This window comes from Parabacteroides caecihominis, assembly GCF_023656785.1.
GTDB lineage: Bacteria > Bacteroidota > Bacteroidia > Bacteroidales > Tannerellaceae > Parabacteroides > Parabacteroides segnis.
In genome coordinates, this window is sequence record NZ_JAMOKS010000013.1 from 57,672 (window position 1) to 115,342 (window position 57,671).

Sequence of the window (57,671 nt, forward strand, 5' to 3'; positions counted from 1 at the left end):
TATAAAGGTTTTGACCTGAATATATTCTTCTATGGTTATTTCGGCAGACAATTGGAAAATCCAGCTTATGACTGGTATTTGAAACGTTCTTGGTTCTTGAAAAATGGAGTGAACATGGCTGTTGCTGTAAAAGATCGTTGGACGCATGATAATCCGACAGGCAAATATCCTTCCAGCATCATGAATCCGTACGACCGGAGTTCTGATTTCTGGTTGGAGAATGCGAATTTCCTTCGTTGTAAGAATATTACGTTGGGATATACGTTGCCTAAAATCAAGAATCTGGATAAGGTTATACAGAATCTTCGTGTTTACGGGGATGTACAGAATCCGTTCGTTATTACGAAGTATAGCGGTGTAGACCCTGAAATGGATAGCATGGCAGCTTATCCGACTCAATTGACTGTTTCATTTGGCGTTGATATAACTTTCTGATAAATATAGATTATGAAGACTTATTTTAAAAATACAATATCATTGTTGGCTGTTTGTACTTTGGGGCTGACCTCTTGTTTGGATTTGGATCCTGTAGTGAATGACAAGATTATTCCGGAAAATTATTTTCAGAATGAAGATGATGCACGGGCCGCTGTTACGGCTATATATAATCCGTTTGTAGCAGGATGGGGCGGTAGTATATTCAGTGCCCATGTCGCCAGTTATTTTATGGAATCCAATCTGGTTACAGACGAAATGGGATTACAGCGGAACGACCTGGAGGTGGTGGAACGTTTCTTATGGTCCTCTACGGAGGGGAACGTGACGAAACATTATACTAACTTTATAAAACATGTCAGCAGGGCAACTCTTTTGATGGATGATCTGCAACGTACTCCGATGAATGAAACCCGTAAACAGGAGCTGATAGCGGAAGTACAGTGTGCTCGTGGCCAGTATATGTTTATGTTATATGATTTTTATGGAACGGCGGGAGTTGTAATGGACCCGGAAATATTACGTAATCCGGAGAATGAAGTGATCCTGGAACGCCTTCCCAAAGAAGAATTCGTTAGGTTGATAGAGAATGACCTGAAAAGTGCGGCTTCAGTATTGCCTTCGACTTACGCATCAAACGATTGGGGACGCTTTACTAAAGGAGCAGCTTATGCCATATTGGTGAAGTTGTATATGCAAGAAAAACGTTGGCAGGAAGCAGAAGCCACTTGTCGAGAGATTTTGAAGCTGGGATATAGCTTACAGCCAAGTTATTCTTCCGTTTTCTCTGTTGAAAATGCTAAAAATAATGAAATCATATGGGCTATACCTTGTCTTTCAGAAGGGGGGGAAGGAAATATGTGGATGACGCACATTGCACCTCCGGGATATCCCCTGAAAAACGATAAAATACAACGTTGGTATGTTCATAACACTCCCTGGTGTTTTTATGATAAATATGAAAAGGGGGATGATCGCTTGAATTCTTTGGTTGGAGAGTTTAAATATTTGCCGGAAGGGGCTACGGATTCAGTGTTAGCGACTCGTGATAATTATCAATATCTTGAAAAGGGAGCTCTTCCTTTCAAATATCCTGAAGATCCGAAACAGACAACCGAATATTCAGGCAATGATGTGGTGGTTCATCGTTATTCGGATGTGTTACTGGAATTAGCCGAAGCTATCAATGAACAAAATGGACCTACACAGGAAGCTATTTCTTATGTGGAGCAGGTTCGTGTCCGGGTAGGCTTACCTAATTCAATACCAGCAGTAGCCACAGCTAGCAAAGATGCATTCCGTGATTTCATTTTAGATGAGAGAGGGAGAGAGTTATTTTGTGAAGGACATCGTCGCAGGGATTTGATACGTCATGGAAAACTGATTTCTACGGCTCATGAAGAAGGCTATACATCAGCACAACCACATATGGAATTATTCCCTATTCCACAAAATATCATAGATGAATCTCAGGGAAAAATAAAACAAAATCCGGGATACTGATTTATTGGAAGTAAAAAACAATAATAATCCATCAAATAGGCAACTATTTGCTATTTTTCAGTAGTGAAGGTTACTTTTATTTTGTAATTTAGAAACTGTTTTGAATTTACTGTTTGGTTTCCTTAATAGAAAGAATAGAACAAAAGATAAATTCAAAACAGTTTTTTTAGTTATTCAGATTGTAATTCTAATGATCGAAATGAAACATTTATTCTTATTTCTATTCTTGTTTTTATCGTCTTCCGGATTATATGCCGGGAATAAGGTCCTTTTTGAAATAGGCAAGCAGGATAATTCAGCTGCCGAGTTTGCTTTGTATCCTGATAACTATAATAGTTTTTTGGCTAATTTCGGAGGGGAGAAATCTTTTTATGTCGGTTATTCGTCGGCCGGTAAGCATTGGCCTTATGTTTTGCCGGGACCACTGGATAGCTGGGCTGGCGGCGGATATTGGGCCGGGTTCCATCCCCGCCATTTCCCTGCTGTGTTTTTTAATCTGGATAAGGTCTCTGCTCAGGGAGAATGTTTCCTGACTTTTTTCTTTACCGGGGTGCATAACAGCCATCCTGTGAAGATACGGGTGGAGATAAACGGTAACCGGTTTGAGGAAGAGTTGAACGGAGAAAACTCAGGAGAGTTACTTACGAATAAGGAGACCGGAAAGGCGAAAGAAATAAAAATACAGTTTCCTGCTGCGTGGCTTACTGCCGGGATGAATAAAATCCAGTTGGGAACAATTAAAGGAACCTGGGCGATTTTTGATTGTATCCGTTTGGAAACACCGGCCGGCATCCGGCTGGGGAAAGCCTCTTCTTCCCTGATACGTTCTGTCAAAGCAGCTCCGTTTGAATACCGGAAAGAAAACGGGGAACGTATGCAACCGGTCCTGGTGGATATGAACCAGTTTGACCATTCTCGGGAACTGACGTTCCGGATAGAGGGATGCCAGCCGATTTCGCGTATGATTGAAACGGGGGAGAGTATCCAGGAGATATGGATGCCTGCTGCTAAGACCAATGACAAACAGGAAACTTTGCAGTTCACGATTCAGGATGGCAAGGAGATTGTTTATAAAGGAGAAATTACCCGTAGCCGGCAGCCTCTTCATTCTTATTCGGATGATGTCGACCTGCTGATGGGTACCGGTAATTCACGCTGGATGTTCAAACCCGGACCGAGTCTCCCGCTGAGTATGGTGCAGATCGCCCCTGATAACCAGGATGAGATATGGAAAGCCGGATATGAATATACGATTGAAAATATCATGGGCTTCAATCATTTCAGCGACTGGACCATGACCGGATTCCTGATGCAGCCTACCTGTGGGGAACTGAAAGTAAATCCCGGACGGGAGGATTTTCCCGATGAAGGTTATCGTTCGCGTATCGATAAGGCTTCCGAAAAAGCTGAAATAGGCAGATATTCCGTTTATATGACCGACACAAAGATTAAGGCGGAGATTACAGCAACGCGTCGTGCAGCCTTGCAACGATATATTTTCCCGGCCAGGGAAGATGCCCGGATTCTGATCGATATGTTTACTCCCAACGAGTATCCGCATAATCTGGTGAATGCGCATATCACGAAAGTGAATGATACTGAGATAGAAGGATATGCGACTTATTACAATGCTTTTACCGGTTATACGTTGGAGCAGAGTTATACGTTATATTTTGTCCTTCAATTTAGTAAGCCTTTTGACTCGATGGGGGGATGGGTGAACGAAGGTGTTAAACCGGTAACCGGTTATATCCCTGGATGGAATAGGAATCACGAGTTTGAGACTCCTGCTGAAATAAAACAGAATATCACGCAGATAGATGGCAAAGGTGATGTCGGTATATTCCTAAATTATAAGACGAAGGAGAATGAAGAGATTCTTGTCCGCTCGGGTGTTTCTCTGGTTGATATGGCTGGGGCACGGAATAACCTGAAACAGGAACTGGCTGATCCGTTTGGTTGGGATTTTGAGAAAGTCGTGGATAACGCCCGTTCTGTCTGGGACGAATATCTGGGCAGGATAGCGATTGAAACAGATGATTACCTGCAAAAGAAAAAATTCTATACGAATCTTTATCGTGCCCTGGCAGCTAAAGCAACCTGGAGCGATGCGGATGGTCGTTTTGTAGATGAAGACGAGCGGATCAGGCAGTTGGAGAAACCGGATGATTGTATTGTCAGTGGTGAATACTGGAATACGTTTTGGAATAACCAGCAGTTGTTTAACTTGATTACCCCTGAAATATCCAGCCAATGGGCTCGTTCGGCTATTCAGTTATATCAGAATAGCGGATGGTTCAATACGGACCCTGCCGGAATCGAACATACCGGTGTTATGGTTGCCATGCATCCGATCTCTCAGATTCTGGGAGCCTGGCAAAGTGGTATACGTGACTTTGACCTGAATATCGCGTATGATGGTTTGAAAAAGATGATGACGACACCTCCTCAGAAATACGAAGGCGGTGGAACTGTTGGTGTTGAGAATTTAGTTCCCTATATGGAATACGGATATATTCCGGCAGGAAAAGGTACCGTTTCCAATACGATGGAATATGCTTACGATGACTGGTGTCTGGGGCAAATGGCTAAAATACTGGGAAAGAAAGACGATTTTCATTTCTTCGACAAACGGTCTGACAGCTGGTATAACCTGTTTGATGCCGAGTCCGGTTTTATCCGTCCGAAAGATGAACATGGAAAATGGGTGGAACCTTTCGATCCGTATCATACTCCCGGATTTACGGAAGGGAATGCTTTCAACTATTCCTGGTTTGTTCCTCATAACCCGGAGAAGTTAATTCGTGAGGTTGGTAAGGAACGTTTTGTCGACCGATTGGATAAAGCCATGGAGCAGTCTGCTCATGCCAACTTTAATGCGGCAGGAGATAATTTCTCTGCTTTTCCAATCAATCATGGAAATGAGACTTCTATGGAAGTGGCCTATCTTTTTAACTGGGCAGGTGCTCCCCATTTGACACAGAAATGGATACGGGCTATACAGGAACAGTATTACGGGACTACCCCTTATGACGCTTATCCGGGTGATGAGGACCTGGGGCAGATGAGCAGTTGGTTCGTTATGAGTGGCATTGGTCTGTTCCAGATGGAAGGAGGTTGTTCGGAAAAGCCTTTCTATGAACTGGCATCCCCCCGTTATCCGAAAATAACGATTCGCCTGGACGGTAAGTATGGCCGGGGAAAAACTTTTGTGGTCGAAGCTCCCGGTGCATCTAAGGAAAATAAATACATTCAATCAGTGACTTTGAACGGAAAGCCGGTGAATAGTTTTAAAATATCACAGGAAGATGTCTTGAAAGGAGGAAAGCTCGTAGTAAAGATGGGAAAGGAAGCAAAGGTTTCACACCATTGATACAGTAGTACTGAAAGTAATAGCATAATAGTGTTAGGATGGCTGACACTATTATGCTATTATTTTACCACAGGCATGCTACTGATTGAGGATAATTATTATCCCGGAATAATTTTATACCCCGCTGCCGTCAGCGTATATTGTATTTGGTCGATATGTTCCTGGTTACGTGTTTCCATTTCCAGGCGGAGATAGCAGCCGTTGATGTCGGCAGTATGGCTAACTCGTTCGTGATGGACGGATACCACATTGGCTCCGGTGCGGGCAATAATTTCAGAAACGTGCTGTAACTGTCCGGGCTTGTCGACCAGTTCGATTGTCATGGTGTAGGACCGGCCGGATTTCTGCAAACCGCGTCCGATAACGCGAGACAGGATCGTTACGTCGATATTTCCTCCCGATACCAGGCAGATCGCTTTTTTACCTTTTATGGGAACTTTATTGAACATGGCTGCCGCTACGGCTACTGCACCTGCTCCCTCGGCGATTAATTTGTGCTGTTCGATCAGGGCCAGGATAGCGGTTGAAATCTCATCGTCGTTGACTGTAACGATTTCATCCACATACTTTTTACAATATTCAAATGTATGTTCACCCGGTTCTTTTACGGCTATACCGTCGGCGATGGTACGGACGAATCCCATCCGTTCGATTTTATTGTGCTCGATGGAGTTCAGCATGCTTGGTGCACCACTGGCCTGTACGCCGTATATTTTTACATTCGGATTCAGATGTTTGATTGCAAAGGCGACGCCGGAGATAAGTCCCCCGCCGCCTATCGGAACGATTACGGCATCCAGGTCGGGCAACTGTTCCAACAATTCCAATCCGATAGTCCCTTGTCCGGCAATAACGTCTTCGTCATCAAAAGGATGAACAAACGTATATCCTTTTTCATCTCTCAGCTTCAGGGCTTTCTGGTAAGCGTCGTCGTACACGCCTTCGACCAGGCAGACATCGGCACCGTACCATTTGGTTGCCTCGATCTTGGAGATCGGTGCATTGTCCGGCAGGCAGATCAGTGACTTGATGCCATGGGTGGTGGCAGCCAGGGCGACGCCCTGTGCATGATTACCGGCAGAACAGGCTACGACGCCTTTGGCCTTCTCTTCTTCTGTCAGTTGGGCGATTTTGAAGCAGGCACCGCGGACTTTGAATGATCCCGTGATCTGTAAGTTCTCCGGTTTCAGATAGATATGAGAATCCGGATTGATGTTGGGCGCACTGATCAGGTCGGTGCGACGGATAACCGTTTTCAGGGCAAAAGATGCCTGATAAATCTTATCGAGTGTGAGCATTACGCTAAATTTTTGAGGAGACAAATATAGGGAGAATTCAGATATCTCACCGAAACAATAATGCTTTTTTATTATCTCGCTAATATTTCGTATATTTACACGCTGGAATTTACTTTCTGGCAGAGGCTGAAAAAAGAAGATAGAGCACCATATAAGTATATGAAACCAGAGGATATTGAAGATTTCACAGAAGAAAACGAGAACGAGGAAATAGAACAGACGAATATAAACTCACAACAGGAAAGCGGTGAGCAGTCTGACGCTACTACACATTCGGAATATAAAATACCCGGGAAGGGTGAAGGGCGTATATCCTATCATCTGTCGGGGATGTACCAGGATTGGTTTTTGGATTATGCTTCGTACGTGATCCTGGAACGTGCAGTGCCGCATATCAATGACGGTCTGAAACCGGTGCAGCGTCGTATTCTTCATTCGATGAGGCGTTTGGATGACGGGCGATATAATAAAGTCGCTAATATTGTAGGCCATACCATGCAATTCCACCCGCACGGGGATCAATCTATCGGCGATGCCCTGGTGCAACTGGGACAGAAAGACTTGCTGATCGACTGCCAGGGGAACTGGGGTAATATCCTGACGGGTGACGGTGCCGCTGCTCCCCGTTATATCGAAGCACGTCTTTCCAAATTTGCTCTTGAAACAGTCTTTAATCCGAAGACTACCCTTTGGCAGCTTTCTTACGACGGACGTAATAAAGAACCGGTTACTCTTCCTGTGAAATTCCCTTTGCTGCTAGCTCAGGGTGTGGAAGGGATCGCTGTGGGACTTTCTTCCAAAATATTGCCGCATAACTTCAATGAATTGCTGGATGCTTCAATCGCTTATCTGAAAGACGAAGACTTTGCTTTGTATCCTGATTTTCAGACAGGAGGTTATGTCGATGTCTCCAAATATAATGACGGTGAGCGTGGCGGTTCGGTGAAAGTCCGTTCTAAAATCACGAAACTGGATAACAAAACATTGGTTATCAGTGAAATTCCATACGGAAGAACGACTTCCTCCGTGATCGAATCTATCTTGAAGGCAAACGATAAAGGGAAGATCAAGATCAAGAAAGTGGACGATAATACAGCGAAAGATGTAGAGATCCTGGTGCATCTGGCTCCGGGTGTATCGTCAGACAAAACGATCGATGCCTTGTATGCTTTTACGGACTGTGAGATCAGCATTTCGCCTAACTGTTGTGTGATCATGGACAACAAACCTCACTTCCTCAAAGTGAGCGACGTGTTGCGCCATTCGACAGACGATACGCTGCATCTGTTGCGTACTGAATTACAGATACAGAAAGCCGAGCAGGAAGAAACACTCTTCTTCGCTTCCCTCGAAAAGATATTTATTGAAGAACGTATTTATAAGGATGCAGAGTTTGAAAACTCGAAGGATATGGATGAGGCCGTGGCTCATATCGACCTGCGCCTGACTCCGTTCAAGCCTGATTTTATCCGTGAAGTAACCCGTGAAGATATCCTCAAGCTGATGGAGATCAAGATGGGACGTATCCTTAAATTCAACTCGGAAAAGAGCAATGCATTGATTGCCCAGATTCGCGAAGAGATCGAGCGTATCAATCATCATCTGGATAATATCGTAGACTATACGATCAACTGGTTTACCATGTTGAAGGAAAAATATGGCAAGAATTATCCGCGTATGACCGAAGTCCGCAACTTCGACACGATCGAAGCAACGAAGGTGGTGGAAGCAAACGAAAAGCTCTATATCAACCGTGCGGAAGGTTTCATGGGAATGAGCCTCAAGAAAGATGAATATGTTTGTAACTGTTCGGATATAGACGATATCATCCTGTTCTATCGTAACGGAACTTATAAGATAGTGAAGGTCAGCGATAAGATGTTTGTCGGGAAAGATGTTTTGTATGTGAACGTATTCAAACGTAACGATACCCGCACTATTTACAATGTTATTTACCGCGATGGAAAAGTCGGCTATAACTACATCAAACGCTTTGCCGTCACCGGTGTGACACGTGATAAGGAGTATGACGTGACGAAAGGAACGGAGGGCTCGCGAGTATTATATTTCAGTGCGAACCCCAATGGGGAAGCTGAAACGGTTAAAGTGATCCTTAAACCGAAACCCCGCCAGAAACTGCTTGTGTTTGAAAAGGATTTCAGCGAGATCGCCATTAAGGGACGTGGCTCGATGGGAAATATCCTGACAAAGGCGGATGTGCATAAGATCAGCCTGAAACAGAAGGGTAGTTCTACGTTGGGAGGACGCCAGGTTTGGTTCGACTGGGATGTGCTGCGCCTGAACTATGACGGTCGCGGTGACGAACTGGGCGAATTCCAGAGCGATGACCTGATCCTGGTAGTTTTACGCAACGGCGATTTCTATACGACGAACTTTGATCTGAGCAATCACTACGACGACAATATACAGATTATAGAGAAATTCAACTCGAATAAAGTCTGGACGGCCGCTTTATATGATGCCGACCAGAAATATCCGTATCTGAAACGTTTCGTGCTGGAAGCCGGTAGCAAGAAGCAGAACTTCCTGGGTGAGAATCCGAAGAGCCGCCTGATGTTGCTTACCGATGAGGTTTATCCCCGTATTGAGGTGGTATTTGGTGGTCATGACGCTTTCCGCGAGCCTCTTGTACTGGATGCGGAAGAGTTTATCGCAGTGAAAGGCTTCAAAGCGAAAGGCAAACGTATCTCTACCTTTGAGGTGGAAACGGTCAACGAGCTTGAACCAACCCGCTTCGCTCCTGCGGAACAGCCAGGAGATACGAGTGGAGAAGGTAATCCGGATAATGACGATACCGGGCAAACAGAGAGTGATTCGGATATTATAGACGAAATAACCGGGCAGATGAAGCTGTTTGATGAATAGCCTATGAAGACGTTGGCCTCTCTGATGATTTTGTCTTTTTGTCTGGTGTTTCCGCTTGCGGCCCAGACAGACAAAAATGTGGAAGATGAAATTCCGCGATCGGTCAATGAGGCGACGATGATAGGAATAGGCGGTTACAATGTAATGGATACCTACCTGACTCCCGGGATAGAAACGAAATATACGGGATGGGGTGTACGGATACAGAATGAACGGATGAAGATTGTCCGGCTGGCGGATTATAAGGTATCGCGCCAGCAGTTTCTCAATGTTGAGTTTGCATCTACCCGGAATGCAGCGGACGTGGCAACCGATTATGTGGGTTTTGTGGACTATTCGCTTGGATATCATTACCGCTTTACCAACCTGTTGCCGAATCTGAAAGTCCTGACAGGACTTTCAGGTCGTTTGTCGGGTGGTTTTATTTATAATACACGTAACACGAACAATCCGGCTTCGGGCAAGGCTGATCTGGATGTGAACTTCTCGGCAATGGGGATTTATGGTTTTAAGTTTGGAAATTATCCGGTGACTTTCCGTTACCAGATGGAAATACCGTTTGTCGGTGCCCTGTTTGCCATCCATAAAGGTCAACCTTATTATTATCTCAGCCAGGGAGACCGTAGCGGCGTGATAAAGTTCAGTTCGCTTCATAATAAGTTCGCCATGAGGAATTATTTTACCTTCGACTTTCCGATCGCAAATTTTACGGTGAGGGCCGGCTATCTGAACAGCATGTACCGGACAGATGTGAACGGGATTAAGACGCATGTTTTATCTAATTCCTTTATGATCGGCCTGGTGAAGGAGTTTTATTCCTTCGGAGGGAAACGCCTGAAACAGAAGCATAAGTACAGCAGTGCCTACTATTGAAAGTGAAATGAAATTACGTATCCTATATTGTTTATTCCTGGCTGTTATCCTTCTTCCTGCTTGTGAGAAGGCGGATAAGTATAATCCGTCTCCCAGGGATAACTTTGAGGCGCTTTGGCGGATTCTGGATGAGAATTACTGTTTCTTCGAATTTAAAAATATCGATTGGGATGAGGTGCATGACCGTTACAGCCTTCAGATCAACGATCAGATGAGCCAGTACGATCTGTTTGATGTATTGGGTAAAATGTTGGCGGAACTGAAGGACGGGCATACGAATCTGTTCTCTTCATTCGATGTGGCCCGTTACTGGGCCTGGTATGAGGATTATCCGGCTAATTTCGATTCGGACATACAGAAGAATTATCTGGGGACAGATTATAAAATTGCCGGTGGATTAAAATATAAATGTCTGTCTGATAACCAGGTGGGTTATGTTTACTATGGTAATTTCTCCAGTGGGGTAGGCGAAAGTAATCTGGATAATATGTTCCTGCATTTCAAAGACTGTAAAGGTATCATCTTTGACGTACGAAATAACGGGGGAGGTGCGATGTCAAATTCGGACCGGATCACCCAGCGTTTCCTGGAAGAAAAGATATTGACCGGCTATGTCATGTATAAAAAAGGGAATGGGCATAATGACTTTTCCACCCCTTATCCTTTATATCTTTCTCCGTCCGACCGGCTTCGTTGGCAGAAACCGGTTATCGTTTTGACGAACCGTCATTGTTACAGTGCCACGAATAACTTTGTGAGTACGATGCGTTTATTACCCCACGTAACGATTATGGGTGACCGCACCGGAGGTGGTAGCGGTTTCCCTTTTACAACGGAGTTACCCATAGGGTGGAGTGTCCGTTTTTCCGCTTGCCCGATCCTTGATGCAGACAAGAAACATACAGAGTTTGGCATTGACCCGGATCAGGAAGTGGCTATGACCAAAGAAGATATGCGGAAAGGAAAAGACACTATTATAGAAGCTGCTATCTCACGCCTTTTGTCCGGCTCAGAACTGTCAGAGCCTGATATAAATAAAATCTCCCCCGAAATACTTGCAGATTAATAAAAAAGATTTACCTTTGCACCGCAAACCAAATGCGGCTGTGGTGTAATTGGTAGCCACGCCAGACTTAGGATCTGGTGCTTCACGGCGTGGGGGTTCGAGTCCCTTCAGCCGCACAAAATGCAAAATCCTTCTAAGATGTTCTTAGAGGGATTTTTTGTTTTATGCAGGTTGTTAGATGGTTACGACGTTTTCTTTCCCCTCTCAGAAATAGATAAATCATATCGAAATAAGACTGTTCAGGTGCCAAATCGGTGTTTCGAAAGTTAGGTGTGATGGCTGGCACCTTTTTAACTTTTGGTCACCGTTGTACTGGTTTGTTATTCAATGAATTAAATCATAAATGCGTACACCTTTTTAACATTTAAAAGACATGTTTTTATGATGAAAACAACATTTAAAGTAACGTATTTACTAAGGAAGAATAAGCCTTTTAGTAATGGAGAAGTTCCTATTCTTGTAAGAATAACATTGAATGGTGAAAGAGCGGAGTTTGTTGCTAAGCATAGTGTGAATCCTTCATTGTGGAATCAAAAAACGAATAGAGCATTAGGGAGTTCTATTTCCGCTAAGAGTTTGAATACTTATTTAGATCATGTATATATCAAACTTTGTGATTCAATGCGTGATTTGGAAGAAAGAGGAATTGAAGTAACGGCAGCGAATATTAAAGATAACTATCTGGGGATAATAAGTTATAAACAGGTTACTTTATTTTCTGCTTATGATGAACACAATGATAAGATGAAGGCTTTGATAGGAAAAGGCTATACCTATGCTACATTAGAGCGTCATTATACAACAAGAAATCACCTTTTGGATTTTATCAGAACGAAATATAACAAAGATGATATTCCATTAGAGCGAGTTGATAATGTATTCGTAACTGACTTTGAATTTTTCCTTAGGTCTGAAAAAAACATAGGGAATAATACGACAGTCAAGTATTTGCGTAATCTGGGTAAGGTTCTACGGATAGCCTTTGAAGCAGGTCATATTAAAAAGAATCCATTGAGTTCGGTTCGTTTACATATTGAGGATATAGACCGTCCGTTCTTAGATGAGAGAGAATTGCAGACTTTGTTTAATAAAACGTTTACAGTTCAGAGATTGGAACAGATTAAAGATGCTTTTCTATTCTGCTGTTTCACCGGTTTAGCTTTTATTGATGCAAAGAACTTAACACAAGAACATCTTTATACAACCTCATCAGGTAAGGTGTGGATTAAAATGCAGAGACAGAAAACAAAGAAATGGTCACATATACCATTGTTACCACAGGCAAAAGCTATTTTAGATAAATATGATAAGCACCCAATAAGAAAACAAGGTTTTCTTTTGCCTTTTCCTACGAATCAAAAAATGAATGCCTATTTGAAGGAAATTGCGGAGTTATGTGGCATTACTAAAAATCTGACAACTCATTGTGCCAGACATACTTTTGCCACTACTGTAACGCTTGCAAATCATGTCTCAATGGAATCTGTATCTAAGATGTTAGGACATAGTTCTATTCTTATGACTAAGATTTATGCTAGGATTTTGGATAGTTCAGTGGAAAGAGAAATGGATGAACTGGAAAATATATTGAAGTTCGATATTAATGATTAATGTATTAAGTAAAAGAATCCTGTTTCCAGCAATGGACGGGATTCTTTTTATCCTTAATTTTGCCACATCAAACGAATAAAATGTATATATGGAAATAGAATATATTAATAACGAAAGAGTAAAATATCCAGAAAATATTATTGATTTGATGAAACTTGTAAGAAAATCACAACTAGGTGATAGTTATAGTTCATCTCTTATAGCTTTATGCATTTTATGTAAGAACAAAGAAGTTAATTCTCAATTCTTTAAGTATATTGATTTGGCAATAGAACAAGGAGATGAGAGTATTCCATATTTTTTAGATATATTATTTACAAATGGTTACACTGAAGACGGATTTAAAATTCTCCAATCAGAAGAACTACAATTCAAATATTCATTGAAACGGAAAAGTTTATCAAACATTTCATCGATAATCTCTTTAGCTCGCAATAGTTCTGAAAGGCAAAAAGAAATAATAGATGCAGCTAAGTCTAATCAACTTCATCCTATTTATAATCAAATTATTTGCGATTTATCCAAACTCATTACAAACAATAATTCAAAATTGTTTAATTATATTGACAACTTGAGCAGTATATATTCTTTTTTCTTAAATAGTCGGCATTCTTTGTTGGCCAAACCAATTGTGCTTACAGAAGAAGAACGTATAGCTCATTACACTAATATACAAGCCATACATTCCATGTTACGTATTCCTAAAAGTTCTAGTGAATATGAAGAATATAGAAAAAAATATCCTGTACTTAGACTGTATAATACTGCATATATGAATGATCCAGAAGAAGGATTATATTTATTTGATTGTGAGGAGTTAAAAGAAATAGTTCCATATATTGAAGAAGAAAGATATTATCGTACGTATATCGCATCTTTTACGACTCATAAGAAAGATGATTTAACAATGTGGAGGTTGTATGGACAAGACGGAAAAGGACTTAGTATTATATTGCCACAAAAAGATTATAAAATGGTATTTCCTAGTGTTATTGATATGTTAAAAAAATCATTCCATTCTCAATTAAACGATTCAGACATAGATGAAAAGAATATATTATTATATAAAGTTTCTTATGATTGCACCAGTATTAGGTTAAGTATGGTCGAAATGTTCAATGAGTTAAAATCATTAATAATTAAAAATAACGATAAAGAAAACTCTTTATTAGTAAACTACTTATATGCTTTCTTTGCTAAAGCTAGTGATGAAATTCGATACTTATATAAAAATCCACAATATAAAACGGAAAAAGAGTTTAGATACCTCTCTTTTCATAGGATTGAGAGCGAAAAAGTAAAACTTGATGAACGAGAGATACCTCATTTATATGTTGAGACTCCTCCCGATTTATTTAGAAAAGGGGTAGAAATTATAATTGGACCTAAAGCTGAAAAGAAAATTGATATAAAATTGGATATTGAATATAGACTTAAAAGATATGGATTTAATGATGTAAAAGTCTCTATTTCTAAAGCTAAATACCGATAGGAGTAAAACTATTTATTTAAGATTCTATAAAGAATGATGTTTGGAAATGACCAGATGGAAGATGTTATGAAGAATTTGCTTTAGGAATTAAAATAAGATGATAAATAATATGATAATTCTATCATATTATTTTAAATTTGCCAATAAAACAAAAAGGTATGACAGATAAATCATTTCCATCTCAAGGTTGGCAACAGTTCCTTACAGGAAGACAAGGAATTTTAGATAAATATGACCAAGCAAAAACTCATAGTGTATCACATAAGGTTTCCACATCTCATGGAAATGTCGCAGAGGCTGAATTTAGAAAATGGCTAAAAAATTTTCTTCCAATAAGGTATGGTGTGACATCGGGATATATAGTATCACAATTCACACAAGACACCATGAAAATGTCTCATTTTGATGTAATTATCTATGATGCTCTAAGTTCTCCAATATTATGGATTGAAGATAATAGTGATTATTCTCATGATGGACAATCAAGGGCAATTCCTGTTGAATATGTAAAAGGTGTTTTTGAAGTAAAATCATCTTTTAATAAAAGAACTGTTGTTGATGCACTAACCCATATAAGGGAATTATCTCCTTTATATATACAAATAGATAAGCCTAATGAACAATATAAAAGATATCTCCCCATTAATTTTTTTTGTGGATTAATTTTCATTGAATTACATAAGAAATATGAATTTGAAAAATCCGCATTGCTAGAATTAATGAAAATCAGAGATATTAGAGGATATTATAGTTCGATCATTTTAAGAGGAGAAGGACGGAAGCCTACAACAACATGTAAAATAGATACGATGCTAACAAACCAACCAATAAATGACTTCACTAATATGACAGATTGTTCTATGTTAAAAAATTTCCTTTGTCTAAATACACAGAAAGTGGAAGAAAATTTATATTCATGGGTACATTTAACATGGCAAGACTTGAATTTTTCAACTTTTGCGTTTGATATATTAGCATTATTAAATGAGACATATCAATTTGGTAAGAGATCAAGTTTTTATGCATTTGGGGACAGTAACTGGAAAATATAGTATTCATTAGAATTTTCTATATATTCCTGTTTCCAGCAATGGAGGCAGGATTTTTTTCGTACTGTAGATACTACGGTAGTATACTATATATTTATCTTTGCCATAAAAAAACTCATGGCTTACCGTTTTCTACCAATAAATGCATTAAAAGAAATCGAACCGTGGCTAAAGGAATATTACAACTACGAGCGTTCGATGCTTCATAATAATTTCATATATACATATAAGATATATGCTGAAAATTTTGGAAACTATTCAAAGGAAGAGGAAGAAACCTATCTTCTTGAATCACCAGTACATAAAAAAAGCATATCCGATATTGAGATTCCTGATGTTATTGACTATGAAAAACAATACGAATGTGTTATGAATGTTGGAAAAGCTATCATAATAGATTTGGGTGAATATGACTACCTTACTATATTACAAATGTATTATGACTATGTGGATGAAGAAACCACAACAGATAATGACTTTAATATTGGGTTAGTCCTCACTTTAATAGCTTCCATATATAATAAATACAGAAATACCAATGGTTTTTTCGATTTTGAGGAAGTTCTTATGGATGACAAACAAACAGATTATTCATACAGAGTTAGACCTGACCTTCTAAAACTCTATGAACTATTCCATCTAAAGAAGAAAATTAAAAGCGATACAATTCGCATAGAATATAATAATGAAGTAATAACCTTGGATAACTTCGATAACTGGTTTACCAATATGATAACTCCTTACTTGGATAAATATCTGGGTGTTTCCAGTTTGGAAGAAGCGCAAACCGAACTTGAAAAAGACTATCCGGAGAAAAAAACTAAAGGCAGGAAACGAATTAATCAAATCGCTGACCTTATTTTAATGGGTACTTATAACCTTATCCAGCATGGTTCATTTGCAGAACAGGGAAAATCCCTGACCAATAAACAGGCAGAGTTCCTTCTCAGATACCTTAAATATCTAGGATTAATCGAAGAAGACAGCAGTAAAGACGATATTATAAACCTTCGTGCAACAGTTAGTAACCTAAAGAAATACTCACTGGTGTTCAATTGGTGGTCTATACCTATGCAAAAACAGTCCCCAAATAATCCTTTTGGTGGCAAAATGAAGAGTGCTTGGTAAGAAAATCTTTATATGCTTATTTAGTCTTAAACATCTAAGAAACAGAGATATAAAAAATACGCCTAAACTTCGCTTTAATTCTTTATAGGAATAGGGGTACTCAGACCCCCATCTTTGCAGTGTAATCAACAACGAGAGGTGCACATCTCGATAGTTGGTTTCCTGAAATCCCGAACAGAAAAGAGGGAAAATATTAAAATAAAAAGAATTATGACAACACTAAACATTACATTTGAAAGTAAAGCAGTAAAAAACTATGACAACAGCGGTGCACATGAAGCTGCAAAACTGATTATGAAGAAATATGAAAATCTAAGTGTTAAGTTCAAAACAGATAAAGACAACTATCCTTATGCTTGGTTGGAATCTAAAAGTATGGCAGGCTTTAAGCTTCGTTTAAATCAAGCAGAACTAACTTGGATTATGAAATATTTGAAAGAAGGTGAAACAGAAGATTTTGGAACTAAGCCAGAAAACGTTGAAGCTTACAAAGAAGATGATGATAATGATTTTCAACTTCAAATATTCAAACAATTGATTGAAAGCGGCAAAGTACTCCAATTCGTTCCTACATTCCGTGAAACAAATGGTTATATCAGTGCTACTTCTTCTTATATGAAAGGAAAAATCTTTTTCAGACTTGAAAGAACAGATAGCTTGGTTGAATACTTACAGGAAAAAGAATTAATCTAATTATTAACCCATAAAGAGGAAGTGCAAAAGCTTCCTCTTTTAAAACTTATACTATAATGAACACAATAAATATTCAGATAAATAAAAATAAAGAAGGTAAAACTCAATATCTTACAGAAGTCCTTCCACAAATACCAACTAACGTAATCTTATACAAAACACTTACAGGTTTAGGAGCAACTTACGGAGAGTTGAAAGCGAATAGAAATTCTATCATTATCGAACCCAATGTTCCCGTTATCGTTGGTAAGTGTAAAGACGCGAAACATAAAGACGATAATCTGTTTGGTGTTTACGAAGGTGTTTATACAGAGGATATTGTAAAGTATCTGGATGCATCAACAGATAAGAGAATAAAGATACTTACCACTCCCGAAAGTTTCACAAAAGTAAAAGACGCTTTTGAATTAATGGACATGGATGTATATGGTACATGCTTTCTTTTGTTCGACGAATGCCATAAGATCGTTAAAGATGTGGATTATAGATCGGATATAATACTTCCGTTCGATGATTTCTTTCTGTTCAATGAAAAGGCTTTGGTCTCAGCAACTCCCATTTCTTTCAGTGATCCCCGTTTTGAAAGCCAAAAGTTCCAGATCATAAAGATCGAACCGACCTTTGAGTATAAACACCCGATCAAGCTGATCCATACTAATAATGTATTGGAGCAGTTAAAAAGGGAACTTGGCAAATTGGACACGACAATATGTTTCTTTATCAATTCAACAGATATGATTTATTCATTTATCAAGCAACTGGATATTGAGAATGAATCTACCGTATTTTGCGCAAAGAAGAGTGTGGAGAAATTGAGGAACAATCATTTTAAACACGCATTCGAGCAATGGAGCGAATCCAGAATGAGGAAATACAATTTCTTTACCAGTCGTTTTTATAATGCGTTGGACATTGAATTGGAGATAAAACCTACAGTCATTATGATAACCGAAGTTTATTTCTCTGAATATTCGATGATCGACCCTAATACAGACGCTATACAGGCAATAGGAAGATTTCGTAACGGGATTGAACAGGTCTGTCACATTTTTAATACGAACACAAATTTCCCGGTTCGCACAATGGAAGAGATAGACGGATATATAGCAGGTTGCGAGGATGTCTACAAAAAATTGAAAACATTATATGATTGCGCTGCAACGGAAGGTGCAAGGGATTCATTCAGAGCTGCATTGGAAATAGTCCCCTACAATAAAATGCTGGACAAGGAAGGAAGAAAAAATTACTTTGCGATAGACAATTATAAAGATGAAGCCCTGTTAAAATCCTATTACAATAACAGGTTTGGAGTGTTCAAGTGTTACCAAGACAACAAACTTTTTGATGTGTTCCATGTACATTCCCTTTTCCCACTTGGAGATTATGAGCGTTTGAGAAGAGAGAATAAATCAGTCTCACTCAAAGAAAAGCGCAAAGAGATTGTCCGCCAGTTGGAATTATTGAAAGGTGATGACGAAACAGAAATGATTCGGGAATATAAAAATGATTTGAGAGAGGCTGATCCATTTATTTACGAAGCATACGAAGTAATTGGCAGGGAAATGATAGAATCCTTTAGTTATTCTGTAAAACGCATCAAGGAGGCTATGATCTTGAAAAGGTTTCGAGAAAAAACAGAAGGTACGGAGTTTATCCAATTAGTTAAAAATTCGTTTCGGGTTGGACAAAGATATACTCTTAAATATATAAAGGAAGAATTAACCCGAATTTATCAGCTTATAGACCTTCGACCTCAAAAAGCAGTCACAGGGCAGTCTATTCGGAATTTTTTTGAAGTGAAAGAGTGTAAGATTGGAAAAACAAAAGCATTATTGCTAGTTGAAGTGTTGATATAGGTGATAGTACTTTTTTTCTAAGATAATGGTTTTATATACCTTGTTCAAAAAAAGTACTATCATTGAACCTGCATTCATAAAATATACCTAAACTCATATTTTAGCGTATCCGGATAAGCCAGTCTGGATACGTTTTTTTATGTATATCTGATAAATGAAAAACGGGTACTCCCATCTTTGGGGATACCCGTTTTTGCAAGTATATATTATTATCATGACGAATGAAATCTTTAAATATGGTGTTTTCTTTTCTTAATCAGTTTTTTTCTTTTGTTTTTTTCTGTGGAAAAGAAATTAGCCGGAATACGCCAATGTTCAACAATTTCTATGAGTTCTTTGCGTATCCTTGTATAATCAATCGTTTCTAGGTTATATTGTGACATATTATATTCTGGTTTAGGTGATTATTAAAAAATCGAAGAAGACTTTATCTTTGAAGTATATACAAAGTTACTGATAAACAGGATGATAAAAAAGTGAATAGTCACTAATCTGAAATAATGACTTTACGCATATATACATTTAAAATATACCATCTTAATTTATCCCCCCTCCCTATAAGAGAAGGAAGTCTTTCTCTTCTTAGATGTTATTGGCTGAAAACAAGGCTTACCATATAATATATGTATGCTGTGCATACATGACTCCACTATTCCGAAAGTCCCCATACGGTAGTTGGAGAGAAAGTGAATATTTTGCAAGCTATCGTACTGGATAGGTCAAGCGGGATTTATAATTTATTGGGGTACACTATGAAACCCTTTGTAATAGAGTATATTTAGCAGGTTGAATTTATGGTCATTCTGTGAAATATATTAATCTAATCCTTTACTTGGGAACATTCCTTTCAATCTCACAAATCTGTAATTAACAATCAATCAAACTATTAAACAACTACGTTATGGAAAATGTATTGAAAGTATGTGACGTTAAATTAACGTACAAAACGAAGGTGAAAAGTTCTGAAAGACCTGTTATAGTACTGGCAGAAGATGTATATAGGCTTTTAATAGATTATGTATATGATAAGGAAATAATCCAGTATAAGGAATGTTTGAAACTAATCTTACTGAATAAAGCAGGTAAACTTTTGGGTGTTGCTCATATCTCAGAAGGTGGAATAGATGAAACATCTGCTGATATACGAATAATCATGCAAGCTGCAATATTGGGGAACGCTTCCAGTATAATCTTAACACATAATCACCCTAGCGGAAATTTAAAACCTAGTACACAGGATGATTTAGTGACAGAGAATCTCAGAAAAGCAGCCAAACTGTTTAATATTACTTTACTGGATCATATAATAGTGACAGACAGCGGATATTTTTCTTATTTGGATGAAGGGAGGGTATTATGAAAGCAATTTTATTCATTACCTTCTTAATCTTTATGTTTCTCTATCCTGAATTATTTTTAGGGCTGATTATTCTTTATATGGTATTATTCCTAATCGTGCTTTTTTTCTTTGAAGTGAAAAATAGATTAGGGAAATAACCTGAATCAGAAATATTCACTTCTATTATTAGTGAATGTTCCTCTCATTATCAGTAAGTTACATTTCAGCTATTTTTTCTAATGGCTGAAAACAATCACTTTTATAGACAAACATTTAAAATTGAATATTATGAGTTTAAAGTATAGTACTACTACAGCAGATTATATGAAATGGGATGAAATGACTAACCTGGTAAGGCGATTGGCAAAAGATGGGAATTATAAAATGTCTTTACTTATTGCTATAGCTTGTTTTTGGGGATTGAGGATTAGTGATATTCTAGCTTTACATTGGGATACAATCCTTTATGTGGATGAGTTTACCATAAAGGAAAAGAAAACAGGAAAAATGAGGACTATTCACATTAACCCTCAACTAAAAAGGCATATCTCTGACTGTTACGATAAAATTAAACCTGTTAGCGTTAAATCTCCTATCCTTGTAAGCCAGAAAGGTACAACATTCTCTATACAGCGTATAAATATGCTGTTGAAAGAGATAAAAGTTAAATACAAGTTGAAAGTAAAGAACTTTAGTACTCATTCTTTTAGAAAGACATTTGGCAGACAGGTATATAATCAGAATTCAGAGAATGCAGAACTAGCCTTAGTCAAGTTGATGGAGTTATTTAATCATTCCAGTATTGGGATAACTAAACGATATTTAGGATTGAGACAGGAAGAACTGTTGCAGACCTATGATTCTTTGTCTTTTAATTGAAAATATAAACACTTTTCGTAACTTTGTGCCAATTCTTTACGCCTAAAGAGATAGGAGGGTTAAAGAAGGACATAAAAACGAAAGGTGTTATTGATATTATCTTCTAAAGTCAAACTTCGCAACTTTGATTATTGGAATGAAGATGATAGCAATAGCACCCGCATCTTTTGTTATAGACTTACCTGAAAGGGTGAACTATATCTCAATGGGTGTGGGTTGCTGTTGTTTTATCTATTCCAAGGGCAATGCGAAGGCCTGACTTTAGGATAAAACAAATACAGTTCCCACACCTTTTTTATTTTGTTAATCTTTCCGTAGGGGAACAGGAAAGGGAAAAAATGTAATATAATGTATAGAATTTTAGAAAGGGATGAGTTTGGAAATCCTCATGAAGTCATTTACACCAATGATTTTAGAGTCATTGGAAAGTTTAATGACAAAGGAGAGCCTATGTTTGTGACAATAAAAGATCCAAAAGGCAAATTAGTTTATGAAGGGACTATTGAAGTGGATATATATCAATACTTCCAGAAATATTTAGAAACAGGTAAAACAATTAAATCAAAAGAATTATGAAAACAAACAGATTTTTTACAGCCATTCTTTCAGTGGCTTTGTGCGTAAACTTCGTTTCTTGTGGAGATGATGACGATAATAATATCATTAATCCAGAGAATGCAGTTAAAAGATTGACCTCTATCAGTTATAGGGATCAATCGGGAACAGGTTTATTCAATATTGAATATTCAGGCGAACAAGTTTCTAAAATAACAGAAACATACAAATGTCCAGGTTATAACCATACATGGGTATCGAATTATACTTATACAACAAATGGTGTTACAGAAAAAGTTGATATTCAAAACTCTTATGGCGAAGATTTTACCGATATAACTAACTATACATTAAATGATAAAGGATACGTTGAAAAAGGAGAAGTTGATGATGGCGGTATCTGGAGCTATACTTATTCTGGAGATTATATGACTTCTGCCATTTTGATGTTAGACGGACGGAAGTATGTTGATGATAAATATAATTTTAATGATAAAGGATTGATGGTTAGTAACGATTCTTTCGATACAGGAATCGAATACACTGATATACCTAATCTGGGAGGACTGTTTTTGGCTTATGATGATGATGTTTTAGAATTAGATTATAGTAATTTGCAATATGCTTCATTGTTGGGTAAAGCTCCTAAATATTTGCCAAAAGAGTGTATTGAATATGGTACTTCTGATGATGATAACAAGGAGCTAACCTTTCATTACGAATTGGATGAAGATGGTTATGTGAAAAAAGTGGAAGTTAAAAATCTGGATGGATCTGAAACGTGGTGGACAGAGACATATACTTATGAAAGGGTAAAATGAAAGGTTTGTTTCTGAAGTATATACTTTCAGAATAGATTTTTTCTTATTTAAAGTCCTCTCCAGTAGTGAGGATATAAAGAAGATTACCCAAGCGAGCAAAAAGTATTCTTGCTTACTTGGGTGATTTTGTATGTATTTGAATTGAAAATGAGATAATTAACTAATTTAATTATACGGGAGCGTGTAATAAGATTTAATTTATTGGTGCCAAATCGGGGATTTTTCGATTTTGAGAGTATAAGAAAATGGCGTAAGTGGCTGATAGATAGCTATACCGGCCGTGGGGGTTCGAGTCCCTTCAGCCGCACAAAATGCAAAATCCTTCTAAGATGTTCTTAGAGGGATTTTTTGTTTTATGCTGGTTGTTAGGTTTGTTTTAGCCAATCAATGAAATCTAATTTTATCAGTTGCCAGTTCTTCTTTTTTAAGCATTTGGGATTGGGATCGGAATCTGCAATATCAAAATTAGTGAAACCTTGAATAATTTCTTCTTTCGTATGATTGTAAGGAAAACGTTCTACATATAAGTTTAACATTTCAGTTATCGAATACGTATTATGTAATTCGTGAATATCCCAAAAGTCTTTTTTTCGTCCACCATGTCCGATGACATCTAGCTTCATGGCTATAATATCCTCAAAAGACGTTAGACGTATATTATCAATGACTTTTGCAGGACGAATAAAAGGATCTGTATAAAATAGATCGAGTTTGACAGAATCGTCAACAGAGTCACCTATTATATAGGAACATCCGAAACCAACAATTTCACCACAATCTCCGTTACAGTATGCAAACTGAGTTCTTAGCCAGTCTTGAATAACCCTAAAATCAATAGAATCATACTCGTAATCAGTAAATAAATCTATATCATCAGAGATACGGTGTCCTAACTGTAAACTCAATGATGTTCCACCTACAAGCTGGAAGGGGTGAAAAAGGTCATTAGACATTAATTGTGTCAATACCTTTTTTAGTAATGGCGTTACTGTTTGATATTTGAGTTTAGTTGGCATAATTCAGATATTTTTGAATGTTAGATTTTAGATTAACTGCATACTTATTATTTAAGTCCAGCAACGACAGGATTGTGTCTTTACCATAGAAACGAATTGTTTCAAGTATTTCTTTTTCATTTCCCCGTTCAAAAATACGATTAATGATATACCGTTTATTGGTGTTCCAATCTAATTTATCAAAGTCTGTATCCCAAAACAAGATCTTACGATATATAGAAAGATCAGGATGATATGATTGAGCTTCTTTCTTCTTTTCCAATTCAATATCATAATAAACTTGTAAAGTCATTAGTAATCCTTCGTCTAAATGAAGTGATCTCTCGATCTTTAGAGACAAAGGTATGTTCATATTTCTTCGTCCCTTAATGATGGCACTTAACGTTTGAGGATGAACTCCTATGGACTCTGCAAATGCACCACTTCTTAATTGACGATTTCGTAACTCCCTGCTTAAAAATAAGCCAGGGTGAACACCTTTCAATATTTCTAATTGATCTTTCATATCACTACAAAAATAAACAAATTTGTTTAGAAATGCAATATGTGGATATTTATTTAGCTCTCCCTACTCAATACCCCAATCCTTATTGAGCATGGCATAAATTATATCGTCTACCCATTCGCCACGAAGGAAATAGTGCTTCTTTCCTGAATCCCAATTTTACGAACTTCCGAAAATAAGCAAAGGGGTACTTCACTCCAATTTGAGAACAAGTCCCCCCCCCCTTTGCTTATAATTTCCTTTAATTATCAAATGTCAGTAATAATTGGTGATAAACAGTTTCGTTAATATCGTCGATTTAAGGTAAGTGTCGACTTGTATGAACTAAGTGCTTCTAATACCATCCTATCTTTAGCAAATTCTAACATAGTACGTTTACTAAAAAGAGGTCCGTCCTCTATATTCATAATTTTACCTTCAATGGAATAGTTAAACTTATATACCTCAGCTCCGAATCCGTCTTCCCTAAGAATATATTGACCATTCTGTGTATCAAAGAATTGCATCTCTACGTTTATTGTCCTTATAATTTTATCTCCATCGGTTACGAGATTAACTCCCTCCCATGTCGTCTGTTTCAATGATTCAGAGTCAAATCTAAAATCATCATTATCATTACTGCAAGAAGTGGATACGATTGCCAAAAACAGTATTACAAGTGTTTTGAATAAATTTTTCATGTAACTATATTTTAATTGATAATAATTTAGGGAATAATAATACGTGCAAAGTTGGAGAACATGAATAAAAAAAGCCTTGAAATACTTCAAGACTTTCATTTTTGCCGTAGTTTTCTTCGTATATGGCTGACGGTTTCAGGTGTCACACCAAGAAATGAGGCTATCTCTTTTAAAGTAATATGCTGGGGGAGGTTTGTGCAGCGCTTTAGTAGCGCAACATAACGCTGCTCTGCTGTGTCGCAGTAAAAGCCAAGTAGCCGTTGATACATTTCTACAAAAATTTCTTCTGCTACCAATCTACCAAAACGTTGAGTATTTATGCTTGTTTCCCAAAAATCATTCAGTTCTTTCATAGATAACACGTACACAGAACAATCTGTAACAGCTTGAATATTGGTTAATGACCCCATGTGCTTAATCAGTGATGGGTAATCACACACAAAATCTTCGGTAAAACTATAACCGACAATAGGTTCGTTACCAGCATTATCAATACGAGTATATCTAAAAATGCCACTTTCGACAAATCCCACATATTTACATGGCTCATTTTGTCTAACAAAATAATCCTTCTTTTTAATCTCGATAGACTTTCCCTTTTCTAAAAAGTGCTTTTTGAATTCTGAGAAATCAATCTCATTTATGTATTCATTGAAGTTCACCATATTATAATCCGCTTATATATGCAAAGATATGATTTTTAGGCAGTAATAGGAAAAAGGAATGTACGCACTTGTTCTAAAAAAGAGTCTTTTATAGGATATTCTTTATATCTTTGTGCATCAGGCAAAAAGAAATACTATGTCAGAGGTCAATTTATCAATATCGCATTTAAATAGTTACACAATTCTCAAAGAGTTTTTCTTAGAAAAAGGTAAAAGAGTTGAATACACAAAAAAGGAATACTTCTTGCAACAAAATTTTTCATCTCTAATTGCTGGATGGATAGAAAATGGTTCATTTCGATATACTTACATGAATGAAGATGGAAATGAACGTATTGTCTGTTTTTCGTTCGAGAAAGAATTTGTTTGTGATTATGCTTCTTTTATCCATAGAGAACCAGCACTTGTAAGCATTCAAGCCATTACAGATTGTGTAGTTTATCAACTAACATATAAAGAATTAATTGATTTCTTAGAAATGAACGCAGATACACAGAGATTGGGGCGTAATGTAGCAGAGTCTATGTTTAAAATGGCATACAAACGAATGCTGCAGGCATATTGTGATTCTCCAGAACAGAGGTACATAACGTTAATGCAGCGGTGTCCCAATTTGAAAGAAGAAGTCCCTCTAAAAGAAATTGCGTCTTTTATTGGTGTTACTCCTGAAACCGTCAGCCATATCCGAAAAAAAATATTATTAAAAGGAAAGTCTTGAATTTTTTCAAGACTTTTTTACTGCATTCTGCCTTACTTTGCAACCTATTGAAAGTAATGCATATGAAAATGAAATGTTTATTTAGTATCTTATTGTTATGCTTGAATATAATAGGTATTATTAGTTGTCGTGATTCATCCAAATATGTTTTTCATTATATTTGTTTAGATGAATTTAATGGTGACACTTTATATTTATGGCGTACTACAGCTGATCGCTTAAAAATAGATAAATATTATGGAAGAAATACTATTGATTTCCAGATTGTTAAGAACGGAAGAGTGACTTTTGCAGGTTCAATTGATACTTTGCATCTTTATTATATAATGCCTTCTGCTAACTGCAAATGAACTATAATACAGGTTGTATACTGATTGGATTATCTGCGATTTTTAATATCAATCAACTAAGAACACAATTAAAATGGATATAAAACATAAAATACAGTTTGGATGTAATGCTGATGAATTAGCAATGAAAGTATTATCAGGAAAAAAAACAGCGACTTCATCTTTATATGATTATCACTACAATGAATACAAAGATATAATAAAAGTAAATGAATTTGCTTCTATACTTGATTCACGCAATAAAGAAATCTGTATAATACAAATTACTAAAATTGAAATTGTAAAATTCGAAAGTATTACAGAAGAATTTTCAATAGAAGAAGGAGATGTAAGTTTAGAAAATTGGAAAAGAATTCATACAGAATACTATTCTTCTATATTAAAGAAAATTGGGTTAAAACTCACAGGAGAAACAAGGTTGCTTTGTGAATGGTTTACTGTTGTTGTACCCAAAACACAAAAATAAACTACTTTCTCACTGAAATATAAGTAAAAATGTCTTATTTGTATCTCATTGATGAAGCAATAGGACTAATAAATAATGAAATACACATTATAGAATGGCGAATTAAATATCCCGAGTAGTTTAAACGGCAACTTGATAAACAACCTCTTTCCCCTCTTTATTTAGCTGACAAAACAAACTTTATCAACATTATGGAAATTGTTAGCGGTTTGTTTATCTCTAAAAACATCGTATATCAAAATGGTAAACCTGCCTACTTGGTGGATTTTGGAAAAGCCTTTGTGAACGAGCTTTGTAAGGATATACGGGCTTTGCACAATGCCGACAAGGTGCTGCCCGAAGATGACAACCTGCTACGATATTCAAAATCTATAACCGTATCTGTTACGCTTTGAATAAATACATTATCCCGTTTCCGGTTAAAATTCATCTCCAGCAAATCAAGGCTTTTCCCGTCCGCTTTTCCTTTCATCAGGAGATAACGGTATTTCATATCATTGTCTTGTAACTGCTGCATCCGTTCCGCAAGACGAATATTCAGGACTAACGACGTAAGGCAAATGATTATTTCTGCCCTTTCCGTTTGTTGCGTATCAGCCGGAAACAATACCTTTAGCTTTTCTTTAAAATACTTGGCTCGTTCGAGAATTTTTCTTATTTCAGTTGTTTTGCTGCAAATGTAATGGTGGAGCACCAGATGTGGAAACGCTTGTTTACCTATTGTAAAAGAGGTAAAAGAGGAGGTATTATTGTCTCTACGATAGAGCCGTATGAGCCATATCTAAAACCACATTTCGAAAAAGAGATATTGGATATTTACCATGACTATGTAGAGGAAGAGGCTTTAATAGCTCATTCCTCTGCTTATGATTGTGTAGCCCGCATGTTGAAGCGGATGAGAACATTTGAAGGTGGTGATGCTATGGTCAATCAATTGCTCCGGGAATATAGAGATACATATAAGCGAAGAAAAATATGATCGCAGCATTGGAAAAAGTGTAAGTATTCATTTATTACCCCAATCCTTATCGAGCATGGCATAAATTATATCGTCTACCCATTCGCCACGAAGGAAATAACTTTCTTTGAAATGAGCTTCTTTTTTGAATCCCAGTCGTTCGATAAGCCGGATAGAGGCGGTGTTTCTTGGATCGATAGATGCTACAATACGATGTTTCTTTAGAGTCATGAAAAAATAGTTTACCATTGCCGTTAATGCTTCGGTGGCATATCCTTTACCTTGAAAAGTTTTATTCAACGTACAACCGACCTCTACCTGCATTCTTTCATGTCCTGTGAAGATTATTCCCATATCCCCGATCAGACGGTTTTCATTCTGGGTAAGAATGGCAAATTGAAAGCATATGTCGGCTATATCTATAGTCACCGGCATATTGGTTATATAATTACGAACTTCCTCCACAGATTCGGGGAACCAGCCCTGATATTGGTTTTCAATAGTGTCAGAGCGGTAAGCGTATATTTCTTCCGCATCATCCGGGTTTGCTAACCGTATAATCAACCTGTCGGTCAGAATATTGCCGATAGTAGTACCTGCTCTATCGATGTTTTTGGATTCAATCATATGTATTCTCTCTTCATTTGTTCTAAACTATTCCCTGGCGATAAAGTTACTACTTTATTCTCCTGCTGCTTATTTAATATTCAGGGAATTTACATGTGAGAATGAATGATTTTCCAATTTCCGTTTACTTTTGAATACACAATAGTCCATGTAAACCGGCCTGTTAATACACGGCCGTCTTCAAGTGCCAGCGAATAATCTCCCGATGCGGCAACCAATGCGGTATTATCTGCTAAAACGGTGATCTTTTTATTGGATAGATTCATTTTCTGGGATTTACAGCCTTTGGCCTTTTCCCTGAAATCCTTCATTACTTCATCAAAAGAGCCGAAGAATTGTCCGGAGATGATGAATCCGGCCTGCAAACTATCGTCTACACAATCTGCCAGCATTGAAGCGTCAAGATTCTCTGCGGCTTTGATACTCTTTTCGAAAACCGTTGCAACATCAGATGTGATTTTTTGCTCATGGGTCAAATCCTGTGAATGACCATTTAAGCAGATGCAAGCGGATACAATCAGGATAGAGAAGTAATAAAATAAGTTTTTCATAATACAAATTCCTTGATTTATTTGATTTAAGACTCCATTGTGGCAATTGTATTTTCTAAGAATACAATTTTTACTCATCTCCAAAGATAGTAAATATTTGGAAAACAGATATTTTATCCTTTAAAGTAATGTGTTAAAGTGGAATATTGCGTGAAATGATAAGATGACAACACGAACTTTTGAAGTGAAATTGTAGTATTTGTCAAAATGAAATGATAGTGCTCCTATTTTGAATAAAAAGATTTTATTATAGACCTTTTTGTAACTTGTATGTTACGTCAAATTGGTGTTATAGAAGAGTGCTGAATACAATATTTAACAAACTCCTTTGGGTATATGACTTTTGCAATTCGTTTAAAAGGATTTTACATCTCGTTTAAAACGAGTTTTTTTTCGTTTTAAACGAGATGGGGATTTATTTAAAGGAAAATTTTTTGTTAATAAGTGTTGATTGTGGTCTCTTTCGAAGCTATTTTGTAGTATAAAAGCATGTTGAATAACACTTTTTGTGTTCTATAACAAGATGGGTGAGTGTTGTAAGTGGATTGACAATATGTGGTGTATACGATAAATATTTAGTTGATTGTTTTGTTTTATTTGATATGGGTGGCATAATGCTGCTTTGTTGGCTTTAAGTGAGATGATATGTTATTTCTTAAGTTGCTGACAGTGGCGTAAAAGATAGCAGGTGTTGATTCTCTCCCGTACAGCTTTCCCATAGGTGGGTTGAATTGACAGTTTGATATTCGTGAGTTCTTCATAATAATATAATTCAAGTGCGGATTACACAGATTTCATTGTTTAGATAAATAAACAATTTGTCAAATCCGTATAATCCGTGCCTGTAAGAAAGTATAAAAAGGCTTTTGCTATAGTCTTCTTATGGTTTAGGGACTATCGGTTAATTATAAAACATCAGGCAAATATCATTGGATAGATGTGCTATTGCCTTCGCTTTAATGTAACAACCTGGTATCGCCCATCTATTCATTAAATAGTCGTAGTTTTGGGTTATCTCCAGATAAGAGATGAATCCCTTTACATACTCATTTTTATCAGGGAATAAATAAACAAATTCACATTTACCTTCACTGCTGAAAAGACAAGTCATCGTAAATGCTTCCTGGTCAAATCGTATCTCGATCGATTTTTCTTCCACCTCTTTTTCGAAATAGTCTATTAAGCAATATGGATAGTTTATATATTTCTGTCTGATTTCTGGTAATGACAGATTTAATAAAGAAGTAATTTGTTGTAGCAGATAGTAATAGCTTTTTATCCCAACTATATTATTATTGTCCATATGAATACGTTCCTTTTTTAGCCTGATTCGGGGGAATCAAGCCTATATTAATACTATGATATTTTAATTACCTGTATTATATAGACTTATTCATTCTGTAATAACAAACAAAACAAATAAAAACAGGAACGTTGTGCAAATATATGATTTAGAATCAAAAAGCTAAAGGCAATTCTGCTTTTTTTGTACTTTTGTATTTTAACGTTGTACATAATCAAGCATAATGAAAGACTCGATCGCTTATCTACCTAAAGACAAACAGGAAGAACTGAATTTTCTTGTAACGGAGATACTTCGTCGCTTACCTCAGACGGAGTTTATTATTCTGTATGGAAGTTATGCGAGGGGCAATTATGTTCGCCGTAGCATACGGATTGAAGACGGCGGTATTCCTACCGTTAAAATATCAGATTATGATATTTACGTGATAACGAGCGGAATAAACAGCAAAAAGGCGGAAACCATCCTGGATAACGTAGAAGATATCTTCTTTGCCGGAAAAGATTTTGACCGCGATACCCCAGTTGAATTTATTAACGATGATATTAAGCAGCTTAATAAGTTCATTGAAGAGGGGCGGTATTTCTATACACAAATAAAGCAGGAAGGAATTATTCTTTATGATAGTGGGAGATATAAATTATCTCGTCGTCGGAAATTAAACTTTGAAGAGATCAGAGAGCAGGCACAAGAGTATTTTGATGAAAAGTGTGTGAGAGCAAATAACTTTTTAAAGTATGCAATAATGGCTGACAAAGAGACAGATTATAAAGAGGCATCTTTTTTTCTTCATCAATCCTGTGAAAATTATTACTATGCTATCCGATTGACATTTACTTTGCGAAATAACAAACAACATAATCTATCCAAATTATCTTCTACCACCAGGCGCTATTCCGATGATCTGAGTACTGTGTTCCCTCAGAACACACTTGAAGAGAAACGACTTTTTAAACTTTTAAAAGCTGCATATGTGGATGCCCGGTATAATCCTCACTTCGTCGTGACTAAAGAGGATATCGATGCGCTTATCCCAAAAGTCGAATTGCTTAGGGATATAACGAAGCGGATTTGTGAGGAGAAGATTAAGGAGTATGGGGAGCAGAGTGGTATATAGATACATCGACACTTTCGATAGTTGTCCTTTTTTGTATTTACTGGAAATAAATATTATCTTTGTAACTAATACAATAATATTGATTAAGCCGTTTATTGCTACTATAGTATGACTTTATTATATACATTCGACGAAGATAAGACAGAAGCCATAATGAAGGTTCTGGCACAAAACTGTCAGAAGAGACGTTTGGAAAAAGGCCTCTCACGGGATGCTTTGGCAGATTTGAGTAAGGTTCCTGCTGCTACAATCGCGAAATTTGAAACGAAGCATGTCATATCTTTAGTTTCTTTTGTTGCATTGGCAAAGGCGTTGGGATATACCAATGATTTGAAACAATTATTGTCAGAACCATTATACAACACAATGGCTGAACTGGATGAGATAAACAGGAATTTAAACAGGAAAAGAGGAAGCCGTAATGTCAGGAAAGAAAAAGAGTGAAACCAGGAAGATAAGGTCTTTGGAGAAAATCAGACAGATAAATAAAGTGTCTGTATTCTATGGAGACAAAAAGGTGGGTGAGCTTGCTATGACTCCAACTCAAAGGTGTGCTTTTGAATATGATAAAGAATGGCTAAAATCCGGTTTTTCTATTGCTCCAAGGCAATTAGACTTGAAAGAAGGTTTGTTTATTGCCCCCGTAGAACCTTTCTATGGCAATTTTGGAATTTTTGAAGACAGCCTGCCTGACGGGTACGGGCGTTATCTTTTAAACAGAATATTGCAAAAAGAGGGGATAGATGATACCAGCTTGACTCCTGTGCAACGTTTAAGTATTGTTGGCGCTTCCGGAATGGGGGCCTTATCGTATGTGCCTGAATTATATATCGGTGAGCCAAAAGGTCTACCGGAATTAGATTATATGCAAAATTTAGCTCTCGAGGTGCTTGCCGAGAAAACGGATAAGGATGTCGATGTTCTTTATTTTAATAGTGGTAATTCAGGTGGCTGTCGCCCAAAATCACTTTATAAAGATGAGGAAGGAGATTGGATATTGAAATTCCGCCATATCAATGATCCAAAAGATATGGGTAAAATGGAATATCAATATAATAAAGCTGCTCGTGCATCAGGTATCAATGTGCCTGACTTTAAACTTATTGAAAATAAATATTTTGCTACAAAACGATTTGATATAGAAGATGGTCAACGTTTACACACCGCAACAGCCGGAGCTTTACTTAACCAATCTATCCATTATCCGGCATTGACTTATGAGAATTTATTGGCTTTAACCGGAGTCATCACGCAAGACCCTGTTCAGGTGGAAGAAATGTTCCGAAGAATGGTCTTTAATATACTGGCTGAAAACAAAGACGACCATGCTAAAAACTTCAGTTTTTATTATAGGAACGCCCAATGGGAATTGGCACCAGCCTACGATTTGACAAGATGTAGTGGCGGTTATAATGGTGAACACGCTACAACTGCCAACGGCAGCGGAAATCCAACTATTGAAGACATGCTTGTCGTGGGCGAGGGTATCCGTATTTCCCGTAAAAGAGGGCAAGAGATTATCGGTCAGCTTAAAGAGGTCAGCAAAGAAATTCTTGCCGACAGATTCAAAGAAAGATCCAATAAGTAGTAGTTGTTCACATAATAATGTACTTTTGTATTCTAACGTTGTACATAATCAAGCATAATGAAAGACTCGATCGCTTATCTGCCCAAAGACAAACAGGAAGAACTGAATTTTCTTGTTCGATGATCTGAGTACTGTGTTCCCTTAGAACACTCCTGAAGAGAAACGACTTTTTAAACTATTAAAAGCCGCTTATGTAGATGCCCGGTACAATCCTCACTTCGTCGTGACTAAAGAGGATATCGATGCGCTTATCCCAAAAGTCGAATTGCTTAGGGATATAACGAAGCGGATTTGTGAGGCGAAAATTAAGGAGTATGGGGAGCAGAGTGGTATATAGATACATCGACATTTTCGATAAAAGTGTGAGTGAACACGCTACAACTTCCAATGGCTGCAGAAATCCGTGTGGTTCCGGCGATCGATTGGCTTTTACAAGAATCATAAACCGTATTGATAGGCAAGTTTATTTGAAATAAATCCGTAACTTTGTTCAATCGTAAGAAATTCAATTCTGTAAATCTAAGATTATTACCACGGAAAGAAATATTATAACACCTATTGAAGTAAATACGGATTGGAATTTTGGTTCGTTTTACAATATGTATTACAGGCGTTTTGTCCGGTATGCTTATTACTATGTCAATAATCAGCCTACCGCAGAAGATCTTACACACGATGCCCTTCTTTATTATTGGGAGAATAGGGATAAACTATCCGCAGATACAGATGTGCTGGGGTATATTATGATAACTGTCCGGAATAAATGTCTGAACCATTTGAAACACCTTCAGGTGGAAGAAAGCCATAAGCAAAAAATTGTAGAACTCCATGAATGGGAGATCAATGCCCGTATTATGACGTTGGAGGATACCGGTTATGACGATATATTCACCAAAGATATTATGGAACTCCTGACTGCCTCCCTGGCAAAACTGCCAAAGCAAACCCGTGATATCTTTATTCAAAATCGCCTGCAAAATAAACCACGGAAAGATATAGCCGCAGAAATGAACGTGTCATTACAAAAAATCGACTATCATTTGAATAAAGCTAATAGCCATATATATAAAGACTTAAAGGACTATATGCCTCTTGTCCTTATTTTTTTTCAAAATATTTAGTGATTTCGTTTGGGATTTTTCCACCCTTAGTTGCTCTTATTATAGAACCTGATTCTTAGAGAGAATGATTTTCTTTAGGAGCAGGATACACCAGTATTAATAGTATAACAGACATGAATATAGACAGCAACATGTTGGCCCGTTATTTTCTGGGGGAATGTACCGAATGGGAAAAAGAAGCTATTCGTGTATGGCTGGAAAGCGATGAGGCGCATAAAAAACAATTTATCCGGGAGCGTATCCGTTTTGATGCTTCTGTGGTTATTGATGAAAATAGGCTATCGTCTTCTGCCACTTCCAATAAAGGGAAAACATTTATATGGAATACATTAAAAATTGCATCAGCAATTCTTATTCTTGTTGCAAGTAGCTATTGTTTTTCTCTTTATCAGTCTGGCAAGCAGGAGAGTTCGCTGCAAAGCATCTATGTACCCTCTGGTAGCAGGACTTCTGTTACACTGTCTGACGGAACACTTGTCTGGCTGAATTCCAACACCTCTTTCAAATACCCCACAACGTTTGCCAGTGAAAACAGAATTGTCGAACTGGATGGTGAAGCCTATTTTGAGGTAACGAAAAACGAAAAGAAGTCTTTCATCGTTAAAACCGGCAAATATAATGTAGAGGTGTTGGGCACTACCTTCAATGTGGAGGCTTATGCAAATGAGCCAACCTTTAAAACCGGACTGTTTACCGGAAAAGTCAAACTATATAAAGAGTTGAAAGAGCATGAGTCCCTTTATTTGAATCCGGGAGAGTCTGCCGAATTAATAGGAGATGTCCTGCACGTATCTGCTGCCAATCAGAACAGTTTCCGATGGAAAGATGGATTGATCATCCTGGAAGATAAGTCTTTCACTGAGATAATGCGCTTATTTGAAAAGTATTATGACCTTCAGATCATAATCAAAAATGACAAAACCAAGAAATTGGGATATAAGGGAAAACTTCGGATTTCCGATGGTATAGATCATGCGTTGCGAGTGTTGCAAAAAGATTTTCGTTTCACTTATAAGCGGGAAGAAGATACGAATATAATTTATATTTATTAATCGCCTAAAAAGAATAGCCTATGCAGAAATAGAAACCTATAAAAAAGGAATCGGCAAATGCGCCAACACTTACCGATTCTAACAAGTACATAAATTAACATACTTATTAATTATAATCACTTACAAAGATATGAAAAAACTTTTTTCATCTTGGATATTATTGTCAAAAAAACACTGGAATTATCACATATTCAGAGTCATGAGATTAACAACTTGTTTACTGTTATTATTTACCTGTTTTGCTTTTGCAGAGAATACGCATTCTCAGAATGCGCGGGTGAATCTGAACAAACGGCATGCCGTACTGAATGAAGTATTGGAAGATATTGAACGGCAAACCGATTATCTTTTTATCTCCAACAGAGAAATCGATTTGGGGCAGACAGTATCTGTCACAGCCAAAAATATGCCGGTTAGCGAAGTCCTGGATCGGCTTTTGGAGAAGACCGATTTGTCTTATGCTATGGAAGGAGTGAATATTATTCTTTCGAAAAAGCATGCTGCGGAAGTGGCCCAACAACGGGAAAAGACTGTCACCGGAACGATTCTGGATGAAAAGGGCGAGTCTGTTATTGGAGCTAATATAACAGTAAAAGGGAGTTCTAAAGGAACAATCACTGATATCGATGGCTCTTTCAGTTTAAATGCCGGGTCTGGTGATATTTTGCAGATCTCTTATATCGGTTATATCTCTCAGGAAATAGCCGTTGGTTCTCAAACGAATTTCCGGATTACGTTGAGAGAAGACCTGAAAACGCTCGATGAAGTAGTCATTGTCGGTTATGGTACCACAAAGAAAGCATCTCTTACCGCATCCGTTGCTTCTATGAAAGGAGAAGAAACAGCACTTAAACCGGTGACCAATGTGAGCCAGAATCTGGTAGGACGTATGCCGGGACTTGTAGCCCGTCAAGGTAGTGGGGAGTTGGGTTATGACAATCCGGATATCTTTATCCGTGGTAAAGGGACTACCGGATCAAAAAACAGCGCACTTGTTGTAATTGACGGGATACCCCGCGACAATTTCGGGCAGCTCGATCCGACTACCATAGAATCGGTCACTATCCTGAAAGACGCAGCAGCCGTAGCCCCTTACGGAATAGGTGGCGCAAATGGCGTTATCCTGATCACTACAAAAAAAGGAAAAACAGGGAAACCTACTTTCTCTTATAACGGATATGTCGGTTTCCAAAACCCAACCCGTATCCCTGAAATGGTAAACTCGTATGAATATGCTACTTTACTTAATGAAGGTGCCAGAAACAGCGGACTGACAAACATGCCTTATTCGGATGATCAGATAGCTATGTATAAGAAGACTGTCGACGGGGCTGCCGATGCCGATCCTGATCGTTATCCTAACAGCCGCGGGATCAGGGATATCATACAGCGCAATACGATAATGACTTCTCACAATATTGAGATCTCAGGAGGTTCGGAGTTTGTCAACTATTATATATCTTTGGCTTATACTTCACAAGAAGGGATGTTTAAAGGTACTGATATGAAGCGTTATAACGTTTCGTCCCGTATGGATGTAAAAGCAACCAAAACGACAAATATATCACTCTCCCTGAGCGGATATGTGGCAAACCATCACTTTCCGGGCGAATCTGCCGGAAGTATTGCCTATGCGGCAGTCCGGCAGCCTGCAACCGAAGCGATATGGTATTCAAACGGACTATGGGGTAATTATCTGGGCCGTTCTCCGGTTGCTTTGGGTAGTACTCTCAGCGGATACACCAAAGAAGAACGTACACAACTTTATACAACCCTTTCTGTTGAACAGCAACTGCCGTTTATAGAAGGACTGAGCGTCAAAGGTGTGGTAAGTTATGACCCGTATAAATTGTTTAAGAAAGAATGGCGGAAACCAAGGCTCTCTTATACGCCTGATTTTTCGACAACTCCTTATACCTTTAATGAAACAAGGGAAGGCGATCACAGTCTGTATCAAAAAGATGAAGACGATAAGAGATTTACCTTTCAGGGATATGTTAATTATCAACGCCGTTTCAATGATCTGCACGATATTACTTTCCTGGGAGTAGTGGAAAGCCAGTTAAGGGATAAAAGATGGTTTGATGCCAAGCGGACAGGTTTTCCTATTGAGATAGATGAAATGGACCAGGGTAGTACGGCCGCCGGAAAAGTGACCAACGGTGGGTCGTCATCGAAGGAAACCTCCGTAGGTCTGCTTTACAGAATAGGATATACATATAATAGCAGATATATGCTTGAAACTGCCGGGCGGTATGATGGCAATTATTATTTTGCTCCGGGTAAAAAATGGGGTTTCTTCCCTTCTGTTTCCGCCGGATGGAATATATCAGAAGAGGATTTCATAAAAAATAATATCCGTAATCTGGACATGTTAAAGCTAAGAGTTTCTTATGGAGAGTCCGGGAATCTAGCCGGCGGCCCTTTCCAATACATGTCTGGCTATGAAACGTCTTCTAACTCCGCTTATTTTGGAGACCCGACGACCGGCGTACATGAAATGAAACAAAATAATCCTTTCATTACCTGGGAGAGAGCTAAAAAGTTTGATGTGGGTTTCGATGGTGTTTTATGGAGAGGACTGCTTTCTTTCTCCGTCGATTACTTCTATGATAAACGCGACAATATGTTAATGCGCCCTTCTGTGACGGTGCCGCTGGAATATGGGATCGATCTTCCGGATGTAAACGGTGGGAAGATGAGTAATCAGGGAATCGAGATCATGCTTTCCAGTACGCATACATTCCCCAACAAGATGCGATTGGATCTCTCTGGTAATTTTACTTATGTACACAACAAATTGTTGGAAACTTATGAAACATCCAGTACCTATAATAATCCGAACAGAAGACTGACAGGGCGGTCTTACGAAACACAATTCGGTTATAAATCATTAGGGTATTATACAACGGATGATTTCAATGCCGATGGTAGTTTAAAACCTGGTATTGCGTCTATCAGGGATGCCAAAGTGCAACCCGGTGATATAAAATATGCCGACCTGTATGGTCCGGACGGAGTGCCGGATGGTGTGATCGATTCCTATGATAATACGGTAATCGGTCGGCCTAAAAATTCGCCTCAGATCATTTATGGATTTACACCGACACTTTCCTGGAAAGGGTTTGATTTGAATATGCTGTTTCAGGGTGCGGCGATGAACGACCTATATCTCGAAGGTACGATGGCACATCCTTTCGAAAGTCAGGGATCGGCTACTAAACTACAGTATGAAGATCATTGGACGCCCGAAAACACAAATGCCAAGTATCCGCGTGTGTATAATGCTCCTGTAGATCATAATAAAGTTAATTCATCCCATTGGATGCGTAATGCGGCTTATCTTCGCTTGAAGAGCCTGGAGTTGGGATATACTTTACCTGGGCAGATAACGGAAAAAGCGGGTATGTCGAGAGTTCGTTTCTACTTCGCAGGACAGAATTTATGGACATGGACTCCGTTTATGGATGAAAAAATCGACCCGGAAGCGGGTAATAGCGACGGACGGTACTATTATCAACAGCAGGCGTTCTCTTTTGGCTTAAATGTAACCTTTAAATAATTATCGATGAATATGAAATCTAAAATAACATATATAGGCCTGTTTATATGTATGGCTTTAATGAGCAGTTGTTCGGATTATTTGGAAGTTGAAAACAGAAACTCCGTCACTGATAATGTACTTTGGTCTGAAGAATCGAATGCAGACCTGTTTCTTAACGATATGTATAATGACCTCTTGCCGGATGCCAATAAAGTTACGCAACATCTCGATCAGTTTTCGGATAACTCCGATGTCGGTACGAACTGGATGGCCGGATATGCGAATATTGGGAATGCACAGATTACCCCGGAGAATTACCCGACAGGTTTCAGCGAGGTATGGGACTGGGAAAAGGCCTATAAAAAGATCCGTAAATGCAATGTGTTTATAAAGAAAGTGACGGAATCGACCCTGTCGGATAGTTATAAACAACACCGGATATCTGAAGCGCGTTTTTTGAGAGCCTTTGTTTACCACTGGTTATGGATGACATACGGAGGTGTTCCGTTGATCACGGTGCCGCTCGATAATCAGAATGCCGACATACCGTTGGAAAATCCCAGGGCCACGGCACAGGAAACGTTTGATTTCATTGTTTCTGAGTTGGGAGAAGTTGCCCCCTTGTTGAACGAAACGGAAACGGGAAATAATGCAGGCCGGGCTACCAAAGGGGCTGCCCTGACCCTGAAAGGATGGTGCGAACTTTATCATGCCAGTGCCCAGCGGAATCCGGCGAATGATATCGAACGATGGAAAGTTGCTGCAAAAACCTGTAAATTGGTGATGGAAATGGGTGTTTACAGCCTGGCGCCGGACTTCGATGAATTGTTTATGACTAACAATAATAGCGAATCTATTTTTGCCCGTCAGTACGGACCTGACAAAGGAAATAATAAAGAAATGCATTTTGGGCCTCCTACTATTGGTTCAAGTAAACCCGGCTGGGGAAATTTCCAACCGACACAGCAGCTCGTAGATGAATTCTCTATGGAGAATGGATTGCCGATCACTGATCCGGCTTCAGGATATGATCCGAATAATCCTTATGAAGGCCGGGAAAAAAGATTTTATGCAACTATTCTATACAATGGCTCCAAATGGAGGAATGAGTTTGAGATTACTACACAGTTAGGCGGTAATAATTCAATAGATCTGGGTTATTCCAACGATAACACCCATACAGGTTATTATGCTCGTAAAAGGTTGAACGAGAATAAAGATTTGTCTATGTTCGGTAATGAGACATCATACGAGAATTATATGTTTTTCCGTTATGGTGAAGTGTTGCTCAATTTCGCAGAAGCGGAAAACGAGGTAAATGGTCCTACGAAAGAAGTGCTGGATGCAGTAAATTCGGTACGTACCAGAAATGGCAATATGCCGAAAGTGGAAGATGTTTTTAAGTCTTTGAATAAAGAAAGCATGCGGGAAATTATCCGTCGTGAAAGACGCGTGGAGTTGTGTTTTGAAGATAAGCGTTGGTGGGATATTCGCCGTTGGGAAATCGCGGATAAGTTACCTGACGGTAGCCCTGGTGTGATGAGTGTACCTTTAAAAGGTATGTTGATTAAAGAAGATAACGGAACCCTTACTTATACCATTGTAGATGTAAGGGAACGGAAATTTTTACCCAAAATGTATCTTATGCCGCTTCCGCAGGGTGCTATTGACCGTAACTCGGTCATTGCTGCACAAAACGGAGGGGAAGATAATTGGGTGAACGGACAGAATCCGGGTTATTAATCCCGAATAATAAGTAAGAGGGTGTATCAGAGGACGTTTTGAACATCTTTTGATACACCTTTTAAATCATAAATATTAATTTAATATCATGAAGAAGCATAATCTTATTTTTCTGATGTATCTTGTATTTATCTCTTTCTGGAGTATGCCTGCACAAAGCCAGGAGATAAATGCAGAAGTGTTATATAAAATAATGAGTCCGTCGGGGCTGGTGATAGATAATAAGCAAAGTGACCAAAACGGGGATGGATTTGTCTTATCAAAAAGTAATGGAAATAATAAAGGACAATTGTGGAAGATAACTCAGTTGAAGAATGGTTATTACACAATCGCTAACCCGTTTGTCAGGCAGAGTATGGATAACGGGAATATCCATACCGGAGAAGGCAGCGAATTAATGCAATGGGAATCGAGCAACTCCAATGGTAATCAGCAGTGGACGATCCATGTAACGGGTACAGGAGCCTATTCCATTATACAAAGGACGAGTAATATGTCTTTAGCTTATAACGGAGAAGACGCCGTCGGCAGTAAAATCTTCCAGTTACCCAATTCCTCACAGGTTTGGCGATTGGTGGAAACTTCGGTGAAATCCCCAAAAGAAGTGATTGTCCGTGGTAAAACCGAATGGGAAAATGAATTGATTTTCGGGGTGAATAAAGAACCAGGCCATAATACATATATTCCTTATCCTTCCATTGCAAGTCTTAAAGCGGATAAAACTTTTGAAAAACCGTGGGAAACACCTAATTCTGATTATTACCTTTCCCTGAATGGCAATTGGAAGTTCAACTGGGTGAAACAGCCCTCCGAACGGCCAGCCAACTTTTATAAAATGAACTATGATGTATCTGCCTGGAAAGAAATCCCGGTTCCTTCTAATTGGGAAATGCACGGATACGGCACTCCTATTTATACGAATATAACTTATCCTTTCAAAAATAATCCTCCCCTTATTCAACCGCAAAAAGGGTATACCAATGAAATTGAGGTAAATCCTGTCGGCTCATACCGTCGCGAATTTACCATACCTGCCGGCTGGGACGGAAAAGAAATAATACTGCATTTTAATGGAGTATATAGTGGCATATATGTATGGATAAATGGGCAGAAAGTAGGTTATAGTGAGGGAGCCAATAACGATGCGGAGTTCAATATCACAAAATATGCGAAGACAGGAACAAATACGATTGCCGCAGAGGTTTACCGCTTTACGGATGCCAGTTATATTGAAGACCAGGATATGTTTCGTTTAAGCGGTATTCACCGTGATGTATATGTCTATGCAACGCCCAAAGTGCATGTGCGTGATTATTTTCTGAAATCAGCGTTTAATGGAAATGATTTTAGCTCGGCAACATTCGAAGCCGAACTGTCTGTCAGAAATTATGGAAATAATACGGCAAAAGCAGAGACTGCCGAAGTTTCATTGCTTGATCCGTCAGGAAAAGAGGTGGCTACATTGTCGCAGTCAATCGCTCAGTTGAGAGGTGGTGAGGAACAGAAATATGATTTGCAGGCAAAAGTAAATAAGCCGTTGTTATGGTCGGCAGAGACTCCCCATCTCTATACCGCCATTGTTTCTCTGAAGGATAGTGAAGGGAAAGTGACTGAGGCCATGTCGTCCAAATTTGGTTTCCGTAAAATTGAAATAAAGAATAAACGGGTCTATATAAATAATAAAGCAGTCTTTTTCAAAGGTGTAAACAGACATGATATACATCCTCAATACGGTAAAGCCGTTCCTAAAGAGTCGATGATCGAAGATATTCTGTTGATGAAAAATCATAATATAAACATGGTGCGTACAAGCCATTATCCGAATGATCCTAAAATGTATGCGATGTATGATTATTATGGTTTGTATATTATGGATGAGGCTGATCTGGAAAATCACGGGAATGGTTCCATATCAGATAAACCGAGCTGGATACCTGCATTTGTAGACCGTATAGAACGGGTTATAGAGCGGGATAAAAACCATCCGTCAGTCATTTTCTGGTCCCTGGGCAACGAAGGAAGCAACGGGGAGAATTTTACAGCCATGAGCAAACGTGCCAGAGAAATGGATTCACGCCCGATTCATTATGAAGGCAAAAACGAAGTTGCCGATATTCGTTCACAGATGTATCCTGATATGAAGGACCTGAACCGTATCGACCAGATGGATGAGGATAAACCGTATTTCTTCTGTGAATATGCCCACTCGATGGGTAACGCTCCGGGTAATCTGGGGGAATACTGGGATTATATTGAAAAATCAGAACGTATCATTGGTGGTTGTGTATGGGACTGGGTAGACCAGGGAATTAATAAGCACGGTGAGTCTGCCAATAAGTATTATTACGGAGGAGATTTTGGAGATAAACCCAATGATAAAGATTTTTCATGCAACGGATTGACTACTCCTGACAGAAGAGTTACTGCTAAATTACTGGAAGCTAAAAAAGTATTTCAATACATCAAAATGACTCCTTTGGCATTGATGAGCGGTAAGATTGAAATTGAAAACAAATATGCATTCACGAATCTGAATGAATTTGATATAACATGGGAAGTTATAAAGGACGGGGTAAAATCGGAATCAGGAACCATACCTTCAATAAATCTTGAACCTGATGAAAAACTTCCGGTTGTTATTCCGTATAACAAAAATCTGGAAGTAGGGAAGGAGTATTTTCTGAATGTCTGTTTTTCGTTGAAGAATAAAACGAGATGGGCCGACAAAGGTCATTTAGTTGCCTCTGAACAATTTGCATTGACTAACAGGCCGGCTGTATCGATGGTGGATGCCAATGCGCTGAACACATTGGAGGTTAATACCCAGGGGGAAGATCTTATCATAAAAGGACAGGATTTTGGAATTACATTTGACACAGGATCGGGCGTAATGAAATCATTGCGTTATGACCGTCAGGAGATGATTCATCAAAACAATGGTTTTGCCCTTAATTGGTATCGTAGCATAAGTAATGATAAATATACGGACCAGAATTATTACCCGACAACATATGGAAAACCTTTGTTTAGTTATCAGGTTGCTGACGATAAGAAGTCTGTTACAATTTTGTCATATGTGAATGCGACCATTGCTTACCGTAATCCAGTGGTAATACCTTATCTCATAAAGTATGTTGTTTATGGTAATGGAGCCATAGATGTGGATGCCAGCTTCACGCTACCGCAGAACAGTGCCATTGTGCATCGTCTAGGTTTACAGGTCGTTATGCCACAGGACTTTGAGAATATCCAATGGTATGGCCGTGGCCCTCATGAGAATTATTGGGACAGAAAGCGTTCTGCTTATTTCGGTCAGTTCGATAAGACAGTAAAAGAAATGGAAGAAGAACATTATGTGCGTGCACAGAGTATGGGGAGCCGTGAGGATGTGAGATGGTTGATCATTTCTGATAAGAATAATCACGGGTTGAAAATAACCTCTAAAGACCAGCTTGCTTTTAGTGCTTTACACTTCCCCGATAAGGATTTGTGGGAGGCTGAACATGACTTTGAGTTGGATAATATCCGCAAGCCGGAGGTTTATCTTAGCCTGGATTGTATCCAGCAGGGGTTGGGGAATGCCAGTTGCGGCCCGCGCCCGTTGCCTCAGTATATGATTCCTGTAAATCAGCTTGTCGGTTATTCATTCAGAATAGAACTTGTCAGATAATTTGAGGTGAAAATTCATTTTTAATTAAAGATAGTATGAAATACTGTAAAACTTTTTATGTCTTATTGTTGATCGGGGTATTTTTCTCGTCAACTCTGGCAGCGGAAAAGAAAGTCGAGTTGTTCTCTCCCAACAAAGAGATAGAGGTAAGTCTTCGTATTACAGACAAGATTTATTACTCCGTTTCGTACAATGGCGAGGTGATCCTGAAAGATAATTATCTCCAATTAACGCTAAAGGATGAGGTGTTGGGCGAGAATCCTAAACTGTCGGGACGAAAATTCTCTGAGGCGGATGAGATGTTGTCGCCGGTAATTCCTTTAAAATTTTCGACTGTACGTAATCACTATAATCAGTTGAGAATGGACTTTAAAGGAAATTATTCCGTGGAGTTCCGTGCTTATGATGATGGTATTGCCTATCGTTTTCTTACCAATAAGAAAGGCGACATAGATGTGATGGGGGAAGATTTAGCCATTCATTTCCCTGCACCTTATCTTCTTCACATGCAGCAACCCGGAAGTTTTAAAACTGCTTACGAAGAGAATTATACCCATGTAAACAGTAACGAATGGGCTTCGGAAGATAAGAAGGCTGTACTTCCATTGCTGATCGACACCAGGAAACAATATAAGATATTGATTTCAGAATCCGACCTTTCGGATTATCCCTGTATGTTCCTTAAAAGCGATGGACAAAACGGTCTTATTTCTACCTTTCCGAACGAACCGCTGGAATTTGGAGAAGATGGTGACCGTAGCCTCAAACTGTTGAAGGAAGCTGATTATATTGCTAAGACTTCCGGAAAAAGAAGTTTCCCCTGGCGTTATTTTGTGATCACCAAAGATGACAAACAGTTGATCGAAAACACGATGACCTTCAGGCTGGCTACGAAAAGTGTAATCGGGGATCCTTCCTGGATTAAGCCCGGGCAGGTGAGTTGGGAATGGTGGAACGATGCTTGTCCTTATGGACCGGATGTTAATTTTGTTTCTGGATATAACCTGGATACTTATAAGTATTACATTGATTTTGCATCTAAATATGGTATATCTTATATTCTTATGGATGAAGGCTGGGCACAAAGTACCCGCGATCCTTTTACTCCCAATCCGAATGTAGATGTACATGAATTGATTCGTTATGGCAAAGAAAAGAATGTAGGTATCGTTTTATGGCTTACCTGGTTGACTGTTGAAAATCACATGGATTTATTTAAAACTTTTGCCGAATGGGGTGTCAAGGGTGTGAAGATCGACTTTATGGACCGCAGTGACCAATGGATGGTCAATTACTACGAAAGAGTGGCTGAGGAGGCTGCCAGATATAAGCTCTTTGTCGACTTCCACGGTTCGTTCAAACCTGCCGGATTGGAATATAAATATCCTAACGTACTTTCTTACGAAGGTGTGAGAGGTATGGAGCAAATGGGTGGTTGTACTCCGGATAATAGTATTTATTATCCTTTCCTGCGTAATGCTCTGGGACCTATGGACTACACTCCCGGAGCCATGAACAACTTTCAGCCCAATGTTTATCGTGCTGATCGCCCCAATTCAGGAAGCATCGGGACGCGTGCCTATCAACTGGCTTTATACGTTCTTTTTGAGAGTGGTTTGCAAATGTTGGCAGACAATCCTACCCTTTATTATCGTAATGCTGATTGTACGGAATTTATTACCCGGGTACCGACAACCTGGGATGAGACGGTTGCGTTGGCAGCTGAAGTGGGAGAAGTGGCTGTTGTGGCTAAACGTAAAGGAGACAAATGGTTTATCGGAGGCATGACCAATAATAAGCAGGATGTGCGGGAGATGGAAATCTGTCTTGATTTTCTCAACAACGGTAAAAACTATAAGATGACTTCTTTTAAAGATGGCATTAATGCCGGCCGTCAGGCCATGGATTACCGTCGTGACGAGTCGTCTGTTAAGAAGAATGATGTGATTAAAATTAAAATGGCCAGAAACGGAGGATTTGCTGCTGTAATAGAGTAAGTGTTTATGGCTGTTCAGAAATAAGTAACTGATTATTTTACAGTAACGATGAAGGTGCGTCCAAAGTCCGTCATGACAAAACGAACTTTTGACACACCTTCATTCCCGTAGTTTGAGATTTCTAGGATTATGTCTAACTCACCTGATAATAAAACATTAAAAGGATTTCATGGAGCGATTGACCGGTTGCTTTTACTGCTATGTAGAAACCGGAGGCTATCCATCTGTTTTTTTCTTTTTGATTTCCGGTAATGACAGGTTGAACAGTGTACTGATCTGTTGAAGTAAATTGGAATAATTTTCTGTTCCGACAGTTTTATTGTTGTCCATATAAATAGGTTCCTTTTTATGCCTGATCCGTGGGAATCAAGCTTATATTAATACTATAATATTTTAATTGCCTGTATTATATAGACTTATTCATTCTGTACTATCAAACAAAACAAATAAAAACAGGAACGTAGTGCAAATATATGATTTAGAATCAAAAAGCTAAAGGCAATTCTGCTTTTTTTGTACTTTTGTATTTTAACGTTGTACAAAATCAAGCATAATGAAAGACTCGATCGCTTATCTGCCCAAAGACAAACAGGAAGAACTGAATTTTCTTGTAACGGAGATACTTCGTCGCTTACCTCAGACGGAGTTTATTATTCTGTATGGAAGTTATGCGAGGGGTAATTATGTTCGCCGTAGCATACGAATTGAAGACGGCGGTATTCCTACCGTTAAAATATCAGATTATGACATCTACGTGATAACAAGCGGAATAAACAATAAAAAGGCGGAAACCATCCTGGATAACGTAGAAGATATCTTCTTTGCCGGAAAAGATTTTGACCGCGACACTCCGGTCGAGTTTATCAACGATGATATTAAGCAGCTTAATAAGTTCATTGAAGAGGGTCGGTATTTCTATACACAAATAAAGCAGGAAGGTATAATACTCTACAATAGTGGGAAATACAAACTATCCCGTAGGAGAAAACTTAACTTTGCGGAGATAAAGGAGCAAGCTCAGGAGTATTTTGGTGAGAAGTTTGTCAATGCCAATGAATTTTTAGACTCAACAGAATATTTTAGTCAAAAAGAACAGTATAAGAAACTTTCTTTTATGCTTCACCAAGCCTGTGAAAACTATTATTATGCTATTCGCTTGACATTTACCTTACGAAATAATAAACAGCATAATTTATCGAAACTGTCTTCTACAACCAGACGTTATTCCGATGATCTGAGCACTGTGTTCCCTCAGAACACTCCTGAAGAGAAACGACTTTTTAAACTATTAAAAGCCGCTTATGTGGATGCCCGCTATAATCCTCACTTCGTCGTGACTAAAGAGGATATCGATGCGCTTATCCCAAAAGTCGAATTGCTTAGGGATATAACGAAGCGGATTTGTGAGGCGAAGATTAAGGAATATGGGGAGAAAAGCCAATCAAGCCCCCAATAAATTCCTGGCAATGGATAATAATGATCCGGCTAGGATAAGTGAATTTAATTGACAAAAAGAAACAATAGTGGCCTGATTAAGAGCAAAAAGGTTTTATTGTTTGGTTTTATGTGATGTGTATATGGTGTCTCTCAACGCGTTTAAAACAACAAGTCTTGATCCTCTCCTGTACAGACTCTCCAAAAGGTAGTTAATTTGACAGTTTGATATCTTTAGAGAAAATAAAATTTGGACTTCGATTGATTTTTCTTATATCTTTGATGGTAAATCAAGAAGAAAATGCCATGGATGCTAAATTATTTGAGAATTTTGACTTTGCAGTTTTGAATAGTCTTGAATATAAGGAAGATGCGGTACGAGAGGATATTTTAACTCCTATATTGAAAAAATTGGGATATCAGCCTTATGGAGTGAATAAAATGATTAGATCAAAAGCGATTCCTCATCCATTTGTATATATAGGGTCAACCTCAAACAAGATTTTTATAATTCCGGATTATTTACTTCAAGTGGATAATTTGAATGTTCTTGTTATAGATGCAAAATCTCCTAAAGAGAATATTCGTGAAGGGAAAAATGTACAACAAGTTTTTAGCTATGCAATCCATCCGGATATCAGAACGAATATGTATGGGTTATGCAATGGTAGAGAAATTTCCATATTTAGTGTAAGTAAAAAGGAACCGATCGGTATTTTTGATGTTTTCACGATCGATGAAAATTGGGATCAGTTATATCGAACTATTAGTCCTATAGCACTAACTAATCCTTCACTTTTAAACTATCTGCCGGATTATGGTTTGTGTTGTTTGAAATTGGGAATCGCTAATGTCGATCATTGTTTTTATGGTATTTGGATTGATAGTATTATAAGGATGAATGATTTCGAATATACAATGAGTTCTGTTTGTTTTGATTATCAGGTGTCTTTCGACTTTACCAAGAATCAATTATCAGAACTTCTAATGTATATTCCTTTAAATAAACGAGAAATAGTTGTTAGGTCTTTATTTTGCTATCCATTCAAATATTCCGCTGAAAGTCAAGAAGAATGCTTTGCGCTAGATATACGTGCAAGAATAGGAAAGGAAATCCAGTCAAATGAAAATGAGGATTATTTACCATTAGAAGTTGTGGATTTTATGTAAGTTATCCGGATACGGAAGGGAACAGGAAGAAATGGGGACTTTCTATCTGTCCATCCACTCCTTAAATTCCGTTACACGTTCCCGGCTGACGAGTATGTCTTCTTTTTCAGTCCAACCGTTAAGTATGATCTTTAACCTGCCGGACGAATAGATTAGAATATCCTGGATAGCAGAGAAATTCACGATGAAATTCCTGTTGATCCGGAAGAATTGTCCGGGATCGACCAACTGTTCGATTTTATCCAGGGAATAATCTATCGGATATGTTTTTCCGGTGTCGGTTTGGATAAAAGTATTTCTCTCCATAATAAAAAAACAATGAATGGACAGTGTTTGTACCGACCTGTAATGTTCGCCGATTTTGATAAGGAATCGTTCCTTAGTTTTAGGTTGCAACTGGCTGATGATCGATTCGAGTCTGGAATAATTTGCCTGCTGCCTGTGGAGGACGTTGAATTTGTCTAAAGCTGCTTTCAGGTCATCCGGTGCAATCGGTTTCAGAAGGTAATCGATACTGTTTACCTTGAATGCTTTCAGGGTGTACTCATCGTAAGCGGTTGTAAAGATTACCGGAGTTTGTATTTTGCAGGTTTCGAAGATTTCAAAGCTGATCCCGTCTTCGAGTTGGATATCCATAAAAATAAGTTCGGGACCGGGATGGACGGCAAGCCAGTTGATGGTTTGTTCTATGGAGGCAAGCACATCAATGACCTCGATTTGCTTATCAGCCTCTTCCAGTAAACGGATGAGTTTGTGCGCAGCAGGCTGTTCGTCTTCTATAATCAGTACTTTCATTTTATTTTGTCGATTGGTAATTTTACCGTGAAAAACTCATTGTCCGTCTCTATCGTCATTTCTTTACCTATAATCAGGTTCACTCTTTCCTTGAGATTGGATAACCCCATTCCGTGAGAGCCGTTTAAAATATTTTTTCTTTGCATGTTATTGCTGACAATGATAGAGGAATCGTCGGTAGTATGAATAACAATCCGCAGAGGCTTGTTTTCAGAGGCAACATTATGTTTGAGGGCATTTTCCACTAATATCTGTAAGGATATAGGGATTATCCTGTAATTTTCAGGTTGCCGGATATTTATTTCCAGCCGTATTTTGCTGCCATCACGCTCCTTTTGCAGGCTAAAGTATTGGTTTACAAATCTGATCTCTTCCTGTAACGGGATGAAGTCGGTCTCTTCATGATCCAGAATATACCGGTAGATGCCGGCAAGTTTCTGAATATAATTGTCTGCTTTCTTTGTATCGACATATATGATTTCGGAGAGCGTGTTCAGGCTGTTGAACAGGAAATGAGGATTGACCTGCGTCTTCAATGTACGGTATTTGTATGTCAGATTTTCTTCTTTTAATTGTTGTTCACGGTCGACCGCCTGCCGCCAGATGTTATAAAAGAAAAATGCCGAGGCAATCAGGGCACAGACTGAATAATATCTGATCGTGGCGGGAAATTCCACTTCGAGCAAGGTCTTTATAAAATGAGTAGTATCCAATCCCATGATCAGATGGAATAGATACATTAACAAGCCGATAATAATCAGAGAAATGAATAAGATAATAAGCATGAAAATGATAAAAGCCGGTATGATGATCTTTTTTATTTTCTTTATCGGCAAGGATAGGAAATAACCAAAAAACTTATTGCTGATGCTCAATGAGATCAGGATAAGAATAAATATGATAGTACCGAAAAGTATGGTAGACGGGTGAAAAGGGTTTCCTGTCGTCCACCATTTAAAAAGCAACGCAAACAGGATAGAACCTGTCAGTGTTGTGATAAATACTTTAATTCTCTTATTCATCTTCCTGCAAACTTAGTATTTTTTATTCACTTTTCAACGAATATACCGGATTGCTTGTAGCTGTCCGCCAGCTTTGTAAAGTTACTGTAACAAAAGTAATTACCATAACAATAAACAACGATAGTACAAATACCCACCAATAGAGCGGAATCCGGTAGGTGAAGGCTTGCAGCCATTTATTAACCCCGTACCAAACGACCGGTACAGCCAAAAGGAAGCATGCAAATACTATCCAGGCAAACTTTTTATAGAATATAATAAGGATTTCCGTTACTGTTGCTCCCATGATTTTACGGATGCCGATTTCTTTCCGGCGGTATTGGGTTTCGAATGTTACTAATCCGAATACTCCCATCAGCGAAATGATTACTGCCAATAAACTGAATAAAGTGATCTGGGCGGATGTATCCCGTTCTTTTTGGTAGGTCTGTTCGAATTGCCGGTCGTAAAATTGTACATCGACCGGATATAGCGGGTCGATAGCGGCAATGCCGGCTTTGATTTGCTTGACGGCAGTATGGGTGTCGCCGGTGATGTGTATATAAAGAGTCGGTTGAAGGGTTGTGTTCTGGTCTTGTTTTGAAGAGAGTGCCATCGGTTCGATTTTCTTGCGCAGATTCATAAAGTGGAAGTTCCGGATAATCCCGATGACCTGGCTGCCGTTGGCAAACTTATCTCCCGGCTTGACATTGAATTGGCGGGCGGCCAGTTCGTTGAGGATTAATTTCTCTTCCTGAGAGGTTTTATCCGTTTTGTCGAAGCTGCGCCCTTCGATAATATCGAGTCCCATCACCTCTGTAAAATTAGGGGAAACAGGGATGAAGTAATACATAATATCTTCACCTTCCGGCGATTTACTATAGGTATAGAGATAATAATCCAGAAAACCGACAGGCCAGTCCGAGGAGGTGACGTCTGAAACAGAAGATGCCGACTTCAGTTTCTCAATCAATAGTTCCCCTTGTCCGGACATGATCTCTTTATCCAGAGTGACCGTTGCAATGCGGCTGTTATTCATTATGCTTTCCATACTATACATATGTCTGTTTTGTAGCCAGATAAAAAAGGCGGCAGTTATCAGTCCGGTCGATATCAGAAATTGAAATCCTGTCAGGACAATCCGTAGTTTACGACCGGCCGGGCTCATGCCGAATGTCCCTTTCAGGATAAGAGCCGGACGGAATGAGGTCATATAGAATGCCGGATAGATCCCTGTTACGATGCCGACAGTTCCAGCCAGAAAAAATGCGGGTAGAAGTATGTCTGTATTTTTCAATAGGCCAAAACCGCCAACCCAGCATAAAGCCAGTAAAAAGGAGAGCAGGCAGATTCCCACTGCTTCAAAAATAAGGGCAAAGCAGAGTTTGGCTGTCGATTCGCCTAATATCTTTCGTATCTGTATGCTTTTTATCCGTGCCGGGGTGAGTGCCGCCGAGAAATTCAGAAAGTTAGCACTTGCAATGGCGATAATCAGCAGTGCGATGGATAACAGAAGATTTGTTATCATACGGTTCCCTTTCGGAGCGATATCGAGGCTTATGTCGTGGTGGTAGTAAATTTCTTCTATCGGGGTAAGCCGGAAAGAGACTTCATGGGTGAATCCCATTTGTTTACCCATTCCTGTTTTTCCGAAGAAGTCTGTCAATTGTGTGGCCGCTTCCTCCGGTGACGTCTCCGGAGCCAGCGTAACAAAAAGGGTAAGGGCCCAATCCGTCCAGTCGTTTTTATACTCCTCTGCCAGATTTATTTTTACGTCGTTTACCAGGCTGGTGTTTTCCGGAAAGTCTTTGTAAACGGCACCGATAATGAAGAAAGTGCCGTCCGGTAAGGTAACGATCCTGTCAATGGGAGAAGTTTGTCCGAACATTTTCCGCGCCAGGCTTTCCGGGAGCAGGGCTTTTCCCGGTTCAGACAAGGAAACGGCTGTCCCTTCGATTATTTCAGGGGTAAAAACGTCGGTGAAGCCGTCTGATGTTTTACGAACCGGAATCATAATTCCTCTCGATTCTCCTTCCTCTGTTTCGTATTTTGCATATATTTCGGAAGAACCTCCGTACATAATAGCATAAGATTCAACCTGTGGAACGGAGGGTAGTAACATTTCGATAAGAGGACGTGCACAAAAGGCGGTATATGTTTCCCTTGAAGAGAGATTTGATTCGGTAGGAATCAACGTGGATTCGACACGGTAGATACGACCGGATTTTTTATAGCATGTATCGAATGTCTGTTCATGCCGTACCTGGATCATGATAACAATGAAGGCGGCAAATGCTACACTCAGTCCCAGGATATTAAGAGCGGATGCCAGGCGGAACCGTCGGAGAGTGACTAGGAAATTTCGGAATATTGCTTTCATGATTTTTTCTTTTTATCTGTAAAGTAAGGAGATCGAAATCGGACTGCCTAATTATAGTTGCGGAGTGGTAGGAACGGTTTGCAGAATCGTTTTGTTTGACCTCTGAACCGGAAAATGGATCAATATTCCGTATCGGATCAGATTCGATATTCCAAAATAAATAAACGATATTCTAAATTTCATTTATGGGACTAAAACCGGTTCTGTTTTTGTGTAATTGGTTTTAAACCTGTATCTTGCGCGCCTTTTAAAATATTTATTAATGAGTAAAAGCGTGTTATGAAGAAGAATTTGTTTAGCTGTTTATTGCTATTATTTTGTGCCTCCGGAGTATTTGTTTCTTGTGGGGACGATGATGAGAAAACGACTGTTGGATATTCGGGTAAGGATATAAGCGGAGACGTGGAGCTTGTTCGTGATCAGGAAACGAAAAAGGCTGTGTTGAAAGTTTCTTCCGATAAAGCCTGGGAATTGTATTCCGGTTCTACGGCCGAAGATATCGATCAGAATACACCTGTGATGAGTGAAGATGGAAAAGGTTCTTTCGATATAAGTGTTGATGCCGGAAAAAGATCCGTATTCTTGTTTAAGACGGCTGAAGGTCAGGCTTTATTAGCAGAAAGATTGTTGCCGGTCACTGCGTATAACTTCAGAGATTTGGGTGGTATAAAAAATAAAGAGGGGAAATTTGTTCGTTGGGGAAAATTATTCCGTACGGACGAAATGAATAAGATGACTGATGCCGACTTGACATATCTGGCAAGTACGGGACTGAAAACCGTTGTCGATTTTCGTACTGCAACAGAAAAAGAAGGTGGATTTGGTGGTATGATGCCGGCTGCTCCGGATAAATTGCCTTCTACTGTAAAGAATCCTTATAATTTAGAGATCAATGCCGGTAATATATTTTCTGATGAAATTATCGGAAGTATATCCAAGGGACTTAGTGAGGAAGAAACTGCACAGATCATGATTGACGGGTATATCGAAATGATCAGCTATGATGATTATGTCGCCAAATACAAAGAGTTCTTTAAATATCTTCAGGATGAAAATTCTTTGCCGTTAAGTTATCATTGTTCAGCAGGTAAAGACCGTACCGGGGTTGCGACCATGCTTATCCTGTCGGCTCTCGATGTTGATAAGGCGACGATTATGAAGGATTATTTGCTTAGTAAAGAATATATTAAGGGTAAATATGATTCGTATTTGAAATATTATCCTCAGATCGCCCCGTTAGTAACTGTCGATGAAAAATATCTGAATGCCGCCTATGATAAGATAGACGAAAAGTATGGCTCCATGACTAAGTTCCTGACAGAAACGTTAGGAGTCGATATCCAGAAGATGAAACAGTTATACTTGTATTGATTACTTGTAAACCCCGATTATTCCATCTGCTGTAATTGTCTCGGCACTTACCTTGAACTTCCGGCATTTGCTGTTATTGTAGAACCGGATACTGGCTTTGCCTTTTTCATCCGGAGTAACGGATGGATTCCAGTATAAAGTGCGACGGTAATCCGGTTCGGGAGGAAGCTCTGAATAATCGGGACTATAAAATTCCTTGACCTGGCTGTAACCTTCCAGCCAGGTTTTTCGTACTCCTTTACCTGCATCTGTCGGAATCTTGTCTTCCGGGTATGTTTCAACAAAAACGACACAACCATATATCTTATCTATTTCCAGCGGAGATATTCTTGGGTCTGCATATTTGCACATAGTGGAGATATCCTCGTTGATGTAGATAGACTTGATGGCTTCGAGTCGGATCAGTTTGTATTTGTTGTAATCCATTTCAGTAGCCACCGTTGGTTCATAGTTGATTACAAAAAGAGGCATTCTGCCTTTGTATTGCAGATATTCGTCCTGTCTGGAGAAGGCTTTTCTGAAATTATTATTCATATTTATCATCAGTTCATGGATATCTTTTCCGATGTATTTACCCTGGTCCGTTATATCATCCCATTCTGATTGAACGTCGTAATAGGCGATAGATTTCGATCGGTTGTTGTAGATATCCTTTTCACGTGATCTCTTTTTGGCGGTTACGGTTACTTCATCCAGGCGGAGGATTTTTTCTTTGTTTCCCGCTTTGGCCAATGAATCTTCGTAAGAAGTCAGCAGGGCGTTGATATCTTCTTCCGGTTCCTGAATATCGGGAACTTCTTCCGGTTCAGCTTTTTCTTCTTTATCTTCTTCCGCTCTATCGGCGATACTCACTTGCATCTCGGCATAGCGGTATCTCTTAGGTTCTGGAGTGAAAAGCCTGTCCAGTATGATCCGGTGGTCTTTCTTTTTCCCTTTTTCGCTTACAGCCAGTATCATATTCCATTTCCCGGTAATATCTGTACGGAAAGCGAAACGTCCCAGGCTGTCTGTAACAAATACATCGAACGCATTGCCGGGCTTTTCCTCTTCGCCCCTTTTGAGCAGGAAGGAAGAGACGGTGACATTCGGTTTGGGTATTTTTCTGACAAATGAAACAACCTGGCCGTGCATTTCGATACCTTGTTCCGGCCTGTATTTCAAGTCGAATGGTTCTATACCGGCCATCTGCTTCCAGGAATAACGGTGCCAGCCTTGCACCATCATAAGAAGGTCGAGAGCTGAGCGATGGGTGGAGTCGTCTGCTTCGAAATAGTAAGACGGGTTACGGACGTACCCTTTGATTTCGGACATCAGCAGTAGATCGGTCAGGATAGTATGATTCCATTCAACTTCGTTCATGCCGTCTCTCACCGATAAGGAGAATGGCGTTTGTACGGGATTGGCTTCCCGGTCGGTTAGGGTAAATTCCATATCGACTGCTTCGTAAGGCTCGTATGTCTCTTTCGAGGTTTTTGACTGAATATTTAATTGGTTGTCTTTGTTGTTGAATAGGAGGCGGTCGCAAAGTATTTCTCCATCGGAATTGAATAATATGGCTTGTGCAACACCTGGCGGGAAATTTGTTTTATCTACTTTGAACCGGATTGTTTCATTATGGATGACATTAATAAGGCTGTAGCCATGTAGCTGTCCTCTGCTGATAAAAACCAGGCCCAGTTTCTCGGCGGGAGTATATTTATTTTTCTGTAGGGAGATTTCGATACTGTCAGGATAAGACAAGTTGTCCACATGGAAAGTGAATCCTTGTGGTAATGGTTTGGGCATATCAAACTGGTATTGTTTGCCGTTGTAGTCGACTATTGCTTTTCGTTTGCTTTCGTCAGGTGTATAGTCGAAGAAGCCTCGTCCGTCGTGAAATGTTGAAAAGGTGGAGATATCTTCTTTGTCTTCATTGATGATCTTTCCGGAGGCTTCCAGCGGGTTACCGAATGCATCGGTTATTTCGAATGCAATCCGTGAGGTGATGCCGTGGATCAGGTTTCCTCCTTCCGGATAGAGTTTCAAGGTTACTTTCTTGTCCTTTTGAGGCTTCTCCCGTTTCTTCGGGTATTTGCCGTATCCGTATTTCAACATGTTTTTTTCTTCGAAGTTTCCCTCTTCTTTGGGCTTGTTAAATACGGGCAATAACCGGGAGAAGATAATGTCTTCACCGAAGTTCAACATATATTTCGTGTAGGCACGGACTTCATAAAATCCGGAATAGAAGGGAAGCTGGCCTAGCGTGAAATCGCCATGGCACCGGCCGTTTTCTATCTTCAAGACACGTTTGTCTACTATTTCTCCTCCGGGATTGAGCAGTTCGACATACAGGGTTTTGCTTAGTTCGGTTGCCTGGTGCAATTCGGAGGTTACGACGTAACATGTAAACCAAATGTTATCGCCTTGATAGTAACTGGTGTTATCGAAATGCAGGTAGACTTTTTCGTGGGGAATATATTGAGAAAACTGATCGGTCGCACGGATAAACTGGGTTAGTTTATTGAGCACACTGTCCGGTTCCTGCCCCGATGCTTTAAGGCAAAATAGTAAGAGAAAAATATAACAGATAACTCTGCGATGTGTTTCCATGCGACTTCGTACTTCCCTTATGTGGAAGAATATACGAAGTTACAGATAAATAAAAATGTTGCAAAGGGATACATGCTTTTTTTAGAAAGGGTACATGCTTTTTCGGAATAGCATGTACCCTTTTTCCTAAATCTTCCTTATTCTTCCGTATCGATTACAGGAGCGTCGAGATTTGTTATTTTCTCTTCTATATCGAATGTTTTTCCGTCTGCATCTGTGTAACTGTATCTTAGGTAGAAACTTTGTCTTGTTTTATCGTAAGTACTTTTACCCAGATCAGTTATTTGGGCATCCAGCCAGGGTTTTATGGTAACAGATGTGCTATCCGCACCGATAGTGAGAAGCATAAAATTTGTTTTTATGTATCTGGCTTCTCCGGACAATGAATGGATAGGCATCCGTA

Annotated in this window: 44 protein-coding genes, 1 tRNA gene and 3 pseudogenes (2 of these 48 cut by a window edge); 34 read left to right on the forward strand and 14 right to left on the reverse strand. The window is 38.8% G+C overall.

From position 1 onward, the window contains the following. The 3 genes from NBH14_RS12625 to NBH14_RS12635 all read left to right on the forward strand — a co-directional run. Nucleotides 1-435, forward strand: partial view of a TonB-dependent receptor gene (locus NBH14_RS12625; RefSeq protein WP_250817489.1) — the final stretch only. 3,009 nt of this gene lie to the left of the window's left edge; only the last 435 of its 3,444 coding nucleotides appear in the window; its start codon lies beyond the left edge, outside the window; it ends in the stop codon at nucleotides 433-435. Nucleotides 436-447: 12 nt separating this feature from the next. Beyond that, nucleotides 448-1,938 (forward strand): RagB/SusD family nutrient uptake outer membrane protein, encoded by a 1,491-nt coding sequence (locus NBH14_RS12630; RefSeq protein ID WP_186959523.1) that lies wholly within the window; start codon nucleotides 448-450, stop codon nucleotides 1,936-1,938. A gap of 199 nt (nucleotides 1,939-2,137) precedes the next feature. Further along, complete coding sequence (locus NBH14_RS12635; RefSeq protein WP_186959524.1) at nucleotides 2,138-5,311, forward strand: glycoside hydrolase family 92 protein; 3,174 nt, start codon at nucleotides 2,138-2,140, stop codon at nucleotides 5,309-5,311. Nucleotides 5,312-5,409: 98 nt separating this feature from the next. On the opposite strand, the gene ilvA is transcribed toward NBH14_RS12635, so the two are convergent. Beyond that, a complete protein-coding gene (gene ilvA, locus NBH14_RS12640) occupies nucleotides 5,410-6,609 on the reverse strand; it encodes a threonine ammonia-lyase (RefSeq protein ID WP_009860208.1) in 1,200 nt (399 codons plus the stop codon). A 159-nt stretch (nucleotides 6,610-6,768) separates the two neighbouring features. Between ilvA and NBH14_RS12645 the strand changes: the two genes are divergently transcribed. The 14 genes from NBH14_RS12645 to NBH14_RS12710 all read left to right on the forward strand — a co-directional run bounded on the left by NBH14_RS12645 (nucleotide 6,769) and on the right by NBH14_RS12710 (nucleotide 22,857). Beyond that, a complete protein-coding gene (locus NBH14_RS12645; protein WP_186959525.1) occupies nucleotides 6,769-9,495 on the forward strand; it encodes a DNA gyrase/topoisomerase IV subunit A in 2,727 nt (908 codons plus the stop codon). Between the two features lie 3 nt (nucleotides 9,496-9,498). Further along, the gene (locus NBH14_RS12650) at nucleotides 9,499-10,368 is read left to right on the forward strand and encodes a DUF3316 domain-containing protein (protein WP_186959526.1); all 870 of its coding nucleotides are present in this window, start codon (nucleotides 9,499-9,501) and stop codon (nucleotides 10,366-10,368) included. A 7-nt stretch (nucleotides 10,369-10,375) separates the two neighbouring features. After that, nucleotides 10,376-11,434 (forward strand): S41 family peptidase, encoded by a 1,059-nt coding sequence (locus NBH14_RS12655; protein ID WP_186959527.1) that lies wholly within the window; start codon nucleotides 10,376-10,378, stop codon nucleotides 11,432-11,434. Between the two features lie 34 nt (nucleotides 11,435-11,468). Continuing rightward, nucleotides 11,469-11,550: transfer RNA gene (locus tag NBH14_RS12660), tRNA-Leu, on the forward strand. 265 nt (nucleotides 11,551-11,815) lie between these two features. Then, entirely contained in the window at nucleotides 11,816-13,045 is a 1,230-nt protein-coding gene (locus NBH14_RS12665) for a site-specific integrase (RefSeq protein ID WP_186959528.1), read from the forward strand. An 88-nt stretch (nucleotides 13,046-13,133) separates the two neighbouring features. Continuing rightward, entirely contained in the window at nucleotides 13,134-14,537 is a 1,404-nt protein-coding gene (locus NBH14_RS12670) for a DUF2971 domain-containing protein (RefSeq protein WP_186959529.1), read from the forward strand. Nucleotides 14,538-14,695: 158 nt separating this feature from the next. Next, complete coding sequence (locus tag NBH14_RS12675; protein WP_186959530.1) at nucleotides 14,696-15,589, forward strand: DUF6602 domain-containing protein; 894 nt, start codon at nucleotides 14,696-14,698, stop codon at nucleotides 15,587-15,589. Nucleotides 15,590-15,703: 114 nt separating this feature from the next. Beyond that, the gene (locus tag NBH14_RS12680) at nucleotides 15,704-16,714 is read left to right on the forward strand and encodes a hypothetical protein (protein ID WP_186959531.1); all 1,011 of its coding nucleotides are present in this window, start codon (nucleotides 15,704-15,706) and stop codon (nucleotides 16,712-16,714) included. Nucleotides 16,715-16,924: 210 nt separating this feature from the next. Then, entirely contained in the window at nucleotides 16,925-17,407 is a 483-nt protein-coding gene (locus NBH14_RS12685; protein WP_007658691.1) for a hypothetical protein, read from the forward strand. Between the two features lie 56 nt (nucleotides 17,408-17,463). Continuing rightward, on the forward strand, nucleotides 17,464-19,263 hold the full coding sequence (locus tag NBH14_RS12690) for a DEAD/DEAH box helicase family protein (RefSeq protein WP_186959532.1): 1,800 nt from the start codon (nucleotides 17,464-17,466) through the stop codon (nucleotides 19,261-19,263). Nucleotides 19,264-20,164: 901 nt separating this feature from the next. Beyond that, entirely contained in the window at nucleotides 20,165-20,623 is a 459-nt protein-coding gene (locus NBH14_RS12695; RefSeq protein ID WP_186959533.1) for a JAB domain-containing protein, read from the forward strand. A gap of 267 nt (nucleotides 20,624-20,890) precedes the next feature. Beyond that, the gene (locus tag NBH14_RS12700; RefSeq protein ID WP_186959534.1) at nucleotides 20,891-21,481 is read left to right on the forward strand and encodes a tyrosine-type recombinase/integrase; all 591 of its coding nucleotides are present in this window, start codon (nucleotides 20,891-20,893) and stop codon (nucleotides 21,479-21,481) included. A gap of 348 nt (nucleotides 21,482-21,829) precedes the next feature. Next, the gene (locus NBH14_RS12705) at nucleotides 21,830-22,057 is read left to right on the forward strand and encodes a hypothetical protein (protein ID WP_186959535.1); all 228 of its coding nucleotides are present in this window, start codon (nucleotides 21,830-21,832) and stop codon (nucleotides 22,055-22,057) included. Then, nucleotides 22,054-22,857, forward strand: coding sequence for a DUF4595 domain-containing protein (locus tag NBH14_RS12710; RefSeq protein WP_186959536.1), 804 nt, complete (start codon nucleotides 22,054-22,056; stop codon nucleotides 22,855-22,857). The genes NBH14_RS12705 and NBH14_RS12710 overlap by 4 nt, the downstream gene beginning before the upstream one ends. 365 nt (nucleotides 22,858-23,222) lie before the next feature. Here NBH14_RS12710 and NBH14_RS12715 read toward each other — a convergent pair whose 3' ends face one another. The 4 genes from NBH14_RS12715 to NBH14_RS12730 form a co-directional block, all read right to left on the reverse strand. After that, a complete protein-coding gene (locus NBH14_RS12715) occupies nucleotides 23,223-23,873 on the reverse strand; it encodes a nucleotidyl transferase AbiEii/AbiGii toxin family protein (protein ID WP_128134656.1) in 651 nt (216 codons plus the stop codon). Next, nucleotides 23,863-24,378, reverse strand: coding sequence for a helix-turn-helix transcriptional regulator (locus tag NBH14_RS12720; protein WP_121719534.1), 516 nt, complete (start codon nucleotides 24,376-24,378; stop codon nucleotides 23,863-23,865). The genes NBH14_RS12715 and NBH14_RS12720 overlap by 11 nt, the downstream gene beginning before the upstream one ends. 284 nt (nucleotides 24,379-24,662) lie before the next feature. Continuing rightward, nucleotides 24,663-25,058, reverse strand: coding sequence for a BSAP-5i family immunity protein (locus tag NBH14_RS12725; protein ID WP_186959537.1), 396 nt, complete (start codon nucleotides 25,056-25,058; stop codon nucleotides 24,663-24,665). Between the two features lie 95 nt (nucleotides 25,059-25,153). Further along, nucleotides 25,154-25,723, reverse strand: a complete 570-nt coding sequence (locus NBH14_RS12730) for a Crp/Fnr family transcriptional regulator (RefSeq protein ID WP_010801031.1) — start codon at nucleotides 25,721-25,723, stop codon at nucleotides 25,154-25,156. Nucleotides 25,724-25,859: 136 nt separating this feature from the next. On the opposite strand from NBH14_RS12730, the gene NBH14_RS12735 reads away from it, so the two are divergent. The 3 genes and pseudogenes from NBH14_RS12735 to NBH14_RS12745 all read left to right on the forward strand — a co-directional run. After that, entirely contained in the window at nucleotides 25,860-26,441 is a 582-nt protein-coding gene (locus NBH14_RS12735; protein ID WP_186959538.1) for a Crp/Fnr family transcriptional regulator, read from the forward strand. A 423-nt stretch (nucleotides 26,442-26,864) separates the two neighbouring features. Continuing rightward, entirely contained in the window at nucleotides 26,865-27,257 is a 393-nt protein-coding gene (locus tag NBH14_RS12740; protein WP_186959539.1) for an ASCH domain-containing protein, read from the forward strand. Between the two features lie 29 nt (nucleotides 27,258-27,286). After that, nucleotides 27,287-27,538, forward strand: a pseudogene (locus NBH14_RS12745) (hypothetical protein); the annotation flags it as partial. A 68-nt stretch (nucleotides 27,539-27,606) separates the two neighbouring features. Here NBH14_RS12745 and NBH14_RS12750 read toward each other — a convergent pair. Beyond that, nucleotides 27,607-27,906, reverse strand: a pseudogene (locus tag NBH14_RS12750) (hypothetical protein); the annotation flags it as partial. Between the two features lie 48 nt (nucleotides 27,907-27,954). Between NBH14_RS12750 and NBH14_RS12755 the strand changes: the two are divergent. After that, on the forward strand, nucleotides 27,955-28,236 hold the full coding sequence (locus NBH14_RS12755; RefSeq protein WP_186959540.1) for a hypothetical protein: 282 nt from the start codon (nucleotides 27,955-27,957) through the stop codon (nucleotides 28,234-28,236). Nucleotides 28,237-28,263: 27 nt separating this feature from the next. Here NBH14_RS12755 and NBH14_RS12760 read toward each other — a convergent pair whose 3' ends face one another. The 3 genes from NBH14_RS12760 to NBH14_RS12770 all read right to left on the reverse strand — a co-directional run bounded on the left by NBH14_RS12760 (nucleotide 28,264) and on the right by NBH14_RS12770 (nucleotide 30,696). Next, nucleotides 28,264-28,842 carry a GNAT family N-acetyltransferase gene (locus tag NBH14_RS12760; protein WP_186959541.1) on the reverse strand — a complete coding sequence of 193 codons (579 nt, stop codon included), beginning with the start codon at nucleotides 28,840-28,842 and terminating at the stop codon, nucleotides 28,264-28,266. Between the two features lie 89 nt (nucleotides 28,843-28,931). After that, nucleotides 28,932-29,393: a nuclear transport factor 2 family protein gene (locus NBH14_RS12765; RefSeq protein ID WP_186959542.1), complete on the reverse strand. Its 462-nt coding sequence runs from the start codon at nucleotides 29,391-29,393 to the stop codon at nucleotides 28,932-28,934. A 901-nt stretch (nucleotides 29,394-30,294) separates the two neighbouring features. Next, the gene (locus NBH14_RS12770) at nucleotides 30,295-30,696 is read right to left on the reverse strand and encodes a hypothetical protein (RefSeq protein WP_186959543.1); all 402 of its coding nucleotides are present in this window, start codon (nucleotides 30,694-30,696) and stop codon (nucleotides 30,295-30,297) included. 223 nt (nucleotides 30,697-30,919) lie between these two features. On the opposite strand from NBH14_RS12770, the gene NBH14_RS12775 reads away from it, so the two are divergent. The 12 genes and pseudogenes from NBH14_RS12775 (at nucleotide 30,920) to NBH14_RS12830 (ending at nucleotide 49,132) form a co-directional block, all read left to right on the forward strand. Beyond that, nucleotides 30,920-31,813, forward strand: coding sequence for a HEPN domain-containing protein (locus NBH14_RS12775; protein WP_186959544.1), 894 nt, complete (start codon nucleotides 30,920-30,922; stop codon nucleotides 31,811-31,813). Between the two features lie 108 nt (nucleotides 31,814-31,921). Then, entirely contained in the window at nucleotides 31,922-32,257 is a 336-nt protein-coding gene (locus NBH14_RS12780) for a helix-turn-helix domain-containing protein (RefSeq protein ID WP_010801025.1), read from the forward strand. After that, a complete protein-coding gene (locus tag NBH14_RS12785; RefSeq protein ID WP_222622099.1) occupies nucleotides 32,235-33,401 on the forward strand; it encodes a type II toxin-antitoxin system HipA family toxin in 1,167 nt (388 codons plus the stop codon). The genes NBH14_RS12780 and NBH14_RS12785 overlap by 23 nt, the downstream gene beginning before the upstream one ends. Before the next feature lie 145 nt (nucleotides 33,402-33,546). After that, nucleotides 33,547-33,738, forward strand: a pseudogene (locus NBH14_RS12790) (HEPN domain-containing protein); the annotation flags it as partial. 220 nt (nucleotides 33,739-33,958) lie between these two features. Beyond that, nucleotides 33,959-34,522 (forward strand): RNA polymerase sigma-70 factor, encoded by a 564-nt coding sequence (locus tag NBH14_RS12795; RefSeq protein ID WP_297595213.1) that lies wholly within the window; start codon nucleotides 33,959-33,961, stop codon nucleotides 34,520-34,522. 113 nt (nucleotides 34,523-34,635) lie between these two features. Further along, the gene (locus NBH14_RS12800; protein WP_186959546.1) at nucleotides 34,636-35,574 is read left to right on the forward strand and encodes a FecR family protein; all 939 of its coding nucleotides are present in this window, start codon (nucleotides 34,636-34,638) and stop codon (nucleotides 35,572-35,574) included. Between the two features lie 199 nt (nucleotides 35,575-35,773). After that, nucleotides 35,774-39,136 (forward strand): TonB-dependent receptor, encoded by a 3,363-nt coding sequence (locus NBH14_RS12805; protein WP_186959547.1) that lies wholly within the window; start codon nucleotides 35,774-35,776, stop codon nucleotides 39,134-39,136. 12 nt (nucleotides 39,137-39,148) lie between these two features. After that, nucleotides 39,149-40,861: a RagB/SusD family nutrient uptake outer membrane protein gene (locus NBH14_RS12810; protein ID WP_250817492.1), complete on the forward strand. Its 1,713-nt coding sequence runs from the start codon at nucleotides 39,149-39,151 to the stop codon at nucleotides 40,859-40,861. An 88-nt stretch (nucleotides 40,862-40,949) separates the two neighbouring features. Then, nucleotides 40,950-44,531, forward strand: coding sequence for a glycoside hydrolase family 2 TIM barrel-domain containing protein (locus tag NBH14_RS12815; RefSeq protein ID WP_186959549.1), 3,582 nt, complete (start codon nucleotides 40,950-40,952; stop codon nucleotides 44,529-44,531). 35 nt (nucleotides 44,532-44,566) lie between these two features. After that, complete coding sequence (locus NBH14_RS12820) at nucleotides 44,567-46,528, forward strand: glycoside hydrolase family 97 protein (RefSeq protein ID WP_186959550.1); 1,962 nt, start codon at nucleotides 44,567-44,569, stop codon at nucleotides 46,526-46,528. 553 nt (nucleotides 46,529-47,081) lie between these two features. Further along, nucleotides 47,082-47,984, forward strand: a complete 903-nt coding sequence (locus NBH14_RS12825; RefSeq protein ID WP_186959551.1) for a HEPN domain-containing protein — start codon at nucleotides 47,082-47,084, stop codon at nucleotides 47,982-47,984. 284 nt (nucleotides 47,985-48,268) lie between these two features. Continuing rightward, nucleotides 48,269-49,132 (forward strand): type I restriction enzyme HsdR N-terminal domain-containing protein, encoded by an 864-nt coding sequence (locus NBH14_RS12830; protein ID WP_222622100.1) that lies wholly within the window; start codon nucleotides 48,269-48,271, stop codon nucleotides 49,130-49,132. 42 nt (nucleotides 49,133-49,174) lie between these two features. Here NBH14_RS12830 and NBH14_RS12835 read toward each other — a convergent pair whose 3' ends face one another. From NBH14_RS12835 to NBH14_RS12845, 3 genes are read right to left on the reverse strand one after another with little or no spacing between them, the layout of a single operon-like run. Then, a complete protein-coding gene (locus NBH14_RS12835) occupies nucleotides 49,175-49,927 on the reverse strand; it encodes a LytR/AlgR family response regulator transcription factor (protein WP_186959553.1) in 753 nt (250 codons plus the stop codon). Beyond that, nucleotides 49,924-50,949, reverse strand: coding sequence for a sensor histidine kinase (locus tag NBH14_RS12840; RefSeq protein ID WP_186959554.1), 1,026 nt, complete (start codon nucleotides 50,947-50,949; stop codon nucleotides 49,924-49,926). The genes NBH14_RS12835 and NBH14_RS12840 overlap by 4 nt, the downstream gene beginning before the upstream one ends. Before the next feature lie 22 nt (nucleotides 50,950-50,971). Further along, nucleotides 50,972-53,308: an ABC transporter permease gene (locus NBH14_RS12845; protein WP_186959555.1), complete on the reverse strand. Its 2,337-nt coding sequence runs from the start codon at nucleotides 53,306-53,308 to the stop codon at nucleotides 50,972-50,974. Between the two features lie 279 nt (nucleotides 53,309-53,587). On the opposite strand from NBH14_RS12845, the gene NBH14_RS12850 reads away from it, so the two are divergent. Then, on the forward strand, nucleotides 53,588-54,679 hold the full coding sequence (locus NBH14_RS12850) for a tyrosine-protein phosphatase (protein WP_186959556.1): 1,092 nt from the start codon (nucleotides 53,588-53,590) through the stop codon (nucleotides 54,677-54,679). Here the strand turns inward: NBH14_RS12850 and NBH14_RS12855 are convergent, their stop codons facing one another. Next, nucleotides 54,680-57,268, reverse strand: a complete 2,589-nt coding sequence (locus tag NBH14_RS12855; RefSeq protein ID WP_186959557.1) for a hypothetical protein — start codon at nucleotides 57,266-57,268, stop codon at nucleotides 54,680-54,682. Between the two features lie 137 nt (nucleotides 57,269-57,405). Beyond that, nucleotides 57,406-57,671 carry the 3' end of a BT_3987 domain-containing protein gene (locus tag NBH14_RS12860; protein ID WP_186959558.1) on the reverse strand. 616 nt of this gene lie beyond the right edge of the window, so only the last 266 of its 882 coding nucleotides appear in the window; the start codon falls outside the window, past its right edge — the gene reads right to left on this strand; it ends in the stop codon at nucleotides 57,406-57,408.

What these genes read in the sequence shown, in the direction of transcription:
- NBH14_RS12630 (WP_186959523.1), top strand. Translation starts at nt 448, where the DNA reads ATGAAGACTTATTTTAAAAATACAATATCATTGTTGGCTGTTTGTACT.
- NBH14_RS12635 (WP_186959524.1), top strand. Translation starts at nt 2,138, where the DNA reads ATGAAACATTTATTCTTATTTCTATTCTTGTTTTTATCGTCTTCCGGA.
- ilvA (WP_009860208.1), bottom strand. Translation starts at nt 6,609, where the DNA reads ATGCTCACACTCGATAAGATTTATCAGGCATCTTTTGCCCTGAAAACG.
- NBH14_RS12645 (WP_186959525.1), top strand. Translation starts at nt 6,769, where the DNA reads ATGAAACCAGAGGATATTGAAGATTTCACAGAAGAAAACGAGAACGAG.
- NBH14_RS12650 (WP_186959526.1), top strand. Translation starts at nt 9,499, where the DNA reads ATGAAGACGTTGGCCTCTCTGATGATTTTGTCTTTTTGTCTGGTGTTT.
- NBH14_RS12655 (WP_186959527.1), top strand. Translation starts at nt 10,376, where the DNA reads ATGAAATTACGTATCCTATATTGTTTATTCCTGGCTGTTATCCTTCTT.
- NBH14_RS12665 (WP_186959528.1), top strand. Translation starts at nt 11,816, where the DNA reads ATGATGAAAACAACATTTAAAGTAACGTATTTACTAAGGAAGAATAAG.
- NBH14_RS12670 (WP_186959529.1), top strand. Translation starts at nt 13,134, where the DNA reads ATGGAAATAGAATATATTAATAACGAAAGAGTAAAATATCCAGAAAAT.
- NBH14_RS12675 (WP_186959530.1), top strand. Translation starts at nt 14,696, where the DNA reads ATGACAGATAAATCATTTCCATCTCAAGGTTGGCAACAGTTCCTTACA.
- NBH14_RS12680 (WP_186959531.1), top strand. Translation starts at nt 15,704, where the DNA reads ATGGCTTACCGTTTTCTACCAATAAATGCATTAAAAGAAATCGAACCG.
- NBH14_RS12685 (WP_007658691.1), top strand. Translation starts at nt 16,925, where the DNA reads ATGACAACACTAAACATTACATTTGAAAGTAAAGCAGTAAAAAACTAT.
- NBH14_RS12690 (WP_186959532.1), top strand. Translation starts at nt 17,464, where the DNA reads ATGAACACAATAAATATTCAGATAAATAAAAATAAAGAAGGTAAAACT.
- NBH14_RS12695 (WP_186959533.1), top strand. Translation starts at nt 20,165, where the DNA reads ATGGAAAATGTATTGAAAGTATGTGACGTTAAATTAACGTACAAAACG.
- NBH14_RS12700 (WP_186959534.1), top strand. Translation starts at nt 20,891, where the DNA reads ATGAGTTTAAAGTATAGTACTACTACAGCAGATTATATGAAATGGGAT.
- NBH14_RS12705 (WP_186959535.1), top strand. Translation starts at nt 21,830, where the DNA reads ATGTATAGAATTTTAGAAAGGGATGAGTTTGGAAATCCTCATGAAGTC.
- NBH14_RS12710 (WP_186959536.1), top strand. Translation starts at nt 22,054, where the DNA reads ATGAAAACAAACAGATTTTTTACAGCCATTCTTTCAGTGGCTTTGTGC.
- NBH14_RS12715 (WP_128134656.1), bottom strand. Translation starts at nt 23,873, where the DNA reads ATGCCAACTAAACTCAAATATCAAACAGTAACGCCATTACTAAAAAAG.
- NBH14_RS12720 (WP_121719534.1), bottom strand. Translation starts at nt 24,378, where the DNA reads ATGAAAGATCAATTAGAAATATTGAAAGGTGTTCACCCTGGCTTATTT.
- NBH14_RS12725 (WP_186959537.1), bottom strand. Translation starts at nt 25,058, where the DNA reads ATGAAAAATTTATTCAAAACACTTGTAATACTGTTTTTGGCAATCGTA.
- NBH14_RS12730 (WP_010801031.1), bottom strand. Translation starts at nt 25,723, where the DNA reads ATGGTGAACTTCAATGAATACATAAATGAGATTGATTTCTCAGAATTC.
- NBH14_RS12735 (WP_186959538.1), top strand. Translation starts at nt 25,860, where the DNA reads ATGTCAGAGGTCAATTTATCAATATCGCATTTAAATAGTTACACAATT.
- NBH14_RS12740 (WP_186959539.1), top strand. Translation starts at nt 26,865, where the DNA reads ATGGATATAAAACATAAAATACAGTTTGGATGTAATGCTGATGAATTA.
- NBH14_RS12755 (WP_186959540.1), top strand. Translation starts at nt 27,955, where the DNA reads ATGTGGAAACGCTTGTTTACCTATTGTAAAAGAGGTAAAAGAGGAGGT.
- NBH14_RS12760 (WP_186959541.1), bottom strand. Translation starts at nt 28,842, where the DNA reads ATGATTGAATCCAAAAACATCGATAGAGCAGGTACTACTATCGGCAAT.
- NBH14_RS12765 (WP_186959542.1), bottom strand. Translation starts at nt 29,393, where the DNA reads ATGAAAAACTTATTTTATTACTTCTCTATCCTGATTGTATCCGCTTGC.
- NBH14_RS12770 (WP_186959543.1), bottom strand. Translation starts at nt 30,696, where the DNA reads ATGGACAATAATAATATAGTTGGGATAAAAAGCTATTACTATCTGCTA.
- NBH14_RS12775 (WP_186959544.1), top strand. Translation starts at nt 30,920, where the DNA reads ATGAAAGACTCGATCGCTTATCTACCTAAAGACAAACAGGAAGAACTG.
- NBH14_RS12780 (WP_010801025.1), top strand. Translation starts at nt 31,922, where the DNA reads ATGACTTTATTATATACATTCGACGAAGATAAGACAGAAGCCATAATG.
- NBH14_RS12785 (WP_222622099.1), top strand. Translation starts at nt 32,235, where the DNA reads ATGTCAGGAAAGAAAAAGAGTGAAACCAGGAAGATAAGGTCTTTGGAG.
- NBH14_RS12800 (WP_186959546.1), top strand. Translation starts at nt 34,636, where the DNA reads ATGAATATAGACAGCAACATGTTGGCCCGTTATTTTCTGGGGGAATGT.
- NBH14_RS12805 (WP_186959547.1), top strand. Translation starts at nt 35,774, where the DNA reads ATGAGATTAACAACTTGTTTACTGTTATTATTTACCTGTTTTGCTTTT.
- NBH14_RS12810 (WP_250817492.1), top strand. Translation starts at nt 39,149, where the DNA reads ATGAAATCTAAAATAACATATATAGGCCTGTTTATATGTATGGCTTTA.
- NBH14_RS12815 (WP_186959549.1), top strand. Translation starts at nt 40,950, where the DNA reads ATGAAGAAGCATAATCTTATTTTTCTGATGTATCTTGTATTTATCTCT.
- NBH14_RS12820 (WP_186959550.1), top strand. Translation starts at nt 44,567, where the DNA reads ATGAAATACTGTAAAACTTTTTATGTCTTATTGTTGATCGGGGTATTT.
- NBH14_RS12825 (WP_186959551.1), top strand. Translation starts at nt 47,082, where the DNA reads ATGAAAGACTCGATCGCTTATCTGCCCAAAGACAAACAGGAAGAACTG.
- NBH14_RS12830 (WP_222622100.1), top strand. Translation starts at nt 48,269, where the DNA reads ATGGATGCTAAATTATTTGAGAATTTTGACTTTGCAGTTTTGAATAGT.
- NBH14_RS12835 (WP_186959553.1), bottom strand. Translation starts at nt 49,927, where the DNA reads ATGAAAGTACTGATTATAGAAGACGAACAGCCTGCTGCGCACAAACTC.
- NBH14_RS12840 (WP_186959554.1), bottom strand. Translation starts at nt 50,949, where the DNA reads ATGAATAAGAGAATTAAAGTATTTATCACAACACTGACAGGTTCTATC.
- NBH14_RS12845 (WP_186959555.1), bottom strand. Translation starts at nt 53,308, where the DNA reads ATGAAAGCAATATTCCGAAATTTCCTAGTCACTCTCCGACGGTTCCGC.
- NBH14_RS12850 (WP_186959556.1), top strand. Translation starts at nt 53,588, where the DNA reads ATGAAGAAGAATTTGTTTAGCTGTTTATTGCTATTATTTTGTGCCTCC.
- NBH14_RS12855 (WP_186959557.1), bottom strand. Translation starts at nt 57,268, where the DNA reads ATGGAAACACATCGCAGAGTTATCTGTTATATTTTTCTCTTACTATTT.